Source organism: Rhodococcus sp. 05-2254-6, assembly GCF_002258565.1.
Taxonomy (GTDB): domain Bacteria; phylum Actinomycetota; class Actinomycetes; order Mycobacteriales; family Mycobacteriaceae; genus Rhodococcoides.
Window position 1 is genome coordinate 1 of sequence record NZ_NOZF01000005.1, and the last position, 45066, is coordinate 45066.

Annotated in this window: 40 protein-coding genes, 1 tRNA gene and 1 pseudogene; 20 read left to right on the forward strand and 22 right to left on the reverse strand. The window is 65.5% G+C overall.

The genetic code is table 11. The features are described 5' to 3' along the window. Positions 1-184, reverse strand: a pseudogene (locus CH256_RS00275) (hypothetical protein); the annotation flags it as partial. Between the two features lie 39 nt (positions 185-223). On the opposite strand from CH256_RS00275, the gene CH256_RS00280 reads away from it, so the two are divergent. Beyond that, positions 224-439, forward strand: coding sequence for a hypothetical protein (locus tag CH256_RS00280; RefSeq protein WP_218829116.1), 216 nt, complete (start codon positions 224-226; stop codon positions 437-439). A 13-nt stretch (positions 440-452) separates the two neighbouring features. Here CH256_RS00280 and CH256_RS00285 read toward each other — a convergent pair whose 3' ends face one another. Beyond that, a complete protein-coding gene (locus CH256_RS00285) occupies positions 453-1220 on the reverse strand; it encodes a GAP family protein (RefSeq protein ID WP_094668565.1) in 768 nt (255 codons plus the stop codon). Positions 1221-1240: 20 nt separating this feature from the next. On the opposite strand from CH256_RS00285, the gene CH256_RS00290 reads away from it, so the two are divergent. From CH256_RS00290 to CH256_RS00315, 6 genes are all read left to right on the forward strand, one after another. Further along, the gene (locus CH256_RS00290; protein WP_068283549.1) at positions 1241-2983 is read left to right on the forward strand and encodes a sodium/solute symporter; all 1743 of its coding nucleotides are present in this window, start codon (positions 1241-1243) and stop codon (positions 2981-2983) included. Between the two features lie 256 nt (positions 2984-3239). Then, on the forward strand, positions 3240-3539 hold the full coding sequence (locus CH256_RS00295; RefSeq protein ID WP_032378306.1) for a DUF485 domain-containing protein: 300 nt from the start codon (positions 3240-3242) through the stop codon (positions 3537-3539). After that, positions 3539-5173 (forward strand): solute symporter family protein, encoded by a 1635-nt coding sequence (locus CH256_RS00300; RefSeq protein ID WP_176460550.1) that lies wholly within the window; start codon positions 3539-3541, stop codon positions 5171-5173. Before CH256_RS00295 ends, CH256_RS00300 begins: the two co-directional genes overlap by 1 nt. Before the next feature lie 82 nt (positions 5174-5255). After that, positions 5256-5687, forward strand: coding sequence for a type II toxin-antitoxin system Rv0910 family toxin (locus CH256_RS00305; protein WP_068050069.1), 432 nt, complete (start codon positions 5256-5258; stop codon positions 5685-5687). A 49-nt stretch (positions 5688-5736) separates the two neighbouring features. Next, positions 5737-7368 carry a substrate-binding and VWA domain-containing protein gene (locus tag CH256_RS00310; RefSeq protein ID WP_094668566.1) on the forward strand — a complete coding sequence of 544 codons (1632 nt, stop codon included), beginning with the start codon at positions 5737-5739 and terminating at the stop codon, positions 7366-7368. A gap of 60 nt (positions 7369-7428) precedes the next feature. Further along, positions 7429-9117 carry a substrate-binding and VWA domain-containing protein gene (locus CH256_RS00315; protein WP_256989310.1) on the forward strand — a complete coding sequence of 563 codons (1689 nt, stop codon included), beginning with the start codon at positions 7429-7431 and terminating at the stop codon, positions 9115-9117. A 1-nt stretch (position 9118) separates the two neighbouring features. On the opposite strand, the gene CH256_RS00320 is transcribed toward CH256_RS00315, so the two are convergent. The 8 genes from CH256_RS00320 to CH256_RS00360 all read right to left on the reverse strand — a co-directional run bounded on the left by CH256_RS00320 (position 9119) and on the right by CH256_RS00360 (position 19889). Then, positions 9119-9856, reverse strand: coding sequence for an energy-coupling factor transporter transmembrane component T family protein (locus CH256_RS00320; RefSeq protein WP_094668567.1), 738 nt, complete (start codon positions 9854-9856; stop codon positions 9119-9121). After that, positions 9853-11868, reverse strand: a complete 2016-nt coding sequence (locus CH256_RS00325) for a DUF2232 domain-containing protein (RefSeq protein ID WP_306438692.1) — start codon at positions 11866-11868, stop codon at positions 9853-9855. The genes CH256_RS00320 and CH256_RS00325 overlap by 4 nt, the downstream gene beginning before the upstream one ends. 8 nt (positions 11869-11876) lie before the next feature. After that, positions 11877-13277 carry a DEAD/DEAH box helicase gene (locus tag CH256_RS00330; protein ID WP_068050079.1) on the reverse strand — a complete coding sequence of 467 codons (1401 nt, stop codon included), beginning with the start codon at positions 13275-13277 and terminating at the stop codon, positions 11877-11879. 223 nt (positions 13278-13500) lie between these two features. Continuing rightward, on the reverse strand, positions 13501-14844 hold the full coding sequence (locus CH256_RS00335) for an HNH endonuclease (RefSeq protein ID WP_179271944.1): 1344 nt from the start codon (positions 14842-14844) through the stop codon (positions 13501-13503). 104 nt (positions 14845-14948) lie between these two features. Further along, a tRNA-Arg gene (locus CH256_RS00340) sits at positions 14949-15024 on the reverse strand. Between the two features lie 411 nt (positions 15025-15435). Then, positions 15436-17853, reverse strand: coding sequence for an FtsX-like permease family protein (locus tag CH256_RS00350; protein WP_143536489.1), 2418 nt, complete (start codon positions 17851-17853; stop codon positions 15436-15438). Positions 17854-17903: 50 nt separating this feature from the next. Then, positions 17904-18605, reverse strand: a complete 702-nt coding sequence (locus CH256_RS00355) for an ABC transporter ATP-binding protein (protein ID WP_094668584.1) — start codon at positions 18603-18605, stop codon at positions 17904-17906. An 84-nt stretch (positions 18606-18689) separates the two neighbouring features. Next, the gene (locus CH256_RS00360; RefSeq protein ID WP_256986296.1) at positions 18690-19889 is read right to left on the reverse strand and encodes a PucR family transcriptional regulator; all 1200 of its coding nucleotides are present in this window, start codon (positions 19887-19889) and stop codon (positions 18690-18692) included. A gap of 368 nt (positions 19890-20257) precedes the next feature. Here CH256_RS00360 and CH256_RS00365 point away from each other — a divergent pair, with 368 nt between their 5' ends. Then, complete coding sequence (locus CH256_RS00365; protein WP_094668570.1) at positions 20258-21163, forward strand: acyl-ACP desaturase; 906 nt, start codon at positions 20258-20260, stop codon at positions 21161-21163. A gap of 151 nt (positions 21164-21314) precedes the next feature. Continuing rightward, entirely contained in the window at positions 21315-22175 is an 861-nt protein-coding gene (locus tag CH256_RS00370) for a universal stress protein (RefSeq protein WP_068050086.1), read from the forward strand. Here the strand turns inward: CH256_RS00370 and CH256_RS00375 are convergent. From CH256_RS00375 to CH256_RS00385, 3 genes are read right to left on the reverse strand one after another with little or no spacing between them, the layout of a single operon-like run. Next, the gene (locus CH256_RS00375; protein WP_068050089.1) at positions 22168-22494 is read right to left on the reverse strand and encodes a cupin domain-containing protein; all 327 of its coding nucleotides are present in this window, start codon (positions 22492-22494) and stop codon (positions 22168-22170) included. The genes CH256_RS00370 and CH256_RS00375 overlap by 8 nt on opposite strands. Before the next feature lie 54 nt (positions 22495-22548). Further along, positions 22549-23058 (reverse strand): dihydrofolate reductase, encoded by a 510-nt coding sequence (locus tag CH256_RS00380; protein ID WP_094668571.1) that lies wholly within the window; start codon positions 23056-23058, stop codon positions 22549-22551. After that, the gene (locus tag CH256_RS00385) at positions 23055-23855 is read right to left on the reverse strand and encodes a thymidylate synthase (RefSeq protein WP_094668585.1); all 801 of its coding nucleotides are present in this window, start codon (positions 23853-23855) and stop codon (positions 23055-23057) included. Before CH256_RS00385 ends, CH256_RS00380 begins: the two co-directional genes overlap by 4 nt. Before the next feature lie 29 nt (positions 23856-23884). Here CH256_RS00385 and CH256_RS00390 point away from each other — a divergent pair, with 29 nt between their 5' ends. After that, positions 23885-24751: a DNA-formamidopyrimidine glycosylase family protein gene (locus tag CH256_RS00390; protein ID WP_068050092.1), complete on the forward strand. Its 867-nt coding sequence runs from the start codon at positions 23885-23887 to the stop codon at positions 24749-24751. Here CH256_RS00390 and CH256_RS00395 read toward each other — a convergent pair. Continuing rightward, positions 24744-26288 carry a carboxylesterase/lipase family protein gene (locus tag CH256_RS00395; RefSeq protein WP_068050095.1) on the reverse strand — a complete coding sequence of 515 codons (1545 nt, stop codon included), beginning with the start codon at positions 26286-26288 and terminating at the stop codon, positions 24744-24746. The two genes, CH256_RS00390 and CH256_RS00395, sit on opposite strands and share 8 nt — an antisense overlap. Positions 26289-26362: 74 nt before the next feature. Between CH256_RS00395 and CH256_RS00400 the strand changes: the two genes are divergently transcribed. The 5 genes from CH256_RS00400 (at position 26363) to CH256_RS00420 (ending at position 31603) form a co-directional block, all read left to right on the forward strand. Then, positions 26363-26923 (forward strand): molybdenum cofactor biosysynthesis protein, encoded by a 561-nt coding sequence (locus CH256_RS00400; protein WP_094668572.1) that lies wholly within the window; start codon positions 26363-26365, stop codon positions 26921-26923. A gap of 125 nt (positions 26924-27048) precedes the next feature. After that, positions 27049-28440 (forward strand): GntP family permease, encoded by a 1392-nt coding sequence (locus CH256_RS00405; RefSeq protein ID WP_068050099.1) that lies wholly within the window; start codon positions 27049-27051, stop codon positions 28438-28440. A 32-nt stretch (positions 28441-28472) separates the two neighbouring features. After that, positions 28473-29693 carry a CaiB/BaiF CoA transferase family protein gene (locus CH256_RS00410; RefSeq protein WP_094668573.1) on the forward strand — a complete coding sequence of 407 codons (1221 nt, stop codon included), beginning with the start codon at positions 28473-28475 and terminating at the stop codon, positions 29691-29693. Then, positions 29694-30617, forward strand: coding sequence for a hydroxymethylglutaryl-CoA lyase (locus tag CH256_RS00415; protein WP_094639516.1), 924 nt, complete (start codon positions 29694-29696; stop codon positions 30615-30617). Next, entirely contained in the window at positions 30614-31603 is a 990-nt protein-coding gene (locus CH256_RS00420; protein WP_094668574.1) for a 2-hydroxyacid dehydrogenase, read from the forward strand. The genes CH256_RS00415 and CH256_RS00420 overlap by 4 nt, the downstream gene beginning before the upstream one ends. Here the strand turns inward: CH256_RS00420 and CH256_RS00425 are convergent. Together CH256_RS00425 and CH256_RS00430 are read right to left on the reverse strand one after the other, a co-directional pair. Next, positions 31591-32367 carry an IclR family transcriptional regulator gene (locus tag CH256_RS00425; protein WP_094639518.1) on the reverse strand — a complete coding sequence of 259 codons (777 nt, stop codon included), beginning with the start codon at positions 32365-32367 and terminating at the stop codon, positions 31591-31593. The two genes, CH256_RS00420 and CH256_RS00425, sit on opposite strands and share 13 nt — an antisense overlap. Before the next feature lie 55 nt (positions 32368-32422). Continuing rightward, positions 32423-33853 (reverse strand): dihydrolipoyl dehydrogenase family protein, encoded by a 1431-nt coding sequence (locus CH256_RS00430; protein ID WP_094639519.1) that lies wholly within the window; start codon positions 33851-33853, stop codon positions 32423-32425. A gap of 29 nt (positions 33854-33882) precedes the next feature. On the opposite strand from CH256_RS00430, the gene CH256_RS00435 reads away from it, so the two are divergent. Then, positions 33883-34641, forward strand: a complete 759-nt coding sequence (locus tag CH256_RS00435) for an SDR family oxidoreductase (protein ID WP_094639520.1) — start codon at positions 33883-33885, stop codon at positions 34639-34641. A 13-nt stretch (positions 34642-34654) separates the two neighbouring features. Here CH256_RS00435 and CH256_RS00440 read toward each other — a convergent pair whose 3' ends face one another. Genes CH256_RS00440 through CH256_RS00450 form a run of 3 tightly spaced genes read right to left on the reverse strand, consistent with a single transcriptional unit; the run spans position 34655 to position 36925 of the window. Next, on the reverse strand, positions 34655-34900 hold the full coding sequence (locus tag CH256_RS00440; RefSeq protein WP_068050123.1) for a DUF2630 family protein: 246 nt from the start codon (positions 34898-34900) through the stop codon (positions 34655-34657). A gap of 16 nt (positions 34901-34916) precedes the next feature. Next, entirely contained in the window at positions 34917-36164 is a 1248-nt protein-coding gene (locus CH256_RS00445; protein WP_094668575.1) for a hypothetical protein, read from the reverse strand. Beyond that, positions 36161-36925: a crotonase/enoyl-CoA hydratase family protein gene (locus CH256_RS00450; protein ID WP_068050127.1), complete on the reverse strand. Its 765-nt coding sequence runs from the start codon at positions 36923-36925 to the stop codon at positions 36161-36163. The genes CH256_RS00445 and CH256_RS00450 overlap by 4 nt, the downstream gene beginning before the upstream one ends. Positions 36926-36986: 61 nt before the next feature. Between CH256_RS00450 and CH256_RS00455 the strand changes: the two genes are divergently transcribed. Together CH256_RS00455 and CH256_RS00460 are read left to right on the forward strand one after the other, a co-directional pair. Continuing rightward, complete coding sequence (locus CH256_RS00455; protein WP_094668576.1) at positions 36987-37589, forward strand: TetR/AcrR family transcriptional regulator; 603 nt, start codon at positions 36987-36989, stop codon at positions 37587-37589. Beyond that, on the forward strand, positions 37576-39192 hold the full coding sequence (locus tag CH256_RS00460) for an acyl-CoA dehydrogenase family protein (RefSeq protein WP_094668577.1): 1617 nt from the start codon (positions 37576-37578) through the stop codon (positions 39190-39192). The genes CH256_RS00455 and CH256_RS00460 overlap by 14 nt, the downstream gene beginning before the upstream one ends. Before the next feature lie 67 nt (positions 39193-39259). Here the strand turns inward: CH256_RS00460 and CH256_RS00465 are convergent, their stop codons facing one another. Then, positions 39260-40228, reverse strand: a complete 969-nt coding sequence (locus tag CH256_RS00465; RefSeq protein WP_094639523.1) for a type IV toxin-antitoxin system AbiEi family antitoxin domain-containing protein — start codon at positions 40226-40228, stop codon at positions 39260-39262. Between the two features lie 125 nt (positions 40229-40353). Next, positions 40354-42003: a glucose-6-phosphate isomerase gene (pgi, locus tag CH256_RS00470; protein ID WP_094639524.1), complete on the reverse strand. Its 1650-nt coding sequence runs from the start codon at positions 42001-42003 to the stop codon at positions 40354-40356. Positions 42004-42086: 83 nt separating this feature from the next. On the opposite strand from pgi, the gene CH256_RS00475 reads away from it, so the two are divergent. Then, positions 42087-43538: an NAD-dependent succinate-semialdehyde dehydrogenase gene (locus CH256_RS00475; RefSeq protein ID WP_094639805.1), complete on the forward strand. Its 1452-nt coding sequence runs from the start codon at positions 42087-42089 to the stop codon at positions 43536-43538. Between the two features lie 47 nt (positions 43539-43585). Here the strand turns inward: CH256_RS00475 and CH256_RS00480 are convergent, their stop codons facing one another. Beyond that, a complete protein-coding gene (locus CH256_RS00480; protein ID WP_068050144.1) occupies positions 43586-43876 on the reverse strand; it encodes a chorismate mutase in 291 nt (96 codons plus the stop codon). A gap of 295 nt (positions 43877-44171) precedes the next feature. Here CH256_RS00480 and CH256_RS00485 point away from each other — a divergent pair. Next, on the forward strand, positions 44172-45066 hold an 895-nt coding region (locus CH256_RS00485), incomplete at its 3' end, for an ATP-dependent helicase (RefSeq protein WP_179271946.1).

Consider the following 45066-nt stretch of genomic DNA (forward strand, 5'->3'; position numbering starts at 1 on the left):
TACCGAACGGCGCGACGTCGGTGAAGCGGGCGAGGAGCATGCCCAGCAACGGAATTGCGAACAGAATCGACAGCGTCATCACCGCCAGGCGCACCGACAGCAACAGCTGCGCGCGAACCAGGCTACGAACCAGAGCGTCGCCGACCTCGGTCTGCTCCTGCACTTCGACGCGGGTGCGCACCATCCGTGCGCCGCGACGTTGCGAGAGCACCACCCGTTGTCGGTGCGCCTGGCGGTGATGACGCTGTCGATTCTGTTCGCAATTCCGTTGCTGGGCATGCTCCTCGCCCGCTTCACCGACGTCGCGCCGTTCGGTATCGGTCTGCCGTGGTTGGTGCTGGGGGTGGCGATCTATCCATTGCTGTTCGGTGTCGGCTGGGTGTACACGCGTCGAGCCGAACGCAACGAGCAGGACTTCACCGCCTTGACCGATGATTGACGACGCCGAGGGATCAGAGGGCGTTCAGTGTCATGTACGTGCCGAGGCCCAACAGGATCACGGCCAGAACGAGGCCACTGTGCGCGATGAATCCGTCGACGATCGCGTTCAGTGGCCGGCGAGCACGGCCGCGGAAGACGAGCAACGCGAGTGCGGGTGCCGCGACGCCGAGGCTGGACACCACCACGAACACCACGAGAGCCGCCGCTTGGACGGCCACGGCCGAGGACGCGTCCACGATCACCGCCACGGCCGACAGTGCGATGACCACACTCTTCGGATTGACCGATCCGAGGAGGAACGCGGTCGCGAATGCCCTGCCACCGTCGAGGCGACGTGCTCTGTCCACCCATCCCGGTTCCTCGCGGGCCGGGCCGTGTCGTGCGCGTTCGATCAGTGTGCGGGCACCCAGGATCAGCAGAGCGACGCCGAGCGCGATTCTCAACCACCGCACCCAGGCGGACGAGTCCGAGGCCACCACCGCGGTGTCCACGACCACCAAGCCTGCCGTCGTGACGACCGTGACGCCGACCAGCCATCCGGCGGTGAACCGAGTGAGTACGGAACCGGTGTTGAGTGTGGCCAGGGCAGCAGCCATCGCCGTGGTGGGCAGGTGTGCGATCAGCGCCCCGGCCGCCAACGGGAGACACGCAGAGACGGCTGCCGTCACGGACATCAGGTGGCGCTCGTCCACTGCATCGGTAGATCGTCCCACTGCACGACCCGAGATGTCGTCGATTTCGCTACGGTCCGCGAAGTGCGCCGTTCCCGTGCAGGGCATGGCGAGAAGGGGCGGATTCGGTGAACGGGTCCATTCCGATCGCGACGGTGATCGCGCTGCTGGCGGCCGCCGTGGCCACCGTGGGCATCGGTATCTACGGAGTTCGGTTGGCACGCACCACCTCCGACTTCCTGGTTGCCTCGCGAAGCGTCGGTCCACGCTGGAACGCCGCCGCCATCAGTGGTGAATACCTCTCTGCTGCATCGTTCCTCGGGGTTGCGGGGCTCATCGCGAAGTACGGAGCCGATGCGCTGTGGTACCCGGTAGGGTTCACCGCCGGCTACCTGGGTCTGCTGCTGTTCGTCGCCGCACCGCTGCGTCGAAGCGGCGCGTACACGGTGCCCGATTTCGTCGAATTCCGGCTCGGCGCACCATGGTTGCGCACCGTGGCGATGCTCGTGGTCGTGGTCATCTGCGCGCTGTACCTGGTGCCGCAGTTCCAAGGCGCAGGCCTGACGCTGAACATTCTGTTGGGGGTGCCGGGGTGGGTCGGGGCCCTGGCGGTGGGACTCATCGTCATCGCGAACGTCGTCGGCGGTGGCATGCGTTCGATCACCTTCGTCCAGGCCTTCCAGTACTGGCTCAAACTGACCGCGATCGCCATCCCGGCACTGGTGCTGGCCGTGCACTTCTTCGCCGACGACCGTAGCGTCGGCAGCCCCGCCCCGCCGACCGTGTCCGAGCAGACCGTCGTCGACATCACCACCGACGTTCTCGTGCAGGTCGATTCGCCGATCGTCGTGTCGGTGGTGGGAACCCTCGACGACGAGAGCGTCGACGGGCGAGTGCTACTGGACGCAGGTGAACACCGGTTGGGCTCGGGCACGTTGCTGACGCTCGACGCCGGATCGCCTGTTCCCGTCGTCGCAGGCGCGCCGACCACCGACCGAGCGTGGGCGATGCCCGGCGGGGGACTGGGCGGAGCGCATCCCCTCTATCAGGTCTACTCGCTGATTCTGGCCACGTTCCTCGGAACCCTCGGCCTGCCGCACGTGCTGGTGCGGTTCTACACCAACCCGGACGGCCGAGCGGCGCGGTTGACCTCGCTCACCGTTCTGGCGTTGCTCGGCATGTTCTACCTGTTCCCGACGGTGCTCGGCGTCTTCGCCCGGCTGTACGTGCCGCAACTGCTGATCACCGGAGCATCCGACGCCGCAGTGCTGCTGCTGCCCGGCTCGGTGCTGTCCGGAATACCGGGCCAACTGCTGGCCGCGCTGGTGGCCGCCGGTGCCATCGCGGCCTTCCTGTCGACCTCATCCGGTCTGCTGGTCAGCATCGCCGGGGTGCTCAGTACCGACGTCCTCTCGGGCAAGGTCCGAGACTTCCGCGTCGCCGCGATTCTCGCCGGCGCCGTTCCGTTGGCGCTGTCGATCGGCGTTGTCTCCCTGGACCTCTCGCGCACCGTCGGGCTCGTCTTCGCCGTCGCCGCATCCACCCTGTGCCCCCTGCTGGTACTGGGCATCTGGTGGCGCGGACTCACCGCGGCGGGAGCGGCAGCCGGACTGTTCCTCGGCGGCGGCATCTCCCTCGTCGCTGCGTCGATCTCCGTCGTCACCCCCATCTCCGACGGCGTCCTCGGCGGCTGGGCAGCAGCGATTCTCGGCTACCCCGCCGCCGTCAGCGTGCCCGTCGCCTTCGCCGCGATGATCGCCGTCAGCCTCGCCACCCGAAAAACCGTCCCGCCCGACATCTCCCGCATCTTCGCGCGACTGCACCTGCCCGAAGGCCTCGACATGGGCAAAGATCGCGAGCGCGAGCTCTGAGGCACTGAGTCGTTCCGCAGGCTCCACTCCCTCACTGGGTCATTCCGCAGGCTCCACTCCCGCCGCCGCTCAACTGCCATTCTCGACCGCTTGTCGCACACTCCCGCTTCCCATCGTGTGATCGACACCACCTCCTGATTTTGTGACCTGACTCTCATTACTGTTCCGAGTCAGCTACAGCTCACATCTACTTCAGGAGTCCAAGGTGACCGCACCGGAAACCAATTCGCCACCGGACGCGCAAGCGTTCGTCGACATGCAGGCCAGTCCAGAGTTCCAGGAACTTCGGCGTCGTCTGCGTAGCTTCGTGTTCCCGATGGCCGGGTTCTTCCTGGTCTGGTACGTCATCTACGTGCTGCTGAGCACCTACGCGGTGGACTTCATGTCGACCAAGGTGTGGGGCAACATCAACGTCGGGCTGCTGCTCGGCCTCGGCCAGTTCGTCACGACGTTCGCCATCACGGGCATCTACGTGAAATTCGCCAACCGTGAACTCGATCCTCGCGCCGCAGCCCTGCGCGCCGAGATGGAAGCCTCCCAGGGAGCGAAAAGCTGATGAACATCCTTGCCCAGGCCACCGACACCACCGTCGGTGAACCGCTCGTCAACATCGCGATTTTCGGTGCGTTCGTACTCGTGACGATGTTCGTGGTCATCCGCGCATCGAAGAAGAATGCGACCTCCGCGGAGTTCTTCACCGCAGGCGGCGGATTCTCCGGACCGCAGAACGGCGTCGCGATCGCCGGTGACTACCTCTCTGCAGCAAGCTTTCTCGGCATTGCCGGTGCCATCGCCGTCTACGGTTACGACGGCTTCCTGTACTCCATCGGCTTCCTCGTCGCCTGGCTCGTCGCGCTGCTCCTCGTCGCCGAATTGCTCAGGAACACCGGCAAATTCACGATGGCGGACGTACTGAGCTTCCGGCTCAAGCAGGGCCCGGTTCGCACCGCGGCCGCGCTGTCGACCCTGACCGTCTCGCTGTTCTACCTGCTCGCGCAGATGGCCGGTGCCGGCGGACTCGTCGCACTGCTGCTCGACATCTCCGACCGCACCGGACAGTCCATTGTCATCGCCATCGTCGGCGTGCTGATGATCGCGTACGTGCTCATCGGCGGAATGAAGGGCACCACCTGGGTGCAGATCATCAAGGCCGTCCTGCTCATCACCGGCGCAGCGTTCATGACCGTCCTCGTTCTCGCGAAGTTCGGCATGAACTTCTCCGAACTGCTCGGCAGCGCGCAGGCCATGGTGGCCGGATCGGCCAACGAGGCCGTGGCTGCACGTGACGTCATCGAGCCCGGCGCTCAGTACGGCGGCAGTGCCACCTCGAAGATCAACTTCCTCTCGCTCGGTCTTGCACTCGTGCTCGGTACCGCGGGTCTGCCGCACGTGCTGATGCGCTTCTACACCGTGCCCACCGCCAAGGAAGCTCGCCGCAGCGTCGTGTGGGCCATCGCGCTCATCGGTGCGTTCTACCTGTTCACCCTCGTGCTCGGCTACGGAGCCGCAGCGATCGTCGGACCGGACCGCATCCTGGCTTCGGCCGGCGGCCAGAACTCCGCGGCTCCGCTGTTGGCCTTCGAGCTCGGCGGCGTGATCCTGCTCGGCATCATCTCGGCGGTCGCATTCGCGACGATCCTCGCCGTGGTCGCCGGCTTGACGATCACCGCCTCGGCGTCGTTCGCTCACGACATCTATGCGAGCGTCATCAAGAAGGGCAAGGTCGACGACAAGAAGCAGGTCAAGGTCTCGCGGATCACCGCCGTCGTCATCGGCGTCCTGGCCATCGGCCTCGGCATCCTCGCCAACGGGCAGAACATCGCCTTCCTGGTGGCACTCGCGTTCGCCGTTGCTGCGGCCGCGAACCTGCCGACCATCCTGTACTCGCTGTTCTGGCGTCGCTTCACCACCACCGGCGCACTGTTCAGCATGTACGGCGGCCTGATCTCGACGATCGTGCTGATCATCTTCTCCCCGGCCGTCTCCGGATCGCCGACGTCGATGGTCCCCGGCTCGGACTTCGCCTGGTTCCCGCTCTCCAACCCCGGCATCGTCTCGATCCCGTTGGCATTCATCCTCGGCATCGTCGGAACTCTGATCTCGAAGGACACCGAGAACACCGACAAGCAGGCCGAGATGGAGGTTCGCTCCCTCACCGGTATCGGTGCGGAGAAGGCCAGCGCTCACTAGTCGATAGCAGGTCCCCCCGAAAATGTCCGTGTGAGCAAGGCCTCACACGGACATTTTTCGTGCAGCGGTTACCATCCCTGCTGTGGCCAAGCTGAAGGTTTCCCTCGACGTCCCACTCACCCCCGAGCAGACGTGGGCGCACGCGTCCGATCTGTCCGGATACGAGCAGTGGCTCTCCATCCACGAAGCGTGGCGCGGTGAGCTGCCCGAGCAACTGGCCGTGGGCACCACCTTGGATTCCGTCGCCAGCGTGAAGGGCATGCGCAACCGGGTGTCCTGGAAGATCGAGTCCTACGATCCGCCCAAGAAGCTCGAGCTCAAGGGCAACGGTAAGGGCGGCGTCAAGATCGGCCTGAACCTGTCCGTGAAATCCAAGGGTGAAGGCTCCGAGATCACCATCGACGTCAACCTCGGCGGCGCGCCGCTGTTCGGTCCGATCGGGTCCGGCGTCGCACGCGCCCTCAAGGGCGACATCGAGAACTCGCTGAAGACGTTCGTCAAGATCTACGCCTGACGCGGCAGGGGTGGAGCCTGTGGAACGACCAGTGAAGTAGGAGCCGTCCATGCCCGGTAGACACAGTGCCCCGTCGTCCGCGACGAGCAGCAGAGGATTCGCCAAGTACGGCGTCGTGGCCGTGGCCCTGTTTCTCGTGGTGGGCGGCGGAGTGGTCGTCGCGCAGAAGGCATTCGGTTCCGAATGCGGCGATCCCGCGTCCTACTCTCTGGCCGCGGACCCTGCCATCGCGCCGGTGCTGCAGAAGATCGTCGACGAGACGTCCGCGGAAAGCCTCGGTTGCGCTCGGATCGAGGTCACCGCAACCGAATCCGGCCAGGTCTCGGCTGCGGTCGCCAAGGGCGACGACGTTCCCTCTCTCTGGATTCCGGATTCCTCGCTGTGGATCGGCAAGACCGTGCGGTCCACTGCGTCGCTGATCGACCTGGCGAGTCAGTCGGTGGCCGGCACCCCGGCTGTGCTCGCGGCCCGCAAGGACGAGGTGCCGTTCTTCGACACCTGGCTCACCGCGTTGAAGCTCGAAGGTCTGCGCATCGGCAACCCGCTGACCAACACCACATCCGATGCGGCCATCCTGGGCGCGGTGGCCGAGGCCGGATCGGACGAGACCGCCCTGGACTCGGTCGGAGCGGCGCTCGTCCCCATCGCTCAGGCCCAGGCCGCCACTCGCGGTGAGGCCGATCCGACGGTACGGCTGGACGATCTGGTTGCCGACGGCGGTGTCGCAGTGGTCTCCGAGCAGGCCTTCCTGGCCTACCAGCAGGACAACAACGTCGAACTGGGCGCGACGGTGCCGCCGACGGGCAGCATCTTCCTCAACTTTCCGCTGGCCGTGACCGAGCCCGCAGGGGATCGACACGAGACCGCGAAATCCGTCGGGACGGCACTGGCCACGGCCATCGAATCCGAACAGGGGCAGCGGGCTCTGTCCGATGCGGGGTTCCGCTCCGCGGACAACGCACCCCTCGATTCCGATCGCGGGATCGGTGACGTGACGCCTCTGACGATCGCCGACCAGCAGGCCGCCGAGTCGACGCTGCGCCAGTACCAGGTGTTGGCGCTGCCGTCGCGGACTCTGGTGATGGAGGACGTCTCCGGATCGATGAACTACAGCGCGGGGGCCGACTCACGTATCGCATTGACGGTGCAGGCCAGCGAAACCGGAAATCGACTGTTCCCCGACAACGCGTCGATGGGGTTGTGGGCATTCTCGATCGGACTCGGCGGCGAATCGCAGGACTACCGTGAGCTCGCACCGATCCGGCGAATGGACGAAAAAGTCGGCAACACCACGCAGCGTGAGGTGCTGCTGCAGCAGACTCGAACGCTTCCGGCCCTGGTCGGAGGTGGTACCGGTCTCTACGACACCACGTTGGCAGCGTTCCGCACGGTGCAGCAGGGCTACGATCCCGACGCGGTCAACAGCGTCATCATCCTCACCGACGGCACCAACGAGGACCCCGACAGCATCGCGCTCGACGTGCTGCTGTCCACTCTGCGCGCCGAGCAGGACCCGTCCAGGCCGGTCGTCATCGTCACCATCGGCATCACCGACGACGCCGATGCTGGTGTGCTGCAACAGATTTCGGCAGCAACGGGTGGTACGAGCTTCGTTGCTCGAAATCCCGCGGAGATCCCGAACGTTTTCGTCAATGCGCTGAGAAGTCGCTCCGGTCGCTGAGAAGGCTACTATGCTGTGCGTCGCGTCACTTCTGAGGGCGCGTGCGCTTGCACTCGTCCTGTGAGTGCAGCGGGGGGCGAGCAGGGGGTTGCATCGATGTCGGGACGTCACAGCGGTAGTGCGCGGCGGTTCGGTTCGGCCGCGATCTGGTCGGTGCTTGCGCTGGTGGCAGTCGTCGTCGTGGTCGGTGGTTGGTTCGGCGTTCAGGCCGTCCGCGCGTCCGGTGTTGATTCCTGCGATTTCGTCGACACCGTCTCGCTCGCCGTGGACACCTCCATCGCCGAGCCCGTCGAGCAGATTCTCGCGCAGGCCACCGAGTTCGATCGTGGTTGCGTGAACTTCGAGGTTCGCCCCGAACGTCCCGCCGACACCGCCACCGAGATCGCCGGAACCGAAAATCGCCCGGACCTGTGGATACCGGATTCGACGCTGTGGCTGCTCAAGACTCTTCGCTCGACCGGTGCGCTTCCCGAGCTGGCCAAGGCCTCCGTCGCGAACACGCTGCCGGTCCTGGTCTCGAAGTCCGATGCCGCGCCGGTGACCGATACCTGGCTCAGCGTGCTCCAGCTTCCCGGGCAACGCATCGGTGATCCCCTGACCAGCAGCGCCTCGAATGCCGCGATCCTCGGTGCGCTGGCCGAATCCGAGGTGGCAATCTCCGACGCCAAGGCCGTGTCGGCGGCCCTGGTCCCGATGGCTCAGGACTTCGGACGAATCGCGGACACTCCACACGACACCCCGGATCTGGTGGCCCAGGTGGCCGCCGAGGGTGGCACCAGCGTGGCGACCGAGCAGGCACTGCTTGCGTACGAGGCCGACAATCCGGGATCGGGACTGACCGAGTCGGTTCCGCCGACCGGCAGCTATTTCCTCAACTACCCGCTGGCCGTGACCGCGCCTGCCGGCCCCGAATACGACCGCGTCAAGCAGGCCGGAGCCGCACTGGGCTCGGTTCTCGCCACCGCGTCTGCCGCCGAGACCTTGGTCGCAGCCGGCTTCCGAACATCGAGTGGCACACCACTTCCCGACGGCCGAGGCGTCGGGTCCGTTGCGTCGCTCGAGATCAAGAACCCGCTGTCCATCGAGACGACGCTGCGGGACTGGGCCGTACTCGCACTGCCGTTGCGCACCCTCGTCGTCGAGGACGTGTCGGGTTCGATGGCCGCGAAATCGGGCGACTCCACCCGCATCGCGCTGACCGTGGACGCGTCGGTAGGTGCCAACTCGCTCTTCAGCGATCAGACGCAGATGGGGTTGTGGGCGTTCTCGATCGGGCTCGGTGGTGGCAAGCAGGACCACCGTGAGCTGGTGCCGATGGGTAAGGCCGACGGTACGTTCAACGGAAAATCGCAGCGCGACGCCATTCTCGATTCGATCCGGGGGCTCCCGGCTCTCGTCGGCGGCGGAACGGGGCTCTACGACACCACGTTGGCTGCATTCCGGCGGGTCAAGGAGGGATACGACCCCGACTACGTCAACAGTGTCATCATCCTGACCGACGGTGCCAACGAGGACGAGGGCAGTATCTCCCTCGACGAGCTGCTGGCGTCGCTGCAGAAGGAGCAGGATCCGGTGCGACCCATCGTGATCATCACAGTCGGTGTCACCAGTGATGCAGATCCGGTTGCACTGCAGCAGATCTCGGCTGCGACCGGCGGAACGAGTTATGTCGCCGAGGATCCGCGAGACATCCCGAACGTGTTCGTCAAGGCCTTGAACTCGCGCACCGAACGTCTCGCGGGGGAGTAGGTCAGCCCAACAGGAAGCTGATCGCGATGGCTGCGGCGCACGCCAGAGTCACCACGGTCAGCGTCACCGCGTCGGAGGCCTTGAACCGGGCGTCGGTGGCGGTGATCATTCCGGTTCCGCCGCGGGCGGTGATGGCCCCACCCATTTCGTCGGCCCGCCTGATCGCCACCGACATCACCGTCGTGACGATGTCGACCAGAGAATTGTCCGACGCGCTGTTGACGACCGGCTTGGGGCGAAGGCGTCGGGCAGCATTGAGGGTGCGCATCTCTTCGATCAGCAGCGGAAGCGACCGCAGGCTCAGGGCCACGGCGATGGCCCACTCGTCGACCGGCAACTTCAGCTTCTTCAGCGGCGCGCCCAGTTTGGAGACCGCAGGGGCGATGTCGCTCATCGACGTGGTCCAGCCGATCATCATCGATGCGCCGAGCAGGACGAAGATGAACAGCGTCGCGCGCAGATACACCAGCACTGCCGCGCCGCCGATCGGCAGATTGATGAGAGCTCCGACGCCGAACAGTGCCCAGATCCACCACGGTGGACGCGGCACCGCGGTGATCGGGACATGAGCGATGATCGCGGCGATGACCAACAGCGCGAACACTATTCCGAGGGCAGGCCACGTCGGTGCCACCACGAGAGTGATGCTCAGCAGCAGCACGGCGACGAGTTTGGTGCCGGCCCACAGGCGGTGGATCGGTGAGAATCGCGGGACCTGACGCAAGACGACGGTGGTCACGAGTGCACGCTCCCCAGGATCGAATCGGAGACGATGTGGCCGTCGGCCATCGTGATGGTGCGACTGCAGACGGTGTCCATACCGTCCACGTCGTGCGAGATGACGACGATGGCAACGCCGCGATCGCGCAGTCCGGCGAGAACGCCGATGATGTCGTCGCGGCCGGGAGGGTCGAGCCCGGCCAGGGGTTCGTCGAGAACCAGTAGCCGAGGACGACGCGCGATCAGCCCGGCGAGCACCACGCGTCGCATCTGACCGCCGCTGAGCGAATCGATGTCGCGAGCCGCCAACGACCTGTCCAGGCCGACGGCATCCATCGCGGCCGACACTGTGGCAGAACCTGTTTCGGGACCGGCAGCGGCAGCGATGTCCTCGGAGACGGTGCGCCGCTGCAGCTGCAGGCGCGAGTGCTGAAAGGCGAGTCCGACATCGCCGACACGTGAGGTCATCGCCTTGCCGCCGAGCTCGGCGGTGCCTCTGGTCGGGCCGGTGAGGCCGGCCATGATCCAGGCGAGAGTGGACTTGCCCGAACCGTTCCCACCGAGAACGAGCACACCCTCACCGCGTTTGACAGTGATGTCGATGCCGTTCAGTGCTACCTGCGCCCACGGTGTGCGCCGGTTGTACGTGTGCGCGACGCCGCTCAGTTCCAGAAGACGTTCGCTCGAATTGTCGTGCAGCGCAGCGGGGTTCTCCGTCCGAGCGTGCATCCACGTCGAGTCGTGCTGCACCTGATAACCCTCGTGCAGATGTACGACGCGATCTGCGGCGACGGTTTCCGAGACGTGGTGGGTGACGAGCACGACCGACATCGCGTGCCTGCGGGGTAATTCGGCGAGGAGCGAGACCAGATGTTCGCGCCCTGAGGCGTCGATCATGGCGGTTGCCTCATCGGCGATGAGCAGGGCAGGACGGCGAGCAAGTGCTGCGGCGACCGCGAGTCGCTGCATTTCGCCGCCGGAGAGGGAGGCAGTGTCGCGCGCTCCCCTACCGCCGAGCCCGACCTCGTCGAGCAAGGCCTCCACGTCGGGACGTGAATCGCCGGGCGGTAGTCCCCACACCACGTCGTCGGCGACGCGGGTGCCGAGGATCTGGCTTTCGGGGCGCTGCAGCACCACCGCGGTGCCGCCGTACCGTCCGAGACCGGTCGAGCCGGGCCTGTCCACTGTGCCCTCCGACGGTTCGAGGCCGGCGAGGATCCGCGTCAGCGTCGATTTGCCGGAACCGTTGTGGCCGACGATCGCCACGAATTCGCCGGTGTCGATGCGGAGGTCGACGCCGGTCAACGCGGACGTCGTGCTTCCCGGGTACCGGAACCCGACCGCGGTGAGTGTGACCGGCAGCGGCCCGATCTCGTCGTCGGTGCTGGAAGCCAGGGGCTCGGGGGTGGGGATGGTGGAGAGACGGTCCAGAATCGCGGTGAGGATGAGCCACGCGAACAACGTTCCGGTGACGATGCCGAAGGCGATCGACCCGCCGACCCACCACCACCAGTTGTCGAGCACGGTCGTGGAGCTGGTGCGGATCACGTCGGCCATGCCTTGCAGTGCCGACGTTCGCTCGAGCAGTCGAGAAATGCCCTCGAAGGTGTTGCGGAGAGTCTCGAGAAACAGCTCGCGCAACGGAACGAGGATCAGCAGCATCAGCACCGTCAACGCCCCGAGCACCGGGCCGACGACCATCGAGGTGACGAGAACGCCGAACAGTCCTTGCTTCCTGCGTTTCGCCCGCCCGACCAGGCCGCCCAGTAGGGCGGCGCTGGCGACGGTGATGGCCGTCTGGGTTCCGGCCGCGACGAAACCGACCAGGGTGCCGGCCACCGCGGAGGTGACCAGTGCGCGGGTCCGATACCGAAGTGCGACCACCGACATGGGAATCGCCGCGACGACCTGAAGGATCGCCGCCATCGGTACCAGCACACCGATCACCGTCAACGCGACGGTGAAGCTGCTCATGACGGCAGCGGTCGCCATTTCCTGCGGACCGAGAGGGCCGGACTTGGGCGTGCGCACGGGCTGGGTCAGCGGCTGCGCTGGCTCGTGGCGGGGCCTGCTGCACGACGGCTGTGGCCGCCACCACCGCTACGCGGCTGACCACCATTGCGGGGCTGACCACCACTGCGTGGCTGTCCACCGGAGCGCGGCTGCCCACCGGAGCGGGCCGGGCCGCCGCGTCGGGCGTTGTTGCTGTTGCGAGGGTTCGCGGCGCGAACTTCCGGCTCGGCCTTCGGCATCGGCTGGACGTAGCGAGCCTGCTCGCCGACGAGGTTCGCCACTGCGGGCGAGTCGGCGGTGACGCGGACCGGGGTGACCTTGATATCGGCCTTGCGCAGCAGAACTGCGGTGTCCTTGCGCTGCTCGGGCAGGACGACGGTCACGACGTCTCCGGCGCTTCCCGCGCGTGCGGTGCGGCCGGAACGGTGCAGGTACGCCTTGTGCTCGGCCGGCGGGTCGACGTGGACGACGAGCTGGACGTCGTCGACGTGGACGCCGCGAGCTGCGACGTCGGTGGCGACGAGAACACGGGCCTGGCCGGAGGAGAACGCAGCGAGGTTGCGGTCACGGGCGGCCTGCGAGAGGTTGCCGTGCAGGTCGACGGACGGGATTCCGGCGTCGGTGAGCTGCTTGGCGAGCTTGCGGGCCTGGTGCTTGGTGCGCATGAACAGGATGCGGCGTCCGGTGCCGGAGGCGAGCTGGTGGACCAGCTTCTTCTTGGCTTCGACGCCGTCGACCTCGAACACGCTGTGCGTCATGGCCTCGACGTGTGAGGTGGCCTCGTCGACGGAGTGCGTGATCTGGTTGTGCAGGAATCGCTTGACCAGCTTGTCGACGCCGTTGTCCAGGGTCGCGGAGAACAGCATGCGCTGGCCCTTGTCCGGGGTGGCGGCGAGGATGCGGGTGACGACAGGCAGGAACCCGAGATCGGCCATGTGGTCTGCCTCGTCGAGGACGGTGATCTGAACGCCGTCGAGGGTGAGGTGGCGCTGCTTCATCAGGTCTTCGAGGCGACCGGGGCAGGCGACGACGATGTCGACTCCGCCCTTGAGCGCGGAGACCTGGCGGACCTGTGAGACACCACCGAAGATCGTGGTGACCTTCAGCGAGTACGCGGACGCGAGGGGTTCGATCGCGACGGCGATCTGGGTGGCGAGCTCACGCGTCGGCGCGAGGATCAGGCCACGGGGGCGGCCGGGCTTGCGGTTACCTGGAAGCTGGCCGGCGAGGCGAGCAACCATCGGGATCGAGAAGGCGAGTGTCTTGCCGCTGCCGGTCTTTCCGCGTCCGAGCACGTCGCGTCCCTGCAGTGTGTCGGGGAGTGTGTCGGCCTGGATGGGGAATGCCTCGGTCTTGCCCTGGCTCGCGAGTACATCCGCGATGGCCTGGGGTACGCCGAGTGCAGAAAAAGTCTGTGGGGTCGTCATAGTGATGAAAAGTGCCTTTCGGGCAGGGTGTTGCACCTGCGGGCCTTCGGGCCGAGATGCAAGGTGGCGAGACTGCCGGTGGGCAGTTTCGATCGCCGTAAGAGAAGCCTGTGCAGGGTGCACATGGAGGTTCGGGAGCATTCCACGACGTCTGGCGTGCAGCTACGCGCGCCGTTGACGAGTGTAACCGAGTCGGTGCTCGGTATCTTCCCGCCGCAACCCGTCATGCGGCGTCGTCGTCGAAGAGACCGGTGACCATCACGTTCTCGATCGTCGAGCTGTACAGCTCGACCACCGGCATCGGCGGCGCACTCGAGTCATAGCTGTGCCCGGTGGGTGAGATGAGCCGGTAGCGGTGTCGCGCGTTGCGTTTGTCTCGCCATGCTTCGGCTGTCCAGCCCTCACCTTCTTTGGCGTAATTGCATGCGGCACAAAGGCCTGCGCCGTTCTCGGCACTCGTTCTGCCGCCTGCTGAATGAGGTCTGATGTGATCGTGGTGACGGATCGGTGCGTCGCACCACGGGGTTCGGCAGGTGCGATCGCGGAGATCTATCAGGCGTCCCAGCGCGGTGGGAAATGCGCGCGAAGTGGACTCCACTGCCGTCAGCGCACCGGACGTCGGGTGCGCGTAGAGGCGGCGTAATGCGACGTGCGTCTCACTGTCGAGTGTGTCTCGGATCAGTTGCCGTGCGACATCGGACGGAATGTCGCCGTAGCCGTGCATGTAGGCGGACGTGTCACCGCCGGCGAGGAGGGTGGAATCCGAGATGACGATGTCGACGGTCACTGGCGGTCCCTGTGCTGCTGATGCCCCGGTGACCCGCTCGAATACGAGGTCGGCCATGATCTGATCGCGGGTGCGTGTGTCACCGCCGGAGTTGATGATGGTGTCGGCATCTCGTCGCAGCGTCGCCCACATGCAGACCATCTTTTCCATCGAGGTGAGGACCGTGAAGAAGCCCATCGATTCGGGTGCGGGACGGGTGCTGGTGCGCCTGGCTGCGTAGGCCTTGGCGCGTCGTTTCACCTGGGAGGCGGCGTCGAGTTCGTTGGCGAGTGCGCGGGCGCGGCCTTCGATGGTGCGGTCGCCGGCACCGGCCAGTGTGGCGGGGTCTGCGCACAGTCGTTCGTCGATGGTGCGGCGGTCGTCGACGGTGAGCCATGCGGTTTCGCGAGCGAGGATCATGGCGCGCCACTCGTTGAGCTCCCCGGCTTTCAGTCGCGCGAGGGTGTGCGGCATTTCGTGCACCAGCGCGCGAGCGAGACCGAGGTGAGTGCCCCCACGGTTCGGTGATTCGCGCCGAGCCAGTCCGATCTGTGACGCAATACCATTGCGCCACTGGGCTTTCGGCTTGCCATGCTCTCTGCGTTCGTTGCTGATGGCTGTCGCGACGGCGTCGGTCACCACGGCTTGCGTTGCCACGCTGGCGCACTTGACGGTCTCGAGGGCGGAGATCAAATCGATGCCGGCTGCTGCGTCGGCGTCGAACTCCGATGACTGAAGACGCGCGACGAAGCGCAGCACTTCATCGGACGTGAGTGGTGAATCTTGTACAGCTGTGACCACGAGTTCCTCCCCAGTACTCGAATGCATGTTCGATAGTACGGAGAGTTTCCTGGCCGCGCAATAGTTGCCAGCAATTGGGGAGGGTGGAGCGCGAAGTCGACTCGTGGTGCCCTCGGCAGGATTCGAACCTGCGACCTACCCTTTAGGAGAGGGTTGCTCTATCCCCTGAGCTACGAAGGCTGGTGATCGTTCTGCTGATCCGAAGCCATTGTCCAGCAACGGCTTTCGATCCATCGAACAATCGGTTGCGGATGGGTCTGCCGCCGCACTGCACAGCTGGCCCACATCGCGCTCGCTAGTCTAGCGGCCCATGGTGTCGATCGTGAAGCAGGTTGCCGCTGCTCCTCCCTGTCCCGGTCGGCGATGCGATCAAGTTCAGGGCGGTGCGGTGCTGGTGAGCGGAGTAATCGGCAGCCGATTCGATGCCGACGAAGCACCGAATGTCGCGGGCGAAGGCGTCGACCATCCTCGTGCGAACGCGCGCGCATTCGCCAAACGCGCGCAGAGTCGCCGGCCACTGGCTGTCTATTCCGCTCGCACCTGACAAACGCGAGCGCATTTGCGGACGCTGAGGACCAGCCCGCCCACCATCTAATCCGCCGCGATAGCGTCCACGATGCTCAGTCGAGAGGCGTGCACGGCAGGTGGAGCCGAACCCAACAGCGACAGGCCGAGGGCAACGAGTCCGTACAGCAGCACCGACCAGCTCGCGGTGTAGGCGACCGGAATTCCGATGCTGGCTCCGAGGATCAGGGTGCTCAGGTATTGCAGACCCGCACCGATGATCAGGCCGAGCACACCACCGACGACGCCGACCGAGAGTGCCTCGGCGAGCACCATTCGCGCCAGGGTTCCGCGGCCACCGCCCATGGCGCGCAGTACGCCGAGTTCACGTCGACGCTCGAGTACCGACAGTGTCAACGTGTTGAGCAACGCGACCGCAGCGACGAGCGCGACGATCCACTGCAACGCGATGGCCAGTGCCCCGGACTGCCGGATAGCAGCGCTCGTTCCCTCGAGTGCGGCGTCGCCGGTGTAGACGAAAGCCTCGGGTGGGAGCGCCGCGCGCAGTGAATCCTGGACTGCCGCAACGTCTCCGTCGACGCTGATCTCGAGGTAGGTAGCCCCGGGCCGGTCGTACCAACGCTGCATCGAATCCAGCGAGATCGCCATCGTCCCGCCGGCGGCGTTGATGTATTCGACCAGGTCGAGCACCCGCACGGTCTGCACCCCGGTCGGCGTCGGCAGATCGATGGAGTCACCCACCGAGACACCGAGGGTTCTGCCGAACCCCTCTGACAGCACCACACCGTCACCGGCGAGCACCGCCGCGCGCACGTCGTCGGAGAGCGATGCGAGCGTCACCGCGTTGCTACCGTCGGCGACGCCCTGGATGGATACCGTTTCGCCGTCGATCGTCGCGTATGCCCACTGTCCCTCGACGATGCGAGAGACCCCCGGCGTCGCCCGGACAGCGTCTTCCACCTCGGCGGGAACGATCGGGCCCGACGGTATGGCGTCGGGTGAGGTCATCGACACGTACAGGTCGGTGTTCGCCAAGGACGACAACGATTCGCCTGCCGAGTCGGTCATGTTGGTCAGCGAACCAGACACTCCCACACTGACTCCCACGGCGATCACGATCGTCATCACGGTTGCCCAGATACGCCGCGGGGCGCGTTCGATGGTGGCGGTCGCGAGGCGTCCGGCACCACCCCAGCGGCGGGGGACCGCTGCGGTCACGGACACGATCGGACCGGTCGCACCGACGCACAGCGCGACGACGCCGAACATGAACAGGGCACCGGCTCCGAGGGTCAACTGCCCGTCGACGTTGACGGCGAAGAGGAAGGATCCGGCGACGGCGAACACGCCGAACACGGTCGCGGCCAGGGTGAAGCGCAGACCGGGGCCACCCGAGGTCTCTCCGCCGCCGACTGCGAGCGCTTCGATCGGCGAGATGCGATACACCTGCACGGCGGCGACGGCCGAGGCCCCGACGCAGGCCAGCACGCACGCGACGATCGCCACCGGTATCGCGAAGCCGGGCAGCACGTATTCGATTCGCGCATCGAAGGCTCGCGAGAGGAACGGTGGCAGACTTTCGATTGCAATGCGGCCCATCACGATTCCCAGCGGAACTCCGACGGCACCGCCGACGAGACCGACCAGAACGGACTCGAAAAGCAGGTCGCGGACGATGTCGCCGCGGCGGCCGCCGACTGCCCGGAGCAGAGAGATGGTGGGTCGACGCTTCGCGATGGCCATGTTCATGACGTTGAAGACGAGGAACGCCGCGACGACGAACGCGATGAGCGAGACCATCAGTGTCGCATTGCGAGTCAGGCTCATCGCCTGGTTCGCGCGGTCGGCCCGGAAGTCCGGATCCATCACCGACACCCGGCCGGCCAACGCGGTATCGAGGTCGGTGCGCAGAGAGTCGCCACTGCCGAGGACGAAGATCGAATCGAGCTGATCGGGGCGGTCGGTGAGCGCCTGAGCCGTCGGGACGAGCGCGACGGCGAAGATGCCCCCGCCGATGCGCTGCGTCCCGGGGCCGTCGACCACGCCGACCACCGCGGTCGGAACATCGTCGATGATGACGGTGTCGCCTTGCGTCAGACCCGTTGCGGCTCCGACCAACACCCCGTCCGGATCGGTGAGCAATCCTGACGCGTTTCCGACGGCACCTTCCAGATCGGATTGCAGTGCCGTGATGGATGAGTCGACACCGAGAATCGTCAGGTCTCCGACATCGGACCGAACAGTGCTGCGCAACAGTGGAACCGCTGTCTCGACGCCGGGAACAGCACGTACGGCGTCGAGTTCGCTCTGATCGAAACCGGAGTCGGTGACACCCACGATCTCGTAGTTCGCGTTACCGGCGATCGACACGGCGAGCCGCTCGACGGAGCCGGTCAAGGAGCCGTACGTGCCGAGGACGGCGATGAGCAGCCCGGCCGCGACGGCGACGACACCGGCCGAGACCAGCGAACGCACCCAGTGCATGCGGAGATCGCGAAGGCTGATGACTCTGAATCTGCTGAGCGCGGTGCCTATCACCGATCGAGGCCGGCCGTCAGAGTGTCGGTCTCGACGCGACCGTCGATCATGCTGACGATGCGATCGGTGGACCGTGCTGCCTCGAGGTCATGGGTCGCCATCACCACTGCTCGACGCCCGTTGCTGGCGTGCGCCACGTCGGCGAGGATCTCGAGGACGTTGTGGGAGGTCTTCGAATCGAGATTGCCGGTCGGCTCGTCGGCGATCAGCAGCGCCGGATCCATCATCAACGCCCGGGCGATCGCGATGCGCTGGATCTGACCACCGGACAACTGTGCCGGCCGGTGCTCGGATCGGTTCGAGAGCCCGACCATCTCGAGCAGACGCATCGCGTCGGTCTTGGCCTTCTTGATGGGTGTGCCGTCGAGCAGCTTGGGCACTGCGACGTTCTCCCACGCGGACATCGTCGGCAGCAGGTTGAAGAACTGGAAGACGAACCCCACCTGGTGGCGTCGGAAATCGGATTGGGCGTTGTCGTCGAGGGTGGTGACCTCGACGTCGTCGAACCGGATGGAACCCGACGTCGGTGTGTCGAGAGCGCCGAGCATGTGCAGCAGCGTCGACTTTCCGGCACCGGACGGCGCGACGAGCGAGACGAACTGGCCACCCTCGATCGTGAGATCGATACCGTCCAACGCGCGTACCGGTTGCTCGCCGGTGGGGTACTCCTTGACCACACCGGACAGCTCGAGCTTCAAATTGGTCATGCAACGATCCCCTGCTCCTCGAATACTTCCGACGCTACCTGCCGTCGGGTCGAGAAACCGGTCGGAGTTCTCAGATCACGCTGCGCCGCGCGAGGATTCGAGCCGCCGGGCCACCAGTGCGGCCTGCAGGTGCCGAATTCCCGAGGGACGGGTGGGATCGAACCCGGTGAGTTGCGCGATCCGCTTGAGGCGGTAATCGACGGTGTTGGTGTGCAGATGAAGCTGGCGAGCGGACCGCTGACGGTTCAGATCGTGGGAGATGTGGATCTCGAGGGTCTCGAGCAGCTCGGGGGACGAATCGAGGGGCTCGAGGATCTGGGTCAGGTGGCGACGGCCGGGGCCAGGCCGCGTGAGCTGGTACTCCAGCACCAGGTCGTCCATGCGGTACAGGCCGGACGGGCGGTGCAGCTGGTGTGCCAACGACAGCAGTTCGTGTACCTGATCGGCTGCGGTGGGGATGTCGGCGGTTGCGGCCTGCTCGGCGGTGACGGTGACGGGAACCTCGGCGGCGGTACCGATGCGATGCACCAGGGCCTCGACCCACTCGTCGTCGTGGGTACCGGGGATGAGCACGGTGCCACCCTCGGTGCTGAGCAAAGACAGGGGAGTGCGTCCGCAGATCGTGGCCAGCTCGGCCTGGACGCGGCGCAACTTTCTACGGGCGGCGACGGTCTTCTGAATGTTGGGATCGTTCTCGTCGGGGTGCGGCGGAACCGAGATGGCGAGCACGAGGTAGCTGTCGGCGAGTTCGATGCCGGACTGACGGGCCATCGATACCGCGTTGTGGCCGCTGAGCAGCGAGGTCACCAGGGTGTGCGCTGCCGTGTGGTGCTCACTGGCCACCGCTTGGAGCTCCTCGACGTAGCTCTTGCTGGCGGCGATGGACACCTTCTCCGACAGCAGCACGAACATCCGCGCAGCCTCGATCAGTTGAGCGGCGTCGCCCTCACCTGCCCTCTTGGACACCAGATTCCAGCCGATCTGGATGCCCTCGTGGTAGACACTGAGCACGGACTCGAGGGGTACGCCCTCGCGTGCCCACTGGCTGGCTTTGACGCGAAGTTCGGCCAGGTCGGACTCGGCCGGAGCGCGCCGTTCGTCGAGCATCTGCACGGCGATACTGATGCACTTGACGGTGAATTCGGTGACGTCGCCGTGGAGCTGTTCGCCCGGCAACGACCCGCAGGGGGTGTTGGCGGCGAAGTGCCCCACGAGGAGCCGCGCCACTGCACGGAAGTCGCGAAGAGGAGCCGACGCAGGCTGACCCGCGACCATGATTCCGAGGCTAGTCGAGTTGTGAACGGTCACAGATCAACCCTTCGTGTTGGGATCTTCAGGTCATCGGAGAGCAAACTTACTTGCGCGTATCGATGCGCTTCCGCGGCTCAATGTATGCAATCCCCGACGAAACCGCGGCGTTTTCGTACTTCAAGTTTGTTTCCCGGCCTCTAACAGGGTCGATCATAGGTTGTTATCAACGCGTGATCCACCATTTCGGCAAAACTCGTTGTGACCTGTCTCGAGCGCGCTCCCCAAGCGCTTGCGACTTGCCCTAAACAATCCGCAAGCGCTCCGCGGTGCGAGTTCGGCGGATCTACCTTTGTCTCCGTCGGAGTGGGTAGGCGGGCGACGAAGGGGCGGTCATGCGCAGTGATATCGGGCAGTTCGCGGTTCTGCGAGAACTGTTGCCGACCATCGAGGCCAACTTGGCTCGTCATCGCGCCGAGGCCGCGCCGTGGGAACCGGCCGACTACGTCCGAGCCGAGATGTACTGGGGTTCGCGGCCCTCGACCTTGACCGAGGCCGCCAAAGCGGCACTGGTGACCACTCTGCTGGTCGAACAGAACATTCCGCTCTACCGGCGAGATACCGCTGCCTCCGAGGTCGGGGTCTGGCCGTCGTGGCTCACGGAGTGGAGCGACGAACGGACCCGGCATGCAGTGGCCGTCACCGACTACCTGGTGGCCACCCGCAGCGTCGATCCGGTCGCCCTCGGTCGAGCCCGAGCGCAGTGTATGACGGTGGGTTTCGACGCCCCGATGAACGGAGCGCACCTGCTCCGGTCGCTGGCCCAGGTCACCCTCGACGAGTCGGTGTCGAGCATCTGTCATCGCAACACTGCCGCTCAGTGCCACGATCCGGTGGCCGATCGCCTGCTCGGACGCATTGTCGCCGATCAGGATCTGCATGTCCGCTTCTTTTCCGACCTGGTCTCCGCGGCGCTCGAGGTGGCACCGTCGCTCACCGTCACGGCGATCACCGAGGTCGTCATGAACTTTCAGCTGCCGGGCACCAACCTGCCGGGGTTCGCGCGCAGTGCGATGCTCATCTCGCGGGACGGAATCTACGATCTGCGCCGCCATCTCGACGATGTTCTGCGACCCCTGTTGGCGCAGTGGCGCATCTTCGAGCGCACCGATCTCGGTGCCGGAGCCCGCAGCCGCGACCAACTGGCCGACTATCTCGATCATCTCGACGCCCAGGACGCCGCAACCCAGCTCGGCCGCACACGAGTCCGGGAATACTCGAACGCATTGCGCGCCAGCTGACACCACATACCCCGGGGGGTCCGTGGGACCGGTGCCTCTTCGGTTCGATTCGAATCGAAGAGGCGCTCGGGCGGACCCCATCGACTAGCCTGAACGCCTATTCGTCATACGCGCGAGGATTGGTTCTCGCGCAAGACCGGAGGCCCGAAACGTGACAGGCTCTCGACCGATCATCGTCGGTATCGACGGATCCGCTGCAGCGGACAAGGCCGTGATCTGGGCGGCTCTCTGCGCTCACCGACGGGATCGGCGATTGCACATCGTCACTGCCGTCGACATGCCGGGGGTGGTCGACCTGAGCGAATTCGCAGGAGAAGCAACCGAATTCGTTGCCACTGCCAAGTCGAGGTTGGTGGCGGCAGAAACGCTGGCCGCACTGGTCGTCGACGATCCAGCCTTCGAGGTGACCTCCAGTGCCGTCGAGGGCGGCGTGATGGATGTTCTCATCGGCGTCTCGGCGCAGGCCGAGATGCTGGTGATCGGGGCCAGCGAAACCGGCGCTGTCACACTCTCGTTGGCCGCGCACAGCGTGTCCCCGGTCGCGGTGGTGCGAGGCCGCGACATCGATGGCCGCCCGGTTGCCGAGGGGCCGGTGATCGTCGGTATCGACGGCTCGGACGTCAACCAGGCTGCGGTCGAGTGGGCTTTCGTCGAAGCATCCGCTCGGGGTGCCGTGCTGATCGCGGTTCACGTGTGGTCCGATGTCGATCTCACCCAGTCGTTCGGCCGTGCGCCCAAGGACTGGCAGGCCATCGCCGACGGCGAGGAGGTTCTGCTGGCAGAGAGCCTCGCCGGCTGGCAGGAGAGGTTCCCCGACGTCGAAGTGCAGCGCGTCGTCGCTCAGGACCGTCCGGTGCGGGTTCTGAGCGGACTGTCCGAAACCGCGGCGTTGATCGTGGTGGGCAACCGGGGGCGCGGCGGATTCGGTGGAATGCTGTTGGGCTCCACGAGTTTCGCGCTCGTCAACACCGCGGACTGCCCCGTGCTGGTGGTGCGGAAAGCGCTCACATAGCGACGGTCAGCAGGAAGCTCACGTCTTCGAGGGCCTCGACGCTGTGGCGGGCGTCGGGGATGACGAGAAGGTCGCCGGTCGAGCCCTTCCAGGAGCGCTCACCGGAGATCAGTTCGAGCTTGCCACTGAGTACCAGGACGGTCGACTCGCCGGAGAGGTCGTGTTCGGCCAGCTTGTTCCCTGCGGCCAGAGCCACGACCGTCTGCCGCAGGTGGCGCTGGTGACCGCCGTACACCGTCTGCGAACTGCGGCCACTCGACGCGCCGACTGCAAGTTTGAGCTGTTGGCGGGCAAGGGCGGTGAGTGACTTCTTGTCCATGATCGTCAGTATGACGCACCGCTCGCAGTCGCGACGGGGGAATCCTGAACGCGCTCAAGAAGGTTGGGTAGGCTTTCCGTACTCCACGAAGCGGAATCGGGTCCCGTCGACCCGGCTGTTCTGCCATTCGCCCGCCGTCGCGACCCAGCCGGCCGGAATCTCGGGAGCCCTCGTGTCGCCCTCGACGTCGAGATCGACCTCGGTCACCTCCAGGTGGGTCGCGATATCCATTGCACTGCGATAGATTTCGCCGCCGCCCATGACCCAGACCGGGCTCTCGCCCACCAGGGCCACGGCGTCGGCGACACTCGATGCGTTCTCGGCACCGTCGGCGGTCCACGAGGAGTTGCGGGTGACCACGATGTTGCGACGGCCGGGCAGTGGACGGAACTTCGCGGGCAGTGAGTCCCAGGTCTTACGGCCCATGATCACCGGATGCTCGGCCGTCTTCGACTTGAAGTGAGCCATGTCCTCGGGGACGTGCCAGGGGATCGATCCCGCGTCTCCGATGACGCCGGCGGTGGTCTGAGCCCAGATAAGGCCGACGAACTGCGGTGCACTCACACCGCTACCGGGGCCTTGATCGCCGGGTGATGCTGGTAGTCCACTATCTCGATGTCCTCGTAGGTGTAATCGAAGATCGAATCCCGTTGCGCCAGTTTGAGAGTGGGGTACGGATACGCCTCGCGTGAGAGCTGCTCGGTGACCTGCTCGCGGTGGTTGTCGTAGATGTGGCAGTCGCCGCCGGTCCAGACGAACTCGCCGACCTCGAGGCCGGTCTGCGCCGCCACCATGTGCGTGAGCAGTGCGTAGCTGGCGATGTTGAACGGCACGCCGAGAAACATGTCTGCGCTGCGCTGGTAGAGCTGGCAGGAGAGTCTTCCGTCGGCCACGTAGAACTGGAAGAACGCGTGGCACGGCGGGAGCGCCATCCGCGGGATCTCGCCGACGTTCCATGCCGAGACGATCATTCGCCGCGAATCCGGATCGGTCTTCAGGGTCTCGATGACCTGGCTGATCTGGTCGATGTGCTCGCCCGACGGGGTGGGCCACGATCGCCACTGCACTCCGTAGACGGGGCCGAGCTCGCCGTCCGGAGCTGCCCACTCGTCCCAGATGCTGACGCCGCGCTCTTGGAGCCACGTGGCGTTCGAGTCTCCGCGCAGGAACCACAACAGCTCGTAGACGATCGACTTCAGGTGGACCTTCTTGGTGGTGAGCAACGGGAAGCCCGCTGCCAGATCGAAGCGCATCTGATGCCCGAACACGCTGGTGGTGCCGGTTCCCGTGCGGTCGGATTTCGCCGTCCCGGTATCGAGGATGTGGTGCAGCAGATCTTCGTACGGAGTCGGAACCATCACGACGGTCATCGTAGCTGCATACTGGACGCATGCCGGAATTACCCGAGGTGGAAGCCCTTGCCGGCTTTCTGCGCGAGCATGCCGTCGGAGCCGTGATCGGCCGAATCGACATCGCTGCGCTCAGCGTTCTCAAGACATTCGATCCGCCGATCACCGAGCTGCAGGGCAAGGACGTCACCGATGCCGCCCGCTTCGGAAAGCACCTGGCACTTCGAGCCGGTGACCTCTGGCTGATCACCCATCTCTCGCGTGGAGGATGGCTGCGGTGGGTGGACAACCCCAGCGCCGCGCCGCCGAAGCCGGGCAAAGGGCCCCTCGCGCTGCGGATCCACTTCTTCACCCCCGAGGGAGCGACGCCCGCGATCGATCTGACCGAAGCGGGGACCAAGAAGCGGCTGGCGGTATGGGTGGTACGCGATCCGCAACAGGTGGCGAGTATCGCCCGGCTCGGACCCGACGCGATGACGGTCACCGAGCTCGAATTCGCCGAGATCCTCAGCAGCACCACCGCGCGGCTGAAGACCTCGTTGGTGGATCAATCGCTGTTGGCCGGCATCGGCAATGCCTACTCGGACGAGATACTGCACGTGGCGAAGCTCTCGCCGTTCGCATCGTCGAGCAAGCTCGATCCCGAGGCCGTCGGGGCGCTGTACGCGGCGATGCGCTCGGTGCTGTCCGACGCGGTGGCCCGCTCGGCCGGGCAGGATGCGGCGCGTCTGAAGGGGGAGAAGAGATCGGGGATGCGCGTGCACGCCAGAACCGGACTTCCGTGCCCGGTGTGCGGCGACCCGGTCCGCGAAGTCGCCTACGTCGATCGCTCTTTTCAGTACTGCGCGACGTGTCAGACGGCCGGCAAGATTCTCGCCGACCGTCGCATGTCGCGACTGCTCAAGTGACGGGCTCGAGCTTCTGGCTGTCGTAGCCCCGGTAGCCTTCCCACGCCTTGCGACGGTCGCTCCGTGGGTCCTTCTGTACGCGGGTGCGGGTGTCGAAGATCAACGTCTTGCGGTCGGCCTCGTTGTACGCCGGCCACGATTCGAGGGGTTTTCCGTTGGTGGCGAACGCAATCCAGTTCGACTGGACCTGCTCGGTGACCTCGGCGAAGGCCTTCCGCCCGCCTGCCAGCGTCAGCGCCTTGCCGAACAGTGTCTCGCTGATGCCGAACACGGCGAACAACTCGAAGCCGTGGGTGGCGTCGAAGCCGAGCAGCTTCATCGACCGCGGGGCGAAGTCGAACCGGTAGAAGTACGTGGGTGCATGACGCGAATGTCCTTCGGCCACTTCGAGAGAGGGCTTCCAGAAGGTGAAGTCGCCGCCGAAGTCGATGGCTGCCCGCTCGTTGGGGTAGCCCCGGTAGCCTGAAGTGACCACGGCCTCGGCGTCGGGATCGGTGAGGGAGAACAGCTTGGTGATCCGCTCGGGATTGGTGGGCAATGCGTCGAGGAACTTCGGAAACAGTGTTCCCTCACGGGCATTGGTGCCGATGATCAGCGGGACGCGGTGCGCCGTTCCGTTCGCGTAGGCCTCGACCGGGCTGACCGGGAGGAAGTCGCCGTCGATCACCGGGCCGAACGGGAGCAGCCCCGGGGTGCGGTGCAGGGTGGTGAGGCCGAGTTTGGTGCCCGCCCGACCGAGCCGGAGCACCTCGGCGTTGTCGAGGGTCTCGGTGGCGGTCTCGACCGTGCCGCCGAGGTAGCCGACGTACTCGCGCGCCCACTGGTCGGCGCGCTCCTTGGTGGCCGTCATTCCCGGGGCGGAACTTTCGGATATGGCCTGCGCGAACAGGCCTTTCGCGGCGGGAACGGTCATGAGAGTGGTGACCGCATTGCCGCCCGCGGACTCGCCGAAGATGGTGACGTTGTTCGGATCGCCGCCGAAGTTCGCGATGTTGCGCTGCACCCATTCCAGCGCCGCAACCTGATCCCGCAAGCCCAGGTTGGAGTCGAACGGCCGCTCGGGAGTGGAGAACTGGGACATGTCGAGGTAACCCAGTGCGCCGAGTCGGTAGTTGACAGACACGTAGATGATGCCGTCGCCGTCCTTCAGCGAGCGGCGTACCAGAGAGCCGCCGCCGTACAGCGGGGTCGCCGATGTGCCGAGCGTGTAGGCACCACCGTGGATGAACACCATGACCGGCCGCGGGCTCGCGCTCGGTGTGCTCGGGGCCAACACGTTGAGCGTCAGGCAATCCTCGCTCGACGGTTGGTACTTGCCCACTGCGAGCATCGTTCCGCGCTTGTGCTGAACGGAGGCATTGCCCCACTCGGTGGCGTCGCGCACACCCGACCAGGGTTCGGTCGGTTGGGGCGCTCTGAAACGAAGCGGTCCGACGGGCGGGGCGGCGTAGGGAATGCCTCGCCAGGTGATCAGATCACCCACCGGCTTTCCCTCGATGATGCCGTCCGATGTGGTCACGCGGGTCGTCACAGCCATGTCGCGAGTGTACTGATCTCTCCTTACCCGCGGGTAAGAACAGCGGGGGACGGGCACACGGCAGACTCGAGGGCATGTACTTCGAGTACCGCGCCGAGATCGTGCAGCTGCTGCGAGCGCCCACACACGCCTATTTCGGCAGATCCAAGGACGGTCCGGCCGACGTATTGACCGACCTGCCGGAGAGTGTCGAGATCGTGGCCCACAAGGGCATTCGGGGCGATCGGTTCTTCGGCGTGCGGGCGCACACCGAAGCGGCGGTGAGCTTTCTGGCCGTCGAGGCCTGGGAGGCAGTGGGGGATGTGCTCGGCGTCGAGGTCCCCGACCCGGCCGTGGCCAGGCGAAACGTCGTCGTGTGTGGGCTCGAGCTCGACCCGTTGCGAGGTCGGGAATTCGAACTCGATTCCGGTGACGGGTGGATCCGCTTTCGCGGTGGACGACCGGCTCACCCGTGCGCGTGGATGGACCGGATGGTCGTCGACGGTGCCCGTAAAGCGTTGATCGGTCGCGGCGGGCTTCGCGTGGAACCGTTGTCCGACGGGATCTTGCGGGTCGGCGAGGTGGCGGTGCGCTCGCCGGTCGAACTCGATGGCTCCCGAGCCGCGCTGTCGGTTCGGCGCGCACAGCCCATCTGACGTCGAGTCGGGTCCACTCTTGCTCACGAAGTAAATCTGTGCCCATAATGTGAGCAATGGTGCGACGCATCACACCGCCCGTCTTCAATGGCGACGGTCACTCTCTCTGGTGGGAAGAACTGCCGATGTCCGACATGTGGATCGTGATCAACACCGTCGTCGCCGTGCTGGCGGTGGTGGTCTTCATCGTTCGTTTTCACTTCAATCCGGTGATCTCGCTGGTTCTCGGGGCCGCGTATCTGGGTCTGGCGACCAAGCTCGGAGTGTCGACCACCGTCGACACCATCACGGGCGGGTTCGGCGAGATCATGGCCGAGGTGGGGCTGCTGATCGCCTTCGGAGTCCTGATGGGTTCGGTGCTGCAGGAGATGAGCGCCATCCAACGACTCGTCGGCACCTTGCTCAAAACGTTCGGGCCCAAACGACTCCCGTACGCGTTGTCGCTGACCATCGCGACCGTGCTGCAGTCCATCTTCCTCGACGTGCTCCTGGTGATCTCCGCTCCGCTCGCTCGAAACCTCGCCCCCAAGATCGGCAAGTACGGTACGGCGAGAATGGCCACCGCACTGGCCATCTCGCTCGAATGCGGCATCGTGTTCATGGTCCCCGGTGTCGCGACGCTCGCGCTGGCCGGACTGCTCGGAGTGCCCCTGGGCAAGATGATGATCTACGGGTTGATCCTGATCGTTCCCGTCGTCGTGCTGTCGGTGGCCATCATGTCGTTCGTCTTCCGACACGGTTGGTGGAACGAGGAGAAGGACGAGCAGCAGATCACCGTAGTCGAGCAGCCTGTGGTTCCAGAGCCCGCCGATTCCGAGGACGAGCCCCTCGAAACCGGAGGTGGCGTGGCGCAGAAGGTGCGCACCGAGAAGCAGACGTCGCTGCTGGTGTTGCTCTCGCCGCTGCTGCTCGCGCTCGTTCTCATCGCAGTCGGAGCGGTACTCGAAGTCGCCGAAATATCGGTTCCGGTGGTCGAATTCATCGCCAGCCCGGTCATCGCGCTGCTCATCGGCTTGGTGGGCACCTGCCTCATCGGCCGCTATCACGTCGGACAGGCACGAGTGGAGAAAGCTCTCGCCCGTGGTTTCGCCGAGAGCGGCCAGATTCTCATCCTCACCGGTGTCGGTGGTTCGCTCGCGGCCGTCATCAACGAGGCGGGTCTCGGCGACATCCTCGGCCAGTACTTCACCGCCAGCACCGCGGCTCCGCTGTTGATGGTGTGGGTCATCGCTGCCGCGTTGCACATCGCCGTGGGCTCGGTGACGATCTCGGCCATCACGTCCGCGGGCATTCTGGCACCGGTCGCTCCGTTGATAGGGCTCGATCCGGTGTTCATCGCGCTCGCCGCCGGTGCCGGATCGCTGTTCGCCGTGCACGTCACCAGCAACACATTCTGGCTGCTGCAGTCCTTGATGGGACAGTCGACCAGGGGCACACTCAAGACGTGCTCGGTGGGCGTCTCGGTGGCATCGGTCATCGCCATCGCGTTGATCGTGCCGATGAGCTGGATCCTGTGAGCCCTGATTTTGTGAGTATCGAAAGGAACACGATGGCATTGCCGCTCAGCGGAGTTCGAGTTCTCGAGCTCGGCAACTACATCGCCGCCCCTACCGCGGCGCGCATGCTTGCCGATTTCGGTGCCGAGGTGATCAAGGTAGAACGGCCGGGAACCGGAGACGAACTGCGTAACTGGCGGCTGTACTCGGGCACCACATCGATGCTGTATCGCACGATCAATCGAAACAAGAAGTCGATCGTGCTGGACCTGCGTACCGAACAGGGACGCAAGGACGTCGTCGACCTCGCTGCCAAATGCGACATCGTGCTCGAGAACTTCCGGCCCGGCACTCTGGAGAAATGGGGTATCTCGCCGGAGGTGCTCTCTGCCGCCAACCCTGAATTGATCATCACGCGCATCTCGGCTTTCGGTCAGACCGGCCCGATGTCGCAGCGACCCGGATTCGCCGCTGTCGCAGAGGCATACGGCGGTTTTCGCAATCTCGTGGGTGATCCGGACCGGCCACCGGTCCGAGTGGGAGTCTCGATCGGCGACTCGATCGCCGGACTGTACGCCGCGTTCGGTTGCGTCATGGCACTGTTCCAGCGGCAGACACAGCGCGCGGCGCAGGCACCCGACCAGCAGTCGCCGCTGACGTTGGCGCAGCGTTCCATCGATGTGGCGCTGAACGAATCGATCCTGTCGATGATGGAATCGCTGATTCCGGATTACCTCGCCTACGGTGTCGAACGTGAGCGCACGGGCGGCCGCATGGAGGGCATCGCCCCGTCGAACGCGTACCCGTGCAACGACGGTCACTCGATCATCATCGCCGGCAACGGTGACGCGATCTTCCAGCGCTACATGGAGACCATCGATCGCCCCGACCTCGGAGCCGATCCGGACCTGGCGTCCAACGCCGGTCGGTGGCGTCGACGCGACGAGCTGGATGCCGCCATCTCGGCCTGGACCGGCTTGCATTCGCGCGAGCAGGCTTTGAAGATTCTCGACGACGCCGGAGTGCCGTCGGGCCCGATCTACACCGCCGCGGACATCGTCGCCGACGAGCAGTACGCCGCCCGCAACATGATTCAGCACTTCTCGGTCGACACCGGAGGCGACAAGCCCACCGACGTCGGATTCGTCGGCGTCGTCCCGGTGATCGGCGACGCGTCCCTGCCGATTCGTTCCGTCGGACCGGATCTGGGCGAACACACCAGGGAAGTGCTCTCGACCCTGCTCGGCCGCACCGACGAAGAGATGGGCCTGTAAATGTATCGCTTCGCTCCCGCCGCAGAGCTGCGCGACGTCACGATGCGCGACGGTCTGCAGCTGACCGGCAAGATGCTCCCCACCGATCGCAAGCTCGAGATCATCAGGACCCTCATCGAACTCGGCGTACCGTCGCTCGAGATCGGGTCGATGGCGCGGGGCGACAAGGTGCCCCCGATGGCCAACACTCTCGAGGTCATCGGTGAGCTCACCGCCGAGGAACTCGCCCGATGCTGGGTGTGGGTTGCCACTCCGCGGCATGTCGAGAAGGCCGCGGCCGCTGGGGCTCGCAACTTTCAGTACTGCTTCTCCGCGTCGGACTCGCACAATCAGGCCAACATCGGTCGGACCACCGAGGTGTCCCTGGCCGCGATGCCCGACGCCGTGGACATCACTCGATCGGTGGACGGTGAGATCGAGCTGTGCATCGCGACCTCCTTCACCTGCCCGTTCGAGGGACAGGTGTCGCCGGATCGCGTCATCGAGATCGCCAACGACCAACGTGCCACCGGCGCAACCGATATCGTCATCTGCGACACCCTGGGGCAGGCGGTACCGGTGCAGGTGCAGTCGCTGATCGAGCGTGTGCGCGCCGAAACTCCCGATCGCAGAGTGGTCTTCCACGGACACGACACCTGGGGCCTGGGCGTCGCGAACACACTCGCCGCGATCTCGGCCGGAGCCACGATGGTCGACGGTTCCCTCGGCGGGCTCGGCGGGTGTCCCTTCGCCCCGGGCGCCAGCGGCAACACCTCCTCCGAGGACATCCTCTTCGCGACGCGTCCGGACTGGTTCGAGCCGAAAACCCTGGCCGCCATGGTGACTCTGTCCGAGGAGTTGCTCACCGAACTGGGCGAGCCCATGCGATCGAAAACCGTTCAGGGTGCCAGGTCCGAAGCGCGCGCCTTCGAGTGGGTCCTATGAGCCGCATCCTCGTCACTACCGAGATCCCGGCTCCGGGCATGGACATTCTGCGTGCCGCCGGGGACGTGGACCTGCGGGAGGTCGATCACGAGCAGTTGCTCGACGCCTGCGCCTCCGGGGACTACTCCGTGGTCGTCTCCCAGCTGCGAGATCGGTTCGACGCGGAGTTACTGGCCTCGGCGTCGATCACCGGGATCTCCAACTACGCCGTCGGATTCGACAACATCGACATCGCAGCCGCAACCGCCAACGGCATCACGGTTGCCAACACCCCTGGGGTGCTGACGGATTCGACCGCGGACATCGCGATGCTGCTCATCCTGTCCACGGCCCGCCGGGCCGTCGAGGCCGATGCATTCGTCCGTTCCGGCTCGTTCACCGGCTGGGAGCCGGAACTGCTTCTCGGCAGCGATGTCTCGGGCCGGGTGCTGGGGCTGGCCGGGTTCGGCCGCATTGCCCGCGCCACCGCGCGCCGAGCACTGGGCTTCGGCATGACGGTCAAGTTCTGCCCCCGTCCGCCCGGCGACCGAGAGGTCTCCGAGAACGAGCTCGGTGAGTTCACGGGTCGCGTCGAGCATGCGTCGTGGGACGAGATCGTCACGACCAGCGACTTTCTGTCCCTGCATGTTCCGTTGTCGGATTCCACTCACCATCTGGTGGACGCAGCCGTACTCGGAGCAATGAAGCCGTCGGCGATCGTGATCAACACCGCGCGCGGACCGGTGATCGACGAGGCCGCTCTGGTGACCGCGCTGCGCGAGGGCACCGTTGCTGCAGCAGGTTTGGACGTCTACGAACGCGAGCCGGCCCTCGAACCCGGTCTCGCGGATCTGCCCAACACGGTGTTGCTCCCGCACGTGGGGAGTGCGACGGTATCGGTGCGGTCGGAGATGGCGCGGCTGTGTGCAACCAATGCTGCCGCGATGTTCGGTGGTTCGATGCCACCGCATCCGGTCAATCCCGACGCCTGGTCTCACGCGGGGTAGCGGCCGCCGAGGGTCCTCGTGATCCGCTCGGCATGGGAGATCAACAGATCCACCCAGTCCTCGCACTGCGACTGCGGCATCCTCAGCGTCGGTCCGCTGATGGTGACGGCACCGACGATGTCCGCGGCCGAGTCGAACACCGGCGCTGACAGTCCCGACGCGCCGGTCTCGCGCTCGCCGGTGGTGATCGCGTAGCCGTCGGACCTGGTCTGCGCCAACAGGGTCCGCATCGTCTCGGCTTCGGTCACCGTCTGCTCGGTCATCGATTCGAGTTCGCGAGACAGGACGCGCTCGGCGAGCTCGTCGTCCCAGGCCAACAGGACGCGGCTGGCCGATCCCGCGCTGAGCGGGATGACCTTGCCGACGTACATGTCTCGGCGCAGGGCATGCCGCGTCTCGGCGATTGCGACGCACACGCGGTAGTTCTGTTCGGGCCGAAAGAAGCATGCGGTCTCGGTCGTCAGGTCTCGCATGTCCTTGAGCACGGGGTTGACGATCGACAGCACGTCGAGGTCCTTGGTGGCCGTCGCGGCCCAGTAGGCCATGCGCACCCCGATGCGAATGCGGTCGCCGCTCCGATCCAGAAATCCCTGCTGCACAAGATTGGTCACGAGGCGCTGCACCGTCGAGGTCGGCAGGCCGGTGGTCTGTTGGATCTCACCGAGGGTCATGGACGGACGGTCGAACGAGAAGGCGTCGAGAATCTCGGTGATCTTGCCCAGCACCAGAAGCGGTTGCTGCTTCGACGCGCTCTCGGTGGTCACCCGTCCAATCTACTCGGCCACGCGATCCGTGAGGCAAGTGTGGCCGAGCGCGTACTCAGCGACGAGATTCGAGCAGCCGCAGCCAGATCTCGCTGACCGTCGGGTACGACGGCACCGCATGCCACAGGTCGTCGAGCGACACCTTGCCGACCACAGCCACAGTGGCGGCATGCACCAGCTCCGCCACACCCGGTCCGACGAAGGTCGCGCCCACGATCGTGTCGGTGGCGCGGTCGATCACCAGCTGCGCTCGCCCCGAGTAATCGTCTTGCTGCAGAGACGAACCCGCGACGGCGATGTCCTGGGCCACGATCTCGACGTCGATGCCTTCCTCTCGGGCCTTGGCCTCTGTCAGTCCGACGGATGCCACCTCGACCGGCGTGAACACCACCTGGGGGATCTGGCCGTGATCCGCTGATGCGCGGAATCGCTTGCTGTTCAGCGGCTTGCCGTCGGCCTTGGCGGCAATGACGTCCCCGGCCACCCGGCCCTGATACTTGCCCATGTGCGTCAACGGAGCTCGGCCGTTGACATCACCCACCGCGTAGAGCCAGTCGTGGCCGGGAACGGTCAGATGGTCGTCCACGTCGATGTAGCGCCCGTCCTCGAGTCCGAGGCTCGACAATCCGAGGTCGGAACTCGCCGGAGTACGTCCCGCAGCAACGAGCACTTCATCGGCGACGATCTCGCTGCCGTCGACGACGAGACGGATAGTGCCCCCGTGGATTCGGCCGATTCCGGTGTCGACCGGGTTCTCTCGTGACACCGACTCGAGGGAGGCGTCGAGCATGATCTTCGCGCCTCGCCCCTTCAGAGCCTCGGCGACGAGTTCGCCTGCGAACGGTTCGGAACCGGCCAGCAGCGACGATCCGCGCACGATCATCGTCACTTTCGCGCCGAGCGAGAGCAACCAGGTTGCCGCCTCCGTCGCGACGACGCCACCGCCGATGACCGCGATGTGACCGGGGGTCTCGTGAATGTTGGTGGCATCGCGGGAGATCCACGGCAGGGCATCGCGCAGGCCGGGTGTGTTCGGTACGGATGCGGTGGTTCCGGTGGCGAGGACGACTGCGTGACGGGCTGTGAGCGTGCGGCCGTCGACCTCGACGGTTCTCTCCCCGGTGAGGCGACCGTGGCCACGGATCACCGAGATGCCGGCCGACTCGGCCCACGCCACCTGCGAGGAGTCGTCGAGACCGTGGGTGAAGGATTCGCGTCGGGCCAGGACGGCGTCGGCGTCGAGGGGTTGATCGCCCACCAGTTCCTTGACGCCCGGCATATTTCGCGCGGTGTCGAGAACCTCGCTGGGGCGCAGCAGTGCCTTGCTCGGCATGCATGCCCAATAGGAGCACTCACCACCGAGAAGTTCGTGCTCGACGATCACTGCGGTGCGGTCGCTGCCTGCGATGGCGTACTGGGCGGCATTCTCGCCGACCGGTCCACCGCCGATGACGATGACATCGAATTCCGAGCTTTCTGAGGCCATTGCTCCACAGTGACATAGGCTCGCCGCTTATGGCGACCACTCGGAACAAGATTCTGATCACCGGAGCGAGCTCGGGGCTGGGTGAGGAAATGGCGCGACGGTTCGCAGGCATGGGCCGGGATCTGGCGCTCTGTGCGCGTCGGGTCGAGCGGTTGGACGACCTTCGCGCCGAGTTGATGCACCACAACCCGAACATCACCGTGGCGGTCCGGGCGCTCGACGTCACCGATCACGATGCGGTCGGTGAGGTGTTCGGAAAATTGCGAGACGAATTGGGTGGACTCGATCGAGTGATCGTCAATGCCGGGCTCGGCAAGGGTGCGAAGATCGGGACCGGGCGAGCCGAGGCCAACCTGCAGACCGCCCACACGAACTTCATCGGGGCGCTGTCGCAGGCCGAGGCGGCCCTGTCGATCTTCCGAGCACAGAAACACGGGCACCTGGTGTTCGTCTCGTCCGTCAGCGCCGATCGGGGACTGCCGGGGGCCAAGGCGACCTACTCGGCGAGCAAAGCCGCAGTGGCCTCGCTGGGTGAATCGTTGGCGACGGAACTGTCGCGAACCGCCATCGCCGTCACCACACTGCTGCCCGGCTTCATCGCCACCGACATGTCGGCCAACGCGGGTGACAGTGCCGCTCTCACAGCCACTCTGGACGAGGGAGTATCGGCGATGGTCGACGCGATCGAGAGCGAAACCCGCCGCGCCGCGCTACCGGGACTCAAGTGGCGGGGCATCGACGCGGCGCTGCGGTTCCTGCCGAATGTGCTGACGGATCGAATGGTCTAGGTTCCGGGCCGGGCTACTGCAGGTATCCCTCGACCCGGTCGACGCTGTTGGCGGTTGCCGCGTCTGGGTTCTTGCCTGCATCGATACGCGCCCTACGCTGACGGAGCAGGTCCCAGCACTGGTCCAGGGCGTGCTCGAGGGAGGCCAGTTGTGCCTTCTCGGTGTCCGGGTCGACGTCCCCGGATTGGGCTTCGGTGCGGAGCTTGTGCTCGGTGGCGATGAGCTGCTGGATCTTGGTGTGGATATCGTGCTCGTTCATGGCGACAACGCTAGACCTACCAGGGTTTGGCGGCCAGGTTCCGCGTCGCCAGGGCTCGGTGCACGGCCGCGGTGAGCTCGGCCGGCGATCCAGCGAGGGCGTCGTCGGTGCACACCAGCGAGAGCGTGTAGTTGCCGTTCAGTCGGGAGAGATAGGTGGACATTCGGATCGTCGACAGTGCGCCCGACGGGTTCGGATGGATCGCCCGGGTCGCGAGTCCGCACGATCGATGGGAGCCGAGCGCGGCGATGCCGTCGGGAATGTCGCCGATGTTGGAGCACAACACTTCTCCGCGCCCCGGGGTCGACGTCAGCTTCGCGGCGACACGGTGGGGGAGCAGCTGGACGATCTCGGGTGGATAGCCTGCCGGAGCTCCGACGGGCTTGCCGAACGCTGCCTTGCACGCTGCCCGGATGGCCGCGGGTGAGTCGTCTCCGCGCACGGCGACGGTGGCCATGCCGATCGCATTGGCATCACCGGACCCGGTGCGGAAAGGAATGTCGACGGTCACTGCGGGAGAACCGAGTTCGTTCATCGTGGCGGCGACGACGGAGACGAACAGCGAATTGGCCGATCCGCCGACGCGTCGGGCAGCCGAATCCCACTCCGCAGCATCGACATCCACGATCACCGACGTCATTCTGTTCGCGTGGTGCGGTGCGATACCGCCGCTGTCGGCGGTGGTGAACGCTCGCAATTCGGCTCTGGCTTTCTTGCTGACCCACAATCTTGCCGTCGCCGCGATGGAGCGTAGGAGAACGGTGACGATCATCGCGAGCGCATCCTTCACGTCCGAGCCCGGGTGCAGCACATGCACCGGTGTCGATCCTGAGAATCCCTGTGCCGCAGCGTCGATGAGCTCACGGGCATCGGCCAGCGCGTGCGAACACACCAGGGACAGCACGGTTCCGCCGTGTGCAACGGGCGCGGCCGTCAACCGCCAGCCGGGCCCGTACTGCGGATCGAGTGGAACGTCTGCTTGCGCGTCGGCCCAGCCGATGATGTCGTCGACCGCGTCGGTGCCGTACTCGAGGGGAAGCGATTCGGATGAGATGTCCCATCGAAGTCGCGCCCCGCGGATGCGGGGCTTGCCGACTCGACGACCGAGCTGCCCGACGGCCAGTTCGTCGTGGATCCTGTCGAGTTCTTCCCTGCTCACCGTCTCGGTCGTGCGCCAGATACCCTGCAGTGCAATGGGAATTCCGTAGCCGCGGTGGGTCCGGAGAAATATCTCGTCGATCACCGACAGACGCGTGGACTTCACGGACTCGGGGTGCCGTGACGTCCCGCGCCCGAGACGAACTTGCTCGCGCCGGTGAGTGCGTCGGCGGTGATCGAGATGGCTCCGTGCCGAAACTCGTTCTTGAGCGCTGACTCCTCGTCGAGGCCGTCCTGTTCGAGGACGGACAGGCGATCCTCGCGCATGCAGGTCTGGGGTAGCAGGGCGAGTTCGGCAGCCAAGGCCTCCGCCTCCGAACGAGCTCGCCCCACCGGAACGACTCGGGTGATCAGTCCGATGTTCAGAGCTTCCTGCGCATCGACTGCACGACCGGTGAGGACCATGTCCATCGCCCGGCCGGTTCCGACGATGCGCGGCAAACGCACTGTGCCGCCGTCGATCAAGGGAACACCCCAGCGTCGGCAGAACACGCCGAACGTCGCGTCGTCCTCGGCGATGCGAAGGTCGCACCACAGTGCGAGTTCGAGTCCGCCCGCGACGGCGTACCCGGAGACAGCCGCGATGACGGGCTTGGACAACCGCATTCGCGTCGGACCCATCGGGCCGTCGCCGTGTTCGGTGGCGTGGTTGGAGCGTGATGTCCCGAGTGCCTCGAGATCGGCTCCCGAGCAGAACGTGCCGCCTTCGCCCCACAGCACGGCCACCGAGGCGGACTCGTCGGCGTCGAACTCCTCGAACGCCTGGATCAGCTCCTGGGCGGTCGGGCCGTCGACAGCGTTCCGCACCTCAGGGCGCGACAGGACGATTGTGGTGACGGGGCCTGATCGTTCGATCCGTACCGACATGTCTGTGAACCCTACTCGAGTTCTCTTGCGTGAAGCATTGAATCAGTGCTTCAATCCTTGCATGCCCTATCGACGGACGCCCGCGGTGCAGGCCAGACTCGACGCCGGTCGTGAAAAGCTGTTCGACGCTGCCATCGAGGTGCTCTCCACACAGGGCTACGCAGGTCTGTCGATCGCGTCGGTCGCCGCGGCAGCAGGTGTGTCCGCAGGCAGCGTCTACACGCACTTCGAGGGCAAGTCGGATCTGGTCGTCGCTATCTTTCGCGAGGTCTGCAGCCGCGAGGTCGCTGCAGTGGTGGCCGTTTCCGGGCACGGCAGCACCGCCGAGCGGGTCACGGCAGTGGTGCAGACCTTCGCCGGGCGGGCCTTGAAGAACCGAACGATGGCGTACGCGTTGTTGGCCGAACCGGTGGACCAGGCCGTCGACGCCGAGCGGTTGGTGTTCCGGCAGAAATTCACCGATGCCTTCGCCGACGCCATCGTGGCCGGCATAGCAGCGGGAGAGATCCCCGAGCAGGACGTCCGCATCTCGGCAGCAGGGCTGGTCGGTGCCGTCGGCGAAGTGCTGGTAGGTCCGTTGTCATCGCAGAACTCGGTGGACGTGATACCGGGTCTGGTCGCATTGTCGTTGCGCACGTTAGGAGTTCGAGATGGACACGCATGAGGTATTCAACCAGGCAGTCGACCTGAGTCCGTTCGACACGTCCGCGGACCCGTCGTTGCTCGACGGCGTCCCGCGTACCGGTGGCGGCTGGGCGCTCGACGAGATTCGGCAACTGGGAGTCCTCGCCGGTGGAGTGGCGGCACAGGACTGGGGCCGGATCGCCAACGAGAACCCGCCGGTGCTGAAGACTCACGATCGATACGGCAATCGGATCGACGAAGTCGAATTCCACCCGCACTGGCACGATCTGATGACCGTTGCCGTCGAGCACGGGCTGCACGCCAGTCCGTGGGCCGACGATCGCGTCGGTGCTCACGTTGCCCGCGCCGCGAAGTTCTACGTCTGGGGTCAGGCCGAGGCCGGGCACATGTGCCCCATCTCGATGACCTATGCGGTCGTTCCGGCGTTGCGGCACAATCCTTCTCTGGCCGCGCAGTACGAGCCGCTGCTGGCCTCGCGAGAATACGACTTCGGGCTGCGTGTTCCGTCCGAGAAGCGCGGACTGATCGCCGGAATGTCGATGACCGAGAAGCAGGGCGGATCCGATGTCCGCGCCAACACCACCACGGCCACTCCGTCGTCGGACGGAACGTACTCGATCGTCGGCCACAAGTGGTTCACGTCCGCGCCGATGTCGGACATGTTCCTCACCTTGGCGCAGGCTCCCGGCGGGCTGTCGTGTTTCATGCTTCCGCGCGTGCTGCCCGACGGCACTCGCAATCGAATGATGCTGCAGCGCTTGAAGGACAAGCTCGGTAACAAGTCGAACGCATCCGGTGAGCTCGAGTATCACGGGGCCACCGGCTGGCTCGTCGGCGAAGAGGGGCGCGGCGTGCGCACCATCATCGAGATGGTCAACATGACTCGGTTGGACTGCGTCATCGGGTCGGCTGCCGGAATCCGCAACGCCACAGTGCGCGCAGTCCATCACGCGCGTCATCGAGCTGCGTTCGGGGCTGCACTTGTGGACCAGCCCCTGATGCGAAACGTGCTGGCAGACTTGACCATCGAATCCGAGGCCGCCACCGCTGCCATGATCCGCCTGGCGCAGGCCACCGACGGCTCCGCCCGCGGCGACGAGCAGGAGAGTGCGCTGCGCCGAATCGCGTTGGCCGTCACCAAGTACTGGGTATGCAAGAGGGCACCGGCCCACGCCGCCGAGGCCCTCGAATGCCTGGGCGGTAACGGCTATGTCGAGGAATCCGGGATGCCTCGGTTATTCCGTGAATCGCCGCTGATGTCGATCTGGGAAGGCTCCGGCAACGTCGCCGCACTCGATTCCCTACGCGCTTTGGCCCGTCAACCCGACAGTGTCGAGGCCTTCTTCGGTGAGATCGGCCAGGCGTCGGGCGTGGATTCTCGCCTGGACGACGCCATCGCCCGCGTCGGCAAGGAACTCTCCGACACCTCCGACATGGAATACCGGGCCAGGCGAGTCGTCGAACTGATGGCTCTGACCTTCCAAGGCGCGCAGCTGGTGATGCACGGCGATTCCGCTGTGGCCGATGGCTTCTGCGCCACTCGACTCGACCGTGACTGGGGCATTGCTTTCGGCACCCTGCCCGTCGGCGTCGATACGGAGGCGGTGTTGGCGCGGGTGTGACTTCTCGGCTCGAGTCTGAGGGGGATCGGCTCCCCACATTTGGATTTGTGACGCCGATCGGAGTCGGTTATCCGAAACTGGGGAGCTGATCCGTTGAAAGGCGCTGGTCTCCGAACCACCCGGCCGGTGTGGGAAGGCCTGCTGCGCGGGCGAAGGCTTGCTCGAAGCGGCGAAGTAGCGCTTGCGGATCGTCGAGGTCCCGCCAATTCCACCGGACGATCACCCAGCCCAACTGGCGTAGTCGGTCCTCGCGATACTTTTCGTCGAGCAGTACCCGCTTGGAGTCGTACTTCGACTCGCCGTCGAACTCTCCGATCACTTCGAACTCCCAGAACAGAAAGTCGACACGTCCGACGAAGCGGCCCGCACCGTCGTACACCCATTGATTGAGCAACGGAGTCGGCAGGGGGAGCGTCTCGAACAGCACCCGACTTCGAGATTCGCCGACACTCTCACTGCGCCCGGTCATCAGCGACACCGCTCGCCGGGCGGCGGAGATAACCGTGCGGAACCGCGCCGTCTCCACTGCAGCAGACAGAGCGTCGGTGTCGGTGTGACCCGACCTGAGTGCGCTGTCGCCGACACACACCGACCGCTCGACGGTCGTGGTGCGTGCGATGTCGACGACGGTGCGGGCTGCCGAGGTGACCGGATAGCCGTTGATCGTCGCCCGCTCGGAGGGCTCGAGTGCGGTGCCGTGAAGGATTCGTAGCGGCCGACGCTTGCTGGCGTAGTCGAGACCGTGTGTCATGTGCACCTTGTCCAGCGGTAGCTGCCAGATGTCGAAGTCCCAGGCGATCGCGGCCGAGACATGGCTGAGCACGTGGTCCGGGGGAGCCGACATCAGATAGGACCGCGCGAGTAAGGAATGTCGTTGGGTAGGACTCGCCGACTCGATCGATGCTGTCGACACGTAGAACCCCGGCCGCAGGACCGACAGTTCCCCGGTGCGGCGGTGTCGTCGCAGGTCGTCGTCGGTCAATCCGAATGCGAGCGCATCGGCTCGGGTGAACAGATCCGTCTGGGGTAAGTCCATGACTGCTTGGACGCGCCGGGTACCGAAACGGATCCATCAGCAACGGAAAAGCTCCCCAGTTTTGGATATCCGACGCCGATCGGAGTCTGAAATCCGAAACTGGGGAGCTGATCCGCCGCCGCAACTCAGGCCGAACGACCCCGCTGCGCCCGGTACCAGCGCACCAGGGCATCGGTGGATGAATCCGATTGTGCAGCAGGCGCTTCGGCGTCGGTGAGAACCGGCGTCAGTTCGAGGGCTTGGGTCTTGCCGAGTTCGACGCCCCACTGATCGTAGGAGTCCACGCCCCAGATGACGCCTTCGACGAAGACCTGGTGCTCGTACAGGGCGATCAACTGACCGACGACCGACGGCGTGAGTTTGGGGGCGAGGATGGAGGTGGTGGGCCGATTGCCGGGCATCACCTTGTGCGGCACAACATCTGCGGGAGTGTCCTCCGCGGCGATCTCCTCGGCGGTCTTGCCGAAGGCGAGCACCTTGGTCTGGGCGAAGAAGTTGCTCATCAGCAGATCGTGCATCGATCCGCTGCCGTCGCGGGTCGGCAGATCGTCGGTGGGCTCGGCGAATCCGATGAAGTCCGCAGGCACCAAACGTGTTCCCTGATGCAGCAATTGGTAGAAAGCGTGCTGGCCGTTGGTGCCCGGTTCGCCCCAGAAGATCTCGCCGGTCGGCGTCGTGACGGGGGAGCCGTCGGCCGTGACGGACTTGCCGTTGGACTCCATCGTCAGCTGCTGCAGGTACGCCGCGAAACGGGAGAGGTCATCCGAATACGGAAGCACCGCACGGGTTTCCGCGCCGAAGAAGGAGCTGTACCACAGGCCGACGAGGCCGAGCAGTACCGGCGCGTTCTCGGCGAGCGGCGTCAACCGGAAATGCTCGTCGATGCGATGAAAGCCGTCGAGGAACTCGCCGAACGCTTCCTTGCCCACAACGGCCATGACCGACAACCCGATTGCCGAATCGACGGAGTAGCGTCCGCCCACCCAGTCCCAGAAGCCGAACATGTTGGCGGTGTCGATCCCGAAGTCCGCGACCCGTTCGGCGTTGGTGGAGACGGCGACGAAGTGCTTGGCGACGGCGTCTTCACCGAGCGCGTCGACGAGCCAGCGCCTGGCCGCGGTGGCGTTCGTCAGTGTCTCCAGGGTGGAGAACGTCTTGGACGCGATGATGAACAGCGTCGACGCTGGGTCGAGCCCGTCGAGCGCACCGACGAGATCGGCGGGGTCGACGTTGGAAACGAACTTCGCGGAAATCCCCGCGTCGGCGTAATGACGGAGCGCGTTGTAGACCATGACCGGTCCGAGGTCGCTACCGCCGATGCCGATGTTGACGACGGTGGCGATCTTCTCGCCGGTGGCACCGACCCATTCGCCCGAACGCACTCGGTCGGTGAATTCGCCCATCGCAGTGAGGACTTCGTGCACATCGGCGACGACGTCCTGGCCGTCGACCGTCAGCGACGCGTCGGCCGGTAGGCGCAGCGCGGTGTGCAGTACGGCGCGGTCTTCGGAGGTGTTGATGTGCTCACCGGCGAACATGGCGTCGCGCTTGCCCTCGACGTCGGCGGTGCGCGCGAGTTCGACGAGCAGTTCGATGGTCTCGCGGGTGATCCGGTGCTTGCTGTAGTCGATATGCAGATCGGCGGCGTCGAGCGTGAACGTGTGCGCTCGGTCGGCGTCCTCGGCGAACAGGTTCCGAAGATGAGTATCGGCGATCGTGGAGTAGTGATCGGTCAGCTTCTGCCAGGCATCCGTGCCGGTGATATCGACGCTCATACGAACCAACAGTAATCCGGTGCCGAGTCATGCGCGCGTCGTTTGTCGTTTGCATCGGGCGCTGCGGAGGCATCATGGACGGTATGGACCAACGTGCATTGATCGATTCGATTCCGGCAAAACTGTGGATCGGCGGCAAGGCCGTCGACGCCGAGGGAGGTAAGACGTTCCCGGTGAACGATCCGGCGACCGGCAAGCCCCTGACCGAGGTGGCCGACGCATCGCCCGCCGATGCGATGAAGGCGCTCGACGCCGCCGCGGCGGCGCAGAAGGGTTGGGCGGCAACACCCGCCCGCGAGCGCAGTGAGATTCTCCGAGCGGCGTTCGAGAAGGTCACCGAACGCGCCGACGACATCGCGCTGCTGATGACCCTGGAGATGGGTAAGGCCCTCGCGGAGTCCAAGGCCGAGGTGAAATACGGTGCCGAGTTCTTCCGCTGGTTCGCCGAGGAAGCGGTACGCATCGGCGGTCGCTACACCCCGGCCCCGGCGGGCAACGGTCGAATCCTCGTCACCAAGGCCCCGGTGGGGCCCGTCCTGGCGATCACGCCGTGGAACTTCCCGTTGGCGATGGGTACCAGAAAGATCGGGCCCGCTCTGGCCGCCGGCTGCACCATTGTCGTCAAGCCAGCTCGTGAGACCCCGCTGACGATGCTGCTGCTCGCGCAGATCTTCGACGAGGTCGGCTTGCCCGAAGGCGTGCTGTCGGTGCTGACGACATCCAAGTCCGGTGACGTCACCGGCCCCCTCATCGAGGATCCGCGGATGCGCAAGCTCACCTTCACCGGCTCGACGGGCGTCGGCAAGTCTCTCGTCCAGAAGTCCGCGACTCGGTTGCTGCGCACGTCGATGGAATTGGGCGGCAACGCCCCGTTCGTGGTGTTCGACGACGCGAACATCGACGACGCGGTGGACGGAGCGATGCTCGCCAAGATGCGCAACGGCGGCGAGGCCTGCACCGCCGCGAACCGGTTGCACGTGCACAACAGCGTGCGCGAGGAGTTCACCACCAAACTCGTGGAAAAGATGGCCGAGATGAAGCTCGGACCCGGCGTCGACCCCGATACCAAGCTCGGACCGCTGATCAATGTCGATCAGCTCGAGACCGTGCAGGAACTCGTCGACGACGCGGTGGCCAAGGGCGCGACGGTGGCTCTCGGGGGCACCGCGCCGGGCGGGGACGGCTACTTCTACCCGGCGACCGTGCTCACCGAAGTGCCTGCCGATGCACGGATTCTGAAGGAAGAGGTGTTCGGGCCGGTGGCTCCGATCGTGGGCTTCGACACCGAGCAGGAAGGTATCGACGCCGCCAACGCCACCGAGTACGGCCTGGCGTCGTACATCTACACCGAGAGTCTCGATCGGGCGCTACGGGTGGCCGACGCTATCGACAGTGGCATGGTGGGCGTCAACCGCGGAGTGATCTCGGACGCGGCAGCGCCGTTCGGTGGAGTCAAAGAATCCGGATTCGGCCGCGAGGGCGGATCCGAGGGAATCGAGGAGTATCTCGAGACCAAGTACATCGCTCTGAAGTGAGCTACTGACGGTTGGGCGTGCGCACCGCGCGCCCAACCGAGGGCGGATCAGTGGCCGAGGCGACCGCGACCGAGGCGGAGCAGGAGCATGGCCAGCGTGTGGCCTTCCTGGCCCAGGCTGCTGAAACGCTCGAGAACCTTCATCTCACGGCTGTGCACCAGGCGCGGTCCGCCGGAGGCCATGCGGGTGCGTCCGATGATCTGCGATACCTCGGAGCGACGCTTGATGGCCGTCAGGATCTCGGCATCGAGGCGATCGATTTCCTGGCGCAGGTCGTTGATCTCGGCTTCGCTCGTGGGCACTGCGGTCTCTGAGTCGATCTTCGTCGTCATGGCCATCGTCTCTCCTCGGGTCACATCTTGGATCGTTGCGTCGTCCGTCACCGTTACGCCTTTCGTATTCGGAACTGCATCGCCGGTCGGTTCGGTCCCGTCCGGAACCTGGGCGTTGCGTCTATCGACAGGCTCCTGCACGCGTGGCCGAACAGTGGCCGACCCGATGCAGGCGATGACGTACGGTTTTTTCGATCACCGATCCAGTGTGCCACGGGTCAACCCTCCTGAAAAGTCGTCGGTTCGGCCGACGACCACGCGATGTGGGTTTGTCGGTACGCGCCGGTAACCTGACCACACGATGAACACATTCCTCCAGGGCCTCCAATCCCGACAGAACACCTCGTCCGACACACTGCTGGAAGGTCTCAATCCCCAGCAGCGTGAGGCCGTCGTGCACACCGGATCTCCGCTGCTCATCGTGGCCGGAGCCGGGTCGGGCAAGACGGCGGTGCTGACGCGTCGTATCGCGTATCTGCTGGCCGAGCGAGGAGTGTCACCCGGCCAGGTTCTGGCCATCACGTTCACCAACAAGGCCGCTGCCGAGATGCGCGAGCGAGTCGCCGGACTCGTGGGACCGCGTGCGAACGCCATGTGGGTGTCGACCTTCCACTCGAGTTGCGTGCGGATCCTGCGCGCGCAGGCTGCGCTGCTGCCCGGTCTGAACTCGAACTTCTCCATCTACGACGCGGACGACTCTCGGCGACTGCTGACGATGATCTCCAAGGATCTGCAGATCGACACCAAGAAGTTCTCGGCGCGGCTGCTCTCGACGGCCATCTCGAACCTGAAGAACGAGCTGATCGGCCCCGACAAGGCAGCGGAGGACGCCGACGGCGATCCCGCCGAGCTCCCGCGGCTGGTGGCCAAGGTCTACGGCATATATCAGCAGCGGCTGCGCGCGGCCAACGCGATGGATTTCGACGACCTCATCGGCGAAACGGTGGGCATTCTGCAGGCGTTCCCCCAGGTGGCTCAGTACTATCGACGCCGGTTTCGGCACGTTCTGGTCGACGAGTACCAGGACACCAACCACGCCCAGTACATGTTGGTCCGCGAATTGGTCGGTACCCCCGACGCCGACGGTGCACTCGAGGGCACCGTCGCGCCGGGCGAGCTGTGTGTGGTGGGCGACGCGGATCAGTCCATCTACGCATTCCGTGGTGCCACGATTCGCAACATCGAGGAATTCGAGC

Excerpts from the sequence above, each read along its gene's own strand:
- CH256_RS00285 (WP_094668565.1), bottom strand. The coding sequence starts at position 1,220 with ATGCCCTGCACGGGAACGGCGCACTTCGCGGACCGTAGCGAAATCGAC.
- CH256_RS00295 (WP_032378306.1), top strand. The coding sequence starts at position 3,240 with ATGCAGGCCAGTCCAGAGTTCCAGGAACTTCGGCGTCGTCTGCGTAGC.
- CH256_RS00300 (WP_176460550.1), top strand. The coding sequence starts at position 3,539 with ATGAACATCCTTGCCCAGGCCACCGACACCACCGTCGGTGAACCGCTC.
- CH256_RS00310 (WP_094668566.1), top strand. The coding sequence starts at position 5,737 with ATGCCCGGTAGACACAGTGCCCCGTCGTCCGCGACGAGCAGCAGAGGA.
- CH256_RS00330 (WP_068050079.1), bottom strand. The coding sequence starts at position 13,277 with ATGACGACCCCACAGACTTTTTCTGCACTCGGCGTACCCCAGGCCATC.
- CH256_RS00350 (WP_143536489.1), bottom strand. The coding sequence starts at position 17,853 with ATGCACTGGGTGCGTTCGCTGGTCTCGGCCGGTGTCGTCGCCGTCGCG.
- CH256_RS00360 (WP_256986296.1), bottom strand. The coding sequence starts at position 19,889 with ATGGTCGCGGGTCAGCCTGCGTCGGCTCCTCTTCGCGACTTCCGTGCA.
- CH256_RS00365 (WP_094668570.1), top strand. The coding sequence starts at position 20,258 with ATGCGCAGTGATATCGGGCAGTTCGCGGTTCTGCGAGAACTGTTGCCG.
- CH256_RS00375 (WP_068050089.1), bottom strand. The coding sequence starts at position 22,494 with ATGGACAAGAAGTCACTCACCGCCCTTGCCCGCCAACAGCTCAAACTT.
- CH256_RS00390 (WP_068050092.1), top strand. The coding sequence starts at position 23,885 with ATGCCGGAATTACCCGAGGTGGAAGCCCTTGCCGGCTTTCTGCGCGAG.
- CH256_RS00395 (WP_068050095.1), bottom strand. The coding sequence starts at position 26,288 with ATGGCTGTGACGACCCGCGTGACCACATCGGACGGCATCATCGAGGGA.
- CH256_RS00400 (WP_094668572.1), top strand. The coding sequence starts at position 26,363 with ATGTACTTCGAGTACCGCGCCGAGATCGTGCAGCTGCTGCGAGCGCCC.
- CH256_RS00405 (WP_068050099.1), top strand. The coding sequence starts at position 27,049 with ATGTCCGACATGTGGATCGTGATCAACACCGTCGTCGCCGTGCTGGCG.
- CH256_RS00410 (WP_094668573.1), top strand. The coding sequence starts at position 28,473 with ATGGCATTGCCGCTCAGCGGAGTTCGAGTTCTCGAGCTCGGCAACTAC.
- CH256_RS00415 (WP_094639516.1), top strand. The coding sequence starts at position 29,694 with ATGTATCGCTTCGCTCCCGCCGCAGAGCTGCGCGACGTCACGATGCGC.
- CH256_RS00420 (WP_094668574.1), top strand. The coding sequence starts at position 30,614 with ATGAGCCGCATCCTCGTCACTACCGAGATCCCGGCTCCGGGCATGGAC.
- CH256_RS00430 (WP_094639519.1), bottom strand. The coding sequence starts at position 33,853 with ATGGCCTCAGAAAGCTCGGAATTCGATGTCATCGTCATCGGCGGTGGA.
- CH256_RS00435 (WP_094639520.1), top strand. The coding sequence starts at position 33,883 with ATGGCGACCACTCGGAACAAGATTCTGATCACCGGAGCGAGCTCGGGG.
- CH256_RS00440 (WP_068050123.1), bottom strand. The coding sequence starts at position 34,900 with ATGAACGAGCACGATATCCACACCAAGATCCAGCAGCTCATCGCCACC.
- CH256_RS00450 (WP_068050127.1), bottom strand. The coding sequence starts at position 36,925 with ATGTCGGTACGGATCGAACGATCAGGCCCCGTCACCACAATCGTCCTG.
- CH256_RS00455 (WP_094668576.1), top strand. The coding sequence starts at position 36,987 with ATGCCCTATCGACGGACGCCCGCGGTGCAGGCCAGACTCGACGCCGGT.
- CH256_RS00460 (WP_094668577.1), top strand. The coding sequence starts at position 37,576 with ATGGACACGCATGAGGTATTCAACCAGGCAGTCGACCTGAGTCCGTTC.
- CH256_RS00465 (WP_094639523.1), bottom strand. The coding sequence starts at position 40,228 with ATGGACTTACCCCAGACGGATCTGTTCACCCGAGCCGATGCGCTCGCA.
- pgi (WP_094639524.1), bottom strand. The coding sequence starts at position 42,003 with ATGAGCGTCGATATCACCGGCACGGATGCCTGGCAGAAGCTGACCGAT.
- CH256_RS00475 (WP_094639805.1), top strand. The coding sequence starts at position 42,087 with ATGGACCAACGTGCATTGATCGATTCGATTCCGGCAAAACTGTGGATC.
- CH256_RS00480 (WP_068050144.1), bottom strand. The coding sequence starts at position 43,876 with ATGGCCATGACGACGAAGATCGACTCAGAGACCGCAGTGCCCACGAGC.